Origin of the sequence: Actinomyces sp. HMSC075B09 (assembly GCF_001812395.1) — a bacterium.
Taxonomy (GTDB): Bacteria; Actinomycetota; Actinomycetes; order Actinomycetales; family Actinomycetaceae; genus Gleimia; species Gleimia europaea.
On record NZ_KV808742.1, the window covers coordinates 1 to 57,671 of the forward strand.

45 protein-coding genes and 1 tRNA gene (1 of these 46 running past the window's edge) are annotated in these 57,671 nt (G+C 57.2%); 18 read left to right on the top strand and 28 right to left on the bottom strand.

Annotated features, from left to right (window positions below; all coding sequences use genetic code 11):
- Positions 1-408: 408 nt before the first annotated feature.
- The 3 genes from gatB to gatC are packed head-to-tail and all read right to left on the bottom strand — an operon-like array spanning position 409 to position 3,734.
- Entirely contained in the window at positions 409-1,899 is a 1,491-nt protein-coding gene (gene gatB, locus HMPREF2854_RS06820; protein WP_070620859.1) for an Asp-tRNA(Asn)/Glu-tRNA(Gln) amidotransferase subunit GatB, read from the bottom strand.
- A 3-nt stretch (positions 1,900-1,902) separates the two neighbouring features.
- The gene (gatA, locus tag HMPREF2854_RS06825) at positions 1,903-3,435 is read right to left on the bottom strand and encodes an Asp-tRNA(Asn)/Glu-tRNA(Gln) amidotransferase subunit GatA (RefSeq protein WP_070620861.1); all 1,533 of its coding nucleotides are present in this window, start codon (positions 3,433-3,435) and stop codon (positions 1,903-1,905) included.
- 2 nt (positions 3,436-3,437) lie between these two features.
- Positions 3,438-3,734, bottom strand: a complete 297-nt coding sequence (gatC, locus tag HMPREF2854_RS06830) for an Asp-tRNA(Asn)/Glu-tRNA(Gln) amidotransferase subunit GatC (protein ID WP_034509134.1) — start codon at positions 3,732-3,734, stop codon at positions 3,438-3,440.
- Between the two features lie 464 nt (positions 3,735-4,198).
- On the opposite strand from gatC, the gene HMPREF2854_RS06835 reads away from it, so the two are divergent.
- The gene (locus HMPREF2854_RS06835; protein ID WP_070620862.1) at positions 4,199-5,464 is read left to right on the top strand and encodes a phospholipase D-like domain-containing protein; all 1,266 of its coding nucleotides are present in this window, start codon (positions 4,199-4,201) and stop codon (positions 5,462-5,464) included.
- Between the two features lie 112 nt (positions 5,465-5,576).
- Here the strand turns inward: HMPREF2854_RS06835 and HMPREF2854_RS06840 are convergent, their stop codons facing one another.
- Positions 5,577-5,825: a WhiB family transcriptional regulator gene (locus tag HMPREF2854_RS06840; RefSeq protein WP_034509141.1), complete on the bottom strand. Its 249-nt coding sequence runs from the start codon at positions 5,823-5,825 to the stop codon at positions 5,577-5,579.
- Between the two features lie 145 nt (positions 5,826-5,970).
- Positions 5,971-8,907 (bottom strand): FHA domain-containing protein, encoded by a 2,937-nt coding sequence (locus HMPREF2854_RS06845; protein ID WP_070620864.1) that lies wholly within the window; start codon positions 8,905-8,907, stop codon positions 5,971-5,973.
- 92 nt (positions 8,908-8,999) lie between these two features.
- On the opposite strand from HMPREF2854_RS06845, the gene ligA reads away from it, so the two are divergent.
- Positions 9,000-11,432 carry an NAD-dependent DNA ligase LigA gene (gene ligA, locus HMPREF2854_RS06850; protein WP_070620867.1) on the top strand — a complete coding sequence of 811 codons (2,433 nt, stop codon included), beginning with the start codon at positions 9,000-9,002 and terminating at the stop codon, positions 11,430-11,432.
- 114 nt (positions 11,433-11,546) lie between these two features.
- On the opposite strand, the gene HMPREF2854_RS06855 is transcribed toward ligA, so the two are convergent.
- The 4 genes from HMPREF2854_RS06855 to HMPREF2854_RS06870 all read right to left on the bottom strand — a co-directional run bounded on the left by HMPREF2854_RS06855 (position 11,547) and on the right by HMPREF2854_RS06870 (position 16,335).
- Positions 11,547-12,422 carry a carbohydrate ABC transporter permease gene (locus tag HMPREF2854_RS06855; protein ID WP_233187653.1) on the bottom strand — a complete coding sequence of 292 codons (876 nt, stop codon included), beginning with the start codon at positions 12,420-12,422 and terminating at the stop codon, positions 11,547-11,549.
- A 1-nt stretch (position 12,423) separates the two neighbouring features.
- Positions 12,424-13,347 carry a carbohydrate ABC transporter permease gene (locus HMPREF2854_RS06860; RefSeq protein WP_070620869.1) on the bottom strand — a complete coding sequence of 308 codons (924 nt, stop codon included), beginning with the start codon at positions 13,345-13,347 and terminating at the stop codon, positions 12,424-12,426.
- 65 nt (positions 13,348-13,412) lie between these two features.
- Positions 13,413-14,720: an ABC transporter substrate-binding protein gene (locus HMPREF2854_RS06865; RefSeq protein WP_070620871.1), complete on the bottom strand. Its 1,308-nt coding sequence runs from the start codon at positions 14,718-14,720 to the stop codon at positions 13,413-13,415.
- Between the two features lie 154 nt (positions 14,721-14,874).
- Positions 14,875-16,335, bottom strand: coding sequence for a sensor histidine kinase (locus tag HMPREF2854_RS06870; RefSeq protein ID WP_070621066.1), 1,461 nt, complete (start codon positions 16,333-16,335; stop codon positions 14,875-14,877).
- A 131-nt stretch (positions 16,336-16,466) separates the two neighbouring features.
- Between HMPREF2854_RS06870 and HMPREF2854_RS06875 the strand changes: the two genes are divergently transcribed.
- The 4 genes from HMPREF2854_RS06875 to HMPREF2854_RS06890 all read left to right on the top strand — a co-directional run bounded on the left by HMPREF2854_RS06875 (position 16,467) and on the right by HMPREF2854_RS06890 (position 19,276).
- Positions 16,467-16,952: a DUF2505 domain-containing protein gene (locus HMPREF2854_RS06875; RefSeq protein WP_070620873.1), complete on the top strand. Its 486-nt coding sequence runs from the start codon at positions 16,467-16,469 to the stop codon at positions 16,950-16,952.
- A 108-nt stretch (positions 16,953-17,060) separates the two neighbouring features.
- The gene (locus HMPREF2854_RS06880; protein ID WP_070621067.1) at positions 17,061-17,483 is read left to right on the top strand and encodes an OsmC family protein; all 423 of its coding nucleotides are present in this window, start codon (positions 17,061-17,063) and stop codon (positions 17,481-17,483) included.
- A 40-nt stretch (positions 17,484-17,523) separates the two neighbouring features.
- The gene (locus tag HMPREF2854_RS06885) at positions 17,524-18,306 is read left to right on the top strand and encodes a hypothetical protein (RefSeq protein ID WP_070620875.1); all 783 of its coding nucleotides are present in this window, start codon (positions 17,524-17,526) and stop codon (positions 18,304-18,306) included.
- Positions 18,307-18,481: 175 nt separating this feature from the next.
- On the top strand, positions 18,482-19,276 hold the full coding sequence (locus tag HMPREF2854_RS06890) for a thymidylate synthase (protein ID WP_070620879.1): 795 nt from the start codon (positions 18,482-18,484) through the stop codon (positions 19,274-19,276).
- Positions 19,277-19,306: 30 nt separating this feature from the next.
- Here the strand turns inward: HMPREF2854_RS06890 and HMPREF2854_RS06895 are convergent, their stop codons facing one another.
- The 7 genes from HMPREF2854_RS06895 to HMPREF2854_RS06925 all read right to left on the bottom strand — a co-directional run bounded on the left by HMPREF2854_RS06895 (position 19,307) and on the right by HMPREF2854_RS06925 (position 30,424).
- On the bottom strand, positions 19,307-22,084 hold the full coding sequence (locus HMPREF2854_RS06895; protein ID WP_070620881.1) for a choice-of-anchor M domain-containing protein: 2,778 nt from the start codon (positions 22,082-22,084) through the stop codon (positions 19,307-19,309).
- A 121-nt stretch (positions 22,085-22,205) separates the two neighbouring features.
- A complete protein-coding gene (locus tag HMPREF2854_RS06900; RefSeq protein ID WP_070620883.1) occupies positions 22,206-23,114 on the bottom strand; it encodes an anchored repeat-type ABC transporter permease subunit in 909 nt (302 codons plus the stop codon).
- Complete coding sequence (locus tag HMPREF2854_RS06905; protein WP_070620889.1) at positions 23,111-23,920, bottom strand: metal ABC transporter ATP-binding protein; 810 nt, start codon at positions 23,918-23,920, stop codon at positions 23,111-23,113. Before HMPREF2854_RS06905 ends, HMPREF2854_RS06900 begins: the two co-directional genes overlap by 4 nt.
- A 35-nt stretch (positions 23,921-23,955) precedes the next feature.
- The gene (locus HMPREF2854_RS06910) at positions 23,956-24,969 is read right to left on the bottom strand and encodes a choice-of-anchor M domain-containing protein (protein ID WP_083309443.1); all 1,014 of its coding nucleotides are present in this window, start codon (positions 24,967-24,969) and stop codon (positions 23,956-23,958) included.
- On the bottom strand, positions 24,969-26,681 hold the full coding sequence (locus HMPREF2854_RS06915; protein ID WP_148130924.1) for a metal ABC transporter solute-binding protein, Zn/Mn family: 1,713 nt from the start codon (positions 26,679-26,681) through the stop codon (positions 24,969-24,971). Before HMPREF2854_RS06915 ends, HMPREF2854_RS06910 begins: the two co-directional genes overlap by 1 nt.
- Entirely contained in the window at positions 26,678-28,609 is a 1,932-nt protein-coding gene (locus tag HMPREF2854_RS06920; protein ID WP_070620892.1) for a choice-of-anchor M domain-containing protein, read from the bottom strand. Before HMPREF2854_RS06920 ends, HMPREF2854_RS06915 begins: the two co-directional genes overlap by 4 nt.
- A 564-nt stretch (positions 28,610-29,173) precedes the next feature.
- Positions 29,174-30,424, bottom strand: coding sequence for an MFS transporter (locus HMPREF2854_RS06925; RefSeq protein WP_070620894.1), 1,251 nt, complete (start codon positions 30,422-30,424; stop codon positions 29,174-29,176).
- A 217-nt stretch (positions 30,425-30,641) separates the two neighbouring features.
- Here HMPREF2854_RS06925 and HMPREF2854_RS06930 point away from each other — a divergent pair, with 217 nt between their 5' ends.
- Positions 30,642-31,157 (top strand): NUDIX hydrolase, encoded by a 516-nt coding sequence (locus HMPREF2854_RS06930; protein ID WP_070620896.1) that lies wholly within the window; start codon positions 30,642-30,644, stop codon positions 31,155-31,157.
- Positions 31,158-31,858: 701 nt separating this feature from the next.
- Here HMPREF2854_RS06930 and HMPREF2854_RS06935 read toward each other — a convergent pair.
- The 3 genes from HMPREF2854_RS06935 to HMPREF2854_RS06945 form a co-directional block, all read right to left on the bottom strand.
- On the bottom strand, positions 31,859-32,368 hold the full coding sequence (locus HMPREF2854_RS06935) for a dihydrofolate reductase (protein ID WP_070620898.1): 510 nt from the start codon (positions 32,366-32,368) through the stop codon (positions 31,859-31,861).
- 95 nt (positions 32,369-32,463) lie between these two features.
- Positions 32,464-32,955: a hypothetical protein gene (locus HMPREF2854_RS06940; RefSeq protein WP_222563174.1), complete on the bottom strand. Its 492-nt coding sequence runs from the start codon at positions 32,953-32,955 to the stop codon at positions 32,464-32,466.
- A gap of 171 nt (positions 32,956-33,126) precedes the next feature.
- The gene (locus HMPREF2854_RS06945) at positions 33,127-33,894 is read right to left on the bottom strand and encodes a sulfite exporter TauE/SafE family protein (RefSeq protein WP_070620900.1); all 768 of its coding nucleotides are present in this window, start codon (positions 33,892-33,894) and stop codon (positions 33,127-33,129) included.
- Positions 33,895-34,303: 409 nt separating this feature from the next.
- Here HMPREF2854_RS06945 and HMPREF2854_RS06950 point away from each other — a divergent pair.
- The 3 genes from HMPREF2854_RS06950 to HMPREF2854_RS06960 all read left to right on the top strand — a co-directional run bounded on the left by HMPREF2854_RS06950 (position 34,304) and on the right by HMPREF2854_RS06960 (position 36,785).
- Positions 34,304-34,380: transfer RNA gene (locus HMPREF2854_RS06950), tRNA-Met, on the top strand.
- 609 nt (positions 34,381-34,989) lie between these two features.
- Positions 34,990-35,946, top strand: a complete 957-nt coding sequence (locus tag HMPREF2854_RS06955) for a hypothetical protein (RefSeq protein ID WP_070620902.1) — start codon at positions 34,990-34,992, stop codon at positions 35,944-35,946.
- 476 nt (positions 35,947-36,422) lie between these two features.
- The gene (locus tag HMPREF2854_RS06960; RefSeq protein WP_083309445.1) at positions 36,423-36,785 is read left to right on the top strand and encodes a YchJ family protein; all 363 of its coding nucleotides are present in this window, start codon (positions 36,423-36,425) and stop codon (positions 36,783-36,785) included.
- Between the two features lie 150 nt (positions 36,786-36,935).
- On the opposite strand, the gene HMPREF2854_RS06965 is transcribed toward HMPREF2854_RS06960, so the two are convergent.
- Both HMPREF2854_RS06965 and HMPREF2854_RS06970 read right to left on the bottom strand, forming a co-directional pair.
- Positions 36,936-37,772 (bottom strand): hypothetical protein, encoded by an 837-nt coding sequence (locus HMPREF2854_RS06965; RefSeq protein ID WP_070620908.1) that lies wholly within the window; start codon positions 37,770-37,772, stop codon positions 36,936-36,938.
- Entirely contained in the window at positions 37,762-38,436 is a 675-nt protein-coding gene (locus HMPREF2854_RS06970; protein WP_148130925.1) for a DUF6318 family protein, read from the bottom strand. Before HMPREF2854_RS06970 ends, HMPREF2854_RS06965 begins: the two co-directional genes overlap by 11 nt.
- Before the next feature lie 209 nt (positions 38,437-38,645).
- Between HMPREF2854_RS06970 and HMPREF2854_RS08780 the strand changes: the two genes are divergently transcribed.
- The 3 genes from HMPREF2854_RS08780 (at position 38,646) to HMPREF2854_RS06980 (ending at position 40,747) form a co-directional block, all read left to right on the top strand.
- On the top strand, positions 38,646-39,299 hold the full coding sequence (locus tag HMPREF2854_RS08780) for a TM2 domain-containing protein (protein ID WP_222563175.1): 654 nt from the start codon (positions 38,646-38,648) through the stop codon (positions 39,297-39,299).
- 44 nt (positions 39,300-39,343) lie between these two features.
- Positions 39,344-39,466 carry a hypothetical protein gene (locus tag HMPREF2854_RS08850; RefSeq protein ID WP_261666680.1) on the top strand — a complete coding sequence of 41 codons (123 nt, stop codon included), beginning with the start codon at positions 39,344-39,346 and terminating at the stop codon, positions 39,464-39,466.
- A gap of 348 nt (positions 39,467-39,814) precedes the next feature.
- Positions 39,815-40,747, top strand: a complete 933-nt coding sequence (locus HMPREF2854_RS06980) for a hypothetical protein (protein ID WP_148130926.1) — start codon at positions 39,815-39,817, stop codon at positions 40,745-40,747.
- 68 nt (positions 40,748-40,815) lie between these two features.
- Here HMPREF2854_RS06980 and HMPREF2854_RS06985 read toward each other — a convergent pair whose 3' ends face one another.
- The 3 genes from HMPREF2854_RS06985 to HMPREF2854_RS06995 form a co-directional block, all read right to left on the bottom strand.
- Positions 40,816-41,133 (bottom strand): DMT family transporter, encoded by a 318-nt coding sequence (locus HMPREF2854_RS06985; RefSeq protein WP_070620914.1) that lies wholly within the window; start codon positions 41,131-41,133, stop codon positions 40,816-40,818.
- Positions 41,134-41,144: 11 nt separating this feature from the next.
- Positions 41,145-41,699, bottom strand: a complete 555-nt coding sequence (locus HMPREF2854_RS06990; RefSeq protein ID WP_070620916.1) for an O-acetyl-ADP-ribose deacetylase — start codon at positions 41,697-41,699, stop codon at positions 41,145-41,147.
- A gap of 470 nt (positions 41,700-42,169) precedes the next feature.
- Positions 42,170-45,214, bottom strand: coding sequence for a UPF0182 family membrane protein (locus tag HMPREF2854_RS06995; protein WP_070620924.1), 3,045 nt, complete (start codon positions 45,212-45,214; stop codon positions 42,170-42,172).
- A 176-nt stretch (positions 45,215-45,390) separates the two neighbouring features.
- On the opposite strand from HMPREF2854_RS06995, the gene HMPREF2854_RS07000 reads away from it, so the two are divergent.
- A complete protein-coding gene (locus HMPREF2854_RS07000; protein WP_070620925.1) occupies positions 45,391-46,092 on the top strand; it encodes a PPA1309 family protein in 702 nt (233 codons plus the stop codon).
- Between the two features lie 440 nt (positions 46,093-46,532).
- Here the strand turns inward: HMPREF2854_RS07000 and HMPREF2854_RS07005 are convergent, their stop codons facing one another.
- Positions 46,533-47,690 carry a YlbL family protein gene (locus HMPREF2854_RS07005; RefSeq protein ID WP_261666682.1) on the bottom strand — a complete coding sequence of 386 codons (1,158 nt, stop codon included), beginning with the start codon at positions 47,688-47,690 and terminating at the stop codon, positions 46,533-46,535.
- A gap of 552 nt (positions 47,691-48,242) precedes the next feature.
- On the opposite strand from HMPREF2854_RS07005, the gene HMPREF2854_RS07010 reads away from it, so the two are divergent.
- The gene (locus HMPREF2854_RS07010; protein WP_083309447.1) at positions 48,243-49,874 is read left to right on the top strand and encodes a zinc-dependent metalloprotease; all 1,632 of its coding nucleotides are present in this window, start codon (positions 48,243-48,245) and stop codon (positions 49,872-49,874) included.
- Between the two features lie 323 nt (positions 49,875-50,197).
- Here HMPREF2854_RS07010 and HMPREF2854_RS07015 read toward each other — a convergent pair whose 3' ends face one another.
- Positions 50,198-51,004, bottom strand: coding sequence for a DUF981 domain-containing protein (locus HMPREF2854_RS07015; RefSeq protein WP_261666684.1), 807 nt, complete (start codon positions 51,002-51,004; stop codon positions 50,198-50,200).
- A 737-nt stretch (positions 51,005-51,741) separates the two neighbouring features.
- On the opposite strand from HMPREF2854_RS07015, the gene HMPREF2854_RS07020 reads away from it, so the two are divergent.
- The gene (locus HMPREF2854_RS07020; RefSeq protein WP_070620927.1) at positions 51,742-52,722 is read left to right on the top strand and encodes a hypothetical protein; all 981 of its coding nucleotides are present in this window, start codon (positions 51,742-51,744) and stop codon (positions 52,720-52,722) included.
- Between the two features lie 151 nt (positions 52,723-52,873).
- On the opposite strand, the gene HMPREF2854_RS07025 is transcribed toward HMPREF2854_RS07020, so the two are convergent.
- Together HMPREF2854_RS07025 and nudC are read right to left on the bottom strand one after the other, a co-directional pair.
- Entirely contained in the window at positions 52,874-55,000 is a 2,127-nt protein-coding gene (locus HMPREF2854_RS07025) for an ATP-dependent DNA helicase UvrD2 (RefSeq protein WP_070620930.1), read from the bottom strand.
- Between the two features lie 275 nt (positions 55,001-55,275).
- Complete coding sequence (nudC, locus tag HMPREF2854_RS07030; protein ID WP_070620931.1) at positions 55,276-56,223, bottom strand: NAD(+) diphosphatase; 948 nt, start codon at positions 56,221-56,223, stop codon at positions 55,276-55,278.
- Positions 56,224-56,255: 32 nt separating this feature from the next.
- Here nudC and rph point away from each other — a divergent pair, with 32 nt between their 5' ends.
- Together rph and rdgB are read left to right on the top strand one after the other, a co-directional pair.
- Positions 56,256-57,020, top strand: a complete 765-nt coding sequence (rph, locus tag HMPREF2854_RS07035; protein ID WP_070620932.1) for a ribonuclease PH — start codon at positions 56,256-56,258, stop codon at positions 57,018-57,020.
- Positions 57,021-57,115: 95 nt separating this feature from the next.
- Positions 57,116-57,671, top strand: partial view of an RdgB/HAM1 family non-canonical purine NTP pyrophosphatase gene (rdgB, locus tag HMPREF2854_RS07040; protein ID WP_070620934.1) — the 5' portion only. The gene runs 62 nt beyond the window's last position; 556 of the gene's 618 nt are visible here — the first part of the coding sequence; it begins with the start codon at positions 57,116-57,118; the stop codon falls past the right edge of the window.

Below are 57,671 nucleotides of genomic sequence, written 5' to 3' on the forward strand. Positions count from 1 at the left end.
ACACACTATCGAGTTCACAAACAACACCCACACAATCGCTTTTCTCACCATTTGGTCTCAGTCACGAGCCCAAACATTTCGTGAAAACCGCGAAAGGCGTTGAAAAAGGTTCCGTTTCAACTACTTGCTTCGTTGCGGAACCGAGAATCTACTCTAGTAGGTTTCGAACCCCTTGTCAACTGACTTTTTGTGATCCGCACTACCTCGTAGTTCATCCAATCGGATCGCTCCGATCAGGACCGAAACCAAATTAGTCACGTCACCTATCTAGAATCAAATTTCGAGCGCGTGACTTGGCGCACCTAGAACCATTTCGCCGGTACTCCGACAAATGGGGGGATTCCTTTTCAGGAATCCCCCCCCTACGGTCAGTCGCTAATGCAAAAGCTAGCGACGTCCTCGCAAATTTTAAATACGCTCCATGATTAGTTCACGAACACGCTTCGCATCGGCTTGGCCGCGCGTGGCCTTCATCACCGGGCCCATCAAAGCCCCGATAGCGGCCATCTTGCCGCCGCGGATCTTCTCCACGACATCCGGATTATCAGCCATCGCTGCCTCCACAGCCGCGATCAGAGGACCATCGTCGGAGACCACAGCCAAACCGCGGGCATCCACAACCTCAGTGGGATCTCCCTCGCCAGCCAGCACGCCCTCAAGCACCTGGCGGGCAAGCTTGTCATTGATCTTGCCGTCATCCACCAACGCCTGAAGCTCGGCCACCTGAGCCGGAGTCACCGCGAGCTCTTCGAGTTCAACCTCCGCCTCGCGCGCAACGCGGGACAGCTCTCCCATCCACCACTTACGAGCCGCAGCGGAGGAGGCGCCTGCCGACACCGTATCCTCAATCAAATCGATAGCGCCGGCGTTCACCACGTCGCGCATCTCCAGCTCAGAGAAGCCCCACTCGTCACGCAACCTGCGACGGCGCACTGCCGGGAGCTCCGGAAGCTCACCGCGCAAGCGCTCAACCCACTCCGGGCTAGCCACAATCGGACCCAAATCCGGATCCGGGAAGTAACGGTAATCCTCCGCATCCGACTTATCGCGGCCCGCCGACGTCGTGCCATCCTCCGCATGGAAGTGACGCGTCTGCTGTACTACCTCGCCGCCATCAGCGAGAACCTGCGCCTGGCGAGAGATCTCATAACGCACAGCCTTCTCAATACCGCGGAACGTGTTCACATTCTTCGTCTCAGTGCGCGTACCAAGCGGCGAGTCCGGGGTCTCGCGAAGCGATACGTTCACATCAGCACGCAAATTACCGCGCTCCATACGAGCCTCAGAAACTCCAAGCGCCCTCGCGATATCACGCAACGCCTGCACATACTTAGACGCGATCTCCGGAGCGCGAGCACCCGCCCCCTCGATCGGCTTCGTCACGATCTCAATCAGAGGCACCGACGAACGATTAAAGTCCACCAGCGAATACGCCGCACCCTGAATGCGCCCATCCTCTGAACCAATATGCGTGTTCTTACCAGCGTCCTCCTCTACGTGAGCACGCTCAATCTCAACTCGGAACGTATCGCCATCATCCAGCTCAACATCCACCCAGCCGTTATGCGCAATCGCAACCGCAGCCTGCGAAATCTGGTAAGCCTTCGCCAAATCCGGGTAGAAGTAATGCTTACGAGCGAACCGGCTAACCTCAGAAATCTCACAATTCAAAGCAAGACCCAGGCGGATAGCCCACTCAATCGCAGTCTTATTAATCGTCGGCAAAGCGCCCGGCAAACCAATCGAAGCCGGCGCAATATTCGTGTTCGGATCGCCACCAAACTCATTCGGCGACTGGTCAAACATCTTCGTCTTCGTACCCAGCTCGACGTGAACCTCAAGACCCAAAACCGGGTCAAACTTCTCCACAGCCTCGCTGTACTTCATCAACTTATCCATGACCTAACGATCCTCTCCCTCGCGCGCTGCGCCATCCACGCCCTCAATCATCGGGTTCTTATGTGCCACATCCTCCTGCGACTCAACCACAGCTGCCACGCGGTACATCACATCATCACCACGTACCGGGCCAGTCACCTGGAAACCAACCGGAAGGCCATGAGCAATACCAGACGGCACCGACATCGCCGGCATGCCGCCCAAGTTCGCAGGCGTAGTCGTAATATCACTCAAGTACATGAGCGTCGGGTCATCCATCTTCTCGCCAAGCTTAAATGCCGTGGTCGGCGAAGTTGGCGACACAATCACGTCAACAGACTCGAACGCCTCCACCAACTCCTCCTGCAGGAGCGTACGCACGCGCATCGCCTGCACAAAATACTTATCGAAGAAACCCTTCGACAGCATTCGCGTACCGAAAATAATGCGACGCTTCACCTCGGAGCCAAACCCTTCACCGCGGCTAGCCGCAATCAGGCGCTCCGATGTAACCGGAGGCTCCGGCTCGGCGCGCAAACCATAACGCACGCCATCAAACTTAGCGAGGTTCGACGACGCCTCCGCCGGCATAATCACGTAGTACGCATCTAAAGCAATGCCAAGGAGCGGAAGATCAAGCTCCACAACCTGCGCGCCCTTGCCCTTCAAGAACTCGAGCGTGGACTCAAAGCTTGCCACCACGTCGTCCTCATACGCATCACCAGACAGCTGCTTCACCACGCCAAGCTTCACGCCTTCCAACGGGCGATCCCCTGCCTTCGCAGGCGCCAGGGCGGCCTCTTCCATCGACGGCCATGCATAATCCAAGGACACCGCATCGCGATCATCAAAACCATCAATAACATCCTGCAACGCCGCGGCGTCCGCCACCGTGCGCGCCACCGGACCCGCCTGATCCAGCGAAGACCCGAGAGCAATAATGCCCTGACGCGACACCGCACCATACGTTGGCTTCACACCAACCGTTCCCGTCATCGCAGCAGGCTGGCGGATCGAACCACCCGTATCCGAACCAATCGCAAGCGGCACCATAAACGCCGCCACCGCAGCCGCCGAACCGCCACCGGAACCACCCGGAATGCGCTCCAAATCCCACGGATTATGAGTTGGCCCAAAAGCCGAATGCTCGGTTGAGCTACCCATCGCGAACTCATCCATATTCGTCTTACCCACGATAGGGAGCTTCGCGGCCTTAATCTTCTCGACAATCGTCGCATCATACGGAGGGACCCAGCCCTCGAGCATCCTCGACGCAGCCGTCGTCGGCACACCCCGAGTCACAACATTATCCTTCAGAGCAATCGGCACACCCGCCAGCGGATGCAACTGCTCACCAGCCGCGCGAGCCTCATCCACCTCACGCGCCGTCTTAAGCGCACCCTCCTCGTCAACAAACAGGAAAGCATTCACCACCGGATCAACCTCAGCAATACGATCCAGCATCGCGCGAGTCACCTCAACCGACGAAACCTCGCCCTCACGCAACATCTGTGCAAGCTCTAGCGCCGAGCGGAAAACCAAATCAGACTTCGCCATAATTACTCCTCACCCAAAATCTGCGGAACCTGGAACATGCCATCCTCAGCCGCAGGCGCCTGCGCCAAAACCTCTTCACGATCCAGCGTCTGACCAACCTCGTCATCACGCCACACGTTCACCAAAGGAATCGGATTAACCGTCTCCGCAACCCCCTGCGTCTCCCACGCTGCGAGGCGCTCCAAACGCTCCTCCAACGCGCCAAGATCTCGAGCAAACCCGGCGGTCTCCTCATCGGTCAGGACAATATGAGCCACTTTTGCAATGCGGGCGACTTCTTCCCTAGAAATATTCGACATGCACCCAGTATAAAACCCCCAAAAACACGGGCGCGAAACATGTCCAAAAAAAGCCCCAACCAGGGCAGAAATGGCGAGATTGCAGGGAAAACACGATTCAGACCCAAAGCGGCAGAACTAACCCCACTTTTTGCCAGTTCCCCTCACGGATGCGGCTAACCACGCCGCCTCACACAGTATTCAGACCCAACCGGCAAAACTAACCCCACTTTTTGCCAGTTTCCCTCACGGGCGCGGCTAACCACGCCGCCTCACACAGTATTCAGCCCCAAAGCGGCAGAACTAACCCCACTTTTTGCCAGTTCCCCTCACGGACGCGAATTGGGTAGCGGTTTGGGTAGCAGTTTGGGTCGGGCACGTGGCGGGAGCGCCACGGGTAGGGCAGCTTGGGTCGGGCACGTAGATAAGCAGTTACTTGATGTGGCTAGCCGCGCCAGTCTCAGCCCTGCATTAGAGTGAGGGGCATGAGGAAACGCGGGAAGAACCTATTCAATGCGAGCCAAGCACTACGAGTCGCCAAAATTGCCGGCATCACCACCGTAAGCGCTCAAATCGCGGCGGCCATCACGCTCACAGCCGTCGACGAAGTTCGCAAACGCCGTGCCCCCGGAGGCGGTGGATTCCCCGCCCTCCCCCCGCTAGACACAAACCTAGGCGACAACACCATCCGCACATACACGGAAGGCAGCTCCCTATACTCCGACATGCTCGAAGCGATCGAGAACGCCACTGACTACATCTACTTCGAAACCTTCATCTGGAAATCAGACAAAGTCGGCCAACGCTTCAAACAAGCACTCATCCGCGCCGCACACCGAGGCGTACAAGTCTTCTGCGCCTTCGACGGCTTCGGAAACCTCGTAGTCAACCCCGCCTTCAAGCGCTTCCCTAAACACCCCAACCTGCACGTCATCATCCTGCCCGCCATCCGCTCCGGCGTAATCACCCTCAACCCGCGAAAAACCGGACGCGACCACCGAAAGGTCCTCGTCACTGACGGCAAAATCGGCTTCGTCGGCGGCTACAACATAGGTACGCTCTACAAAACAGAATGGCGAGACACCCACGTGCGCATCCAAGGACCAGCCGTTTGGGAACTCGAAATGGCATTCGTGGACTACTGGAACGCGAAACGCTGGAACCACATGCCCAAACTCCCCGACCAAGGAGCGCGCGCGTGGGACTCCTCCATCTACGCGGCTCTCAATCAGCCGAACAAGATGCTCTTCCCTATCCGCGGCCTCTACATCGATGCCCTCGAACGCGCCAACGATCACGCATTCATCACATCCGCATATTTCATCCCCGACCGCGAAATCTTTGCCTCTCTAGTTGACGCAGCGAAACGTGGAGTAAAAGTCAAAGTACTCGTACCCCAACGCTCAAACCACGTGGTTGCAGACTGGATCTCGCGCGCATACTACGATGACCTCGTCAGTGCCGGAATTGAAATCTGGCAATACGAACACGCCATGATCCACGCCAAAACCGCAACCGTTGACGGACGCTGGTCAACGGTTGGCACCGCAAACATCGACCGACTCTCAATGTTTGGGAACTACGAAATCAACATCCAAACCTGGTCAGAAGAACACGCGGCGCAAATGGAAAAAATCTTCGAAAACGACCTCAGTACCTCATCTCAACTTCGCGAGGAAGAGTGGCGCGCCCGATCCATGCTCAAGCGGGGCGTTGAACAACTCCTCAAGCCGCTGGGCGTACTCATGTAAACCCTGTCTCAATCCGTCCGAATCTAGCTAGCTCAAGCCAGAGACGAGGAAGACCAAACAAAGACGAAGGGCCCAACCAACTGGTTGGACCCTTCCTCAAAAGCGGAAACTACTAGCTAGCGCGGCGCACACGAGCGCGGCGACGCTTCAACGTGCGGCGCTCATCCTCACTCATGCCACCCCAAACACCGGCATCCTGGTTATTCTCCAGCGCCCACTGCAAGCACACCTGCTGTACCTCGCAAGTAGCACAAACTTGCTTTGCCTCTGCCGCCTGCGCAATTGCGGGACCAGTGTTACCGATCGGGAAGAACAGTTCCGGGTCAACACTTAGACACGCCGCGCGACTACGCCAATCCATCAATACTCCTAAAGAGCGACAACGCAGGCAAAACCCGCGAACACAACAACATTCCAATGACGCTCTTTAGTCTCACCCACTGGGCAAAGTTACACAAGGGTTATGGAAACGTTTCACACTTTAGAACCGTGTGCAAATAGTCACGTTAACGCGCAGGCGCCCCGATTCTGTACCACACCTCACAGCATCCAGCCCAGTACGCAGCATCCTCCGACGCGCCGAGCTTCACGAACAGAGGTAGCGAAACGGTGCGTAGAACGTGCCGGGGAAGTTTGCCCACCACCGAAACCTCGCTCCTTTCCGGCTGGTATCCGCCAGCAAGCAAGACAGTCTCGGTCGCCTCCACTACCTCACGGCCATTTCTCGCCGCATCTACGAGAATCTGACTTTTCAAATCAGACGGAAACTCACCCACCAGCCATACACGCTCACTTGAGTTTCCCCCGCATGCCACGAGCGCCTCACTTCCAGTTGAGAGAACGCCGTCCTGCACTAGGGCCAATAGGCCTTCTGCCGGGTTGATTGGCCGCACTACCTCCACTAGGGCGGCGCCTTCAGAATCAACAATGCTAACCGTGGCGCCCTCAAACCTGCCCCATGGGTGAGCGATCAACCCCTTGGCTCCAGTCCGCACCAGCCCCATACCTCGAGCCTGCTGTGCAGTAACCTTTACGAGACTTCGCCGCCACGTCCTCACCAATGAATAATCGTCAGCGCTAACCCCCGCCACAACCCCTGCTGCACGCCCCATCCACTCACGCAACCACTCTTGACCTTGAGCAAAGCCCGAGCCGTCAATGGCGCGCAGCAACGCACCTAAATCCTCAACCACCACGGGAACTCGCTTCCGCGCGGCGAAATCCATCTGATGGAGCGCTTCAAACACCTGCCTCTGCTTGGCCGGAATATATAGAGCCCCGCACGCACTTGCTATCTTTTCTAACAGCTCCCCCTCGTCCGCAACGACCGCGACTTTCTCCTCCTCCAGCCGCAGCGGCCTATACGTCCTGCCCGCTACGTCATCCAGCCACCCAATAATCGGACCACCTTCATCACCGATACCTGGTGGATCGGCCTCGCGCGCCAAATCTGCACTAAAACCTGGTGAAACCAACTCGGGAAGCGGGGGCCGCCAAAGCGCTGGCACCTCGCCCTCGCTGACGGTTTCTTGAAGCGCCCCCAAGTTTGATTCCAGATGCGAGAAGTAAGCCCACTGCACCTCTTTCATGGAACCAGCGTCAACTACTGCACGGCCCGGCACTCGCGGCAGTTCGGAAGCCGCGCCGCTTGCCACCATCTCGAGGGAATCAGCCACGCTTGCCGTACGCAAACAGACGCGAAGAGTCAGATTTGCACGCATCGACGGAGTAACCACACCGCCCGGACTTTGCGTTGCCGCAATCAAATGCATGCCCAGAGACCGCCCTCGAGCCGCCAAATCAACCAGGCTCTCAAGCGTCTCCGGATGCGTCCTAATCATCGCGCGAAACTCATCAATAACGCACACAATACGCGCCGGACAATCATTCGGACTTCGTTGCTCCCACTGGTCAACACTTACGAAGTGTCGCGCCGCAAGAGCTTCCTCTCGCTCCCGAAGTTCCGCGCCTAACCCAGCTATTGCCCTCTCCGTGTCATCTGGAGCCAGGTCTGTGAGAAGCTGTTCAGCGTGAGGGAGTTGCGCTAGATCACGGAATGCCGCTCCTCCCTTGTAGTCGATCAATACAAGCCGTAACTTCGACGGATCCTTCTTCCGGCACATTTGCAATATCCACGTGCGAAGCGCCTCTGATTTTCCCGACCCTGTTGTTCCAGCTACGAGGGCGTGGGGACCATCTTTCACCAAGTCCAAGAACTCTGTTCCAGTCTCGCTGTTTCCAATCGGAACCGACAGATCTGGCCCAGCCATCGGCACTGGCAAATCTTCAACGAGCACGCGAGTTGGTATCTGCACCTCAGATACCCCCTCGCCAACTGGTAGCACCGGACGCAGCGGAACACCCGGTGGGCATTCGACGCGGTGGTCTGCCACGTGTTTTGAGGCGTTCAAAACCGTGAGCAGTGCCGCCCCTTCCTCGTCCCGCAACACGTTTGGGGATTGCCTAAGGACCCGGGCGTCAATGCCACTTTCACGCGCGTATACGAGTGCTTGAGACAGCACCCACGTAGCCCAACCTTTCACATCTGACAAAGCGAGCGACTCGCCTACACGAACCGAAACCACCGAGCCCGGCGAGAAGCGTACCCTTCCCAGCACGTACCCAGACCTTTTTGGCAAGGGAAAACTGCACCGCGTCCATGTTGGTGCTGCAGAAAGATCTATTTCCACCTCCTTCGAGTTACGCCAAGAAGGCGCCTTTTCTGAGGATGAAGTTGCCGCGCCGGCTTTCCCACGCGCAGGCATTGAAAGACCGTACAAAATACCCCAACGACACCCGGGTTTGCGCCGGCTTCGCAACGCCAGCACACCGTAGCTGATTGCGAGTGCCATCAAGAAAACAACAGTGACGGCTACCTGCCATCCCAACAGGCGACCTATCAGCCAGATCAACGACAGCATTGGTAGTAGCAGGAGCAACCCGCGTTTATTCATTGGCCGCGCTCCGCCCCATTCGAGCGCCTTCTGCAAGTTCATTGTCGAAGGGCGCGAGCGAACCTGCCACAGGTTTCCTCCCACGCAAAAAATCCGACCAGGGGCTACCTTTGCCGAAGCTTCATTAATCCTAGCTCTGCGAAGTGTCCTCGTCATTGAACGCAACAAGACCCACGACCGCGCAAACCCTGGCAAGATTGCGGCTTTTCTACCGACCGCAAAACCGTTCGCAGAACCCAGATCTCGCAACGCCACCTCAAACCCACCACGACTGTAAATGCCTTTCACCTGCAAGTGCCTGCGCGAAGTTAACGGGTCTTTCACCTGCACATCCCCATTTCTGCCCATAATCACCGGCTTGGAAGTCACGGGGAACCCTAAACCAGCGTCAGGACCGGCAATGCAAAGCACATGAAGCGGGGAAGAGAGCAGATCATTCACGCTTACACTCAAGCCTGCGCTAACGGCCAAGGCCAGAAGGTCTTTCACAGCTGGGGAAACTGCTTCACTTCATTCGCCTGTGAATAAGGGATGAGTGGTTACCGGTTTCTATGTCCGTGGTTTGAGGTAAGAATTAGGGCATGACTGAAAGCACGTTGGAACCACTGAGCGGCCGCGACGAATCCGGCGAGTTCTCACAGAAAACCCCAAAAACCACAAGTGAAGGCGGGACGCCCAGTGAGCGTGCCCGCGAGCGGTGGGGTGAGCTCGTAGAGATTATTGAGCAGGCGCGTGGATCGTACTATCAGGAAGACTCCCCCACGCTCGCCGACGCTGAATACGACGCGCTGTACCGCGAGCTGGAGGATCTTGAGCGGCAGTATCCATCTCTTCAAACTCAAGATTCTCCTACCCAATCGGTTGGCGGCTTTGCATCCGATGCTTTCAGCAAGGTCACTCACGAGATACCGATGCTCTCTTTGGATGACGTGTTCTCTGTAGAAGAAGCCCACGCGTGGATGGACCGTTGTATGAATGCACTGGGCGTGCAAACCATGCCAATGACCGCAGAGGTTAAAGTAGACGGCCTTGCCGTTTCAATCCTCTACGTGAATGGCAAGCTACAACGCGCGGCAACCCGTGGTAACGGAAGCGTTGGTGAGGATGTCACCGCGAACGTCCTCACCATTAAGAAAGTGCCAGCCCAGCTCAGTGGCGAAAACGTGCCCGAGCGGGTGGAGGTGCGCGGGGAAATTTTCTTCCCCACCAAGGACTTCGAGGAATACAACAGCGCGCGAGCCGAGGCCGGACTTAAACAGTTTGTTAATGCACGCAATGCCGCCGCCGGATCGCTTCGTCAAAAAGATGCTGCTGAAACCGCGAAGAGGCCTCTAGCCATGGTGTGTCACGGTATAGGCGTTTTTGAGGGCGCGCAACGCATCCCGCAGTCCCAGCACGAGTGGTATGAGCTCATCGCTGGCTGGGGACTGCCCACCTCCTCATATACACGGGTGGTGCGAAGCCACGACGAGGTCGATTCTTTCATTCGCGAATACGGGGAAAAACGTAGCAGCCTGGACTACGGCATAGATGGCGTTGTGCTCAAGGTGGATTCGAGGCAGAGCCAACAGGCGCTGGGCACAACATCACGTGCTCCCAGGTGGGCAACCGCCTACAAGTACCCACCCCAGGAGGTGCATACGCGCCTGCTTGATATCCGCACCCAAGTTGGTCGAACGGGGCGAGTCACCCCATTTGGAGTCATGGAAAAAGTTCTTGTAGACGGCTCTTACGTGTCTCGCGCTACATTGCACAACGCATCCGAAGTTAAACGCAAAGGCGTACTAATTGGTGATCTCATTGTGCTTCGCAAAGCAGGAGACATCATTCCCGAAATCGTTGCGCCCGTTGAGGATGCGCGAGATGGAACCGAACGCGAGTTCATCATGCCCTCCAACTGCCCATCATGCGGGGCCCGATTAGCTCCTGCGAAAGAAGGAGACATTGATCTGCGTTGCCTCAACTTCGAAAAATGTCCGGCGCAGCTAACGGAACGGATAGCGTACATCGGCTCTCGCAAAGCCCTCGATATTGAGGGGCTCGGCGAAGAGGCCTCCCTTGCCCTCACTCAGCCCGAGTTGGACCGAGAAGAGGTGGCAGCAGCCCTTGTCTCTGGAGAGGCAGTATTACTTGCGGACGGAACCCTTCTCGAGCTTGATGCGGCCCAGGTTGAAACGCTGGGGCATGCGGACGAAATCACCGCCGCGGAAAGCCTTTTGCCAACACCCCAGAAACCGGCTCTTGGGACAGCGGCTGACCTCTTTGATCTCAACGCCGATAGCGTGCGAGATGTGTGCGTATGGAGAAGGCGCGCGTTCCCTACAAACATTGCGAAAGAAGTTGGCGTTAAAGAAGGCTGGCAACAGGTTCGCTACTTCTACACTGCGGGCGTTCGCGATACTGCTGGCGGCGGTTGGAGAACCCAGCCGCGCCCCACAAAAACCTTCGAGAAGATCATCAGTGAGCTCGAGCGCGCCAAAAACGAACCGCTTTGGAGGGTACTCGTTGCGTTCTCTATCAGACACGTTGGCCCTCAAGCTGCTCAAGCTCTTGCAAACCACTTCAGTTCGGTGGACGAAATCGCGAACACACCGGTTGAGGATCTCGCTCAAGTTGAAGGCATTGGGCCAGAGATTGCAGGAGCCGTATCCGACTGGTTTACGCTCGAAGCCCATCAAGACCTTGTTCAAAAGTGGGGTGCCGCGGGTGTGCGCATGGAGGCTGAGCAAACCGAAGAACTTGCGCAAACTCTAGCCGGGCTTACGATCGTCGTGTCTGGAACCGTTCCCAACTACGACCGCGAAAGCGCCAAAGCAGCGGTTACCGCGCGAGGCGCCAAAGCCACCTCCTCCGTATCCAAAAAAACTAGCCTCGTAGTTGCCGGGCCCGGCGCCGGATCCAAGGCAACCAAAGCCGAAGAACTGGGGATTCCAGTTATCGATTCCAACCTCTTCGACGCGCTTCTTGCAGGCGGTCTCCAAGCCCTCGACCTTCAAGATGACGCTGGCAAATAGGCGATAGAAGCCTAGACACCAACGGAATATGAACCAGCGGCGGCTTTCTGCTATATAGGAGAAAGCCGCCGCTACTGATGCCAGTCGCCATATGCGTTTGAAAAACTAGGCCAACTAGCCCTTAACCGAACCGGACATCAAACCACCGACAAAATACTTGCCGAGCAGAATATAAACAATCAACGTGGGAGCCGAGGCGATCAGCGCACCCGCCATGGAAGCACCGTAGTCCGCCATGATCGAACCATGAGCCAAGTTATTCAGGGAAAGCGTGACCGGGCCCGTGTCCGTGTTCGTCAAGAACAACGCAAATAGGAAGTCATTCCACGCGGATGTGAACTGCCAGATCAACACGACCACAAAGCTGGGAATCGAAATCGGAAGCACCACAGCGAAATACGTGCGCAACATTCCCGCACCGTCCACTCGCGACGCTTCGATCAGTTCCGCCGGCACAGACTCGTAATAGTTCCTGAAGATAAGAGTCGTGATTGGAATTCCATAAACCACGTGTGCCAAAATCAGCGTTGGGATGCCGTTAGGCAGACCGATGGTCAGGACCATTTTCATTAGAGGGATCATCACCGCCTGGTACGGGATGAACATGCCAAACAGGAGGAACGTGAAGACCACGTTCGCACCTGGGAAACGCCAGCGTGAAAGCACGAAACCGTTCATTGATCCCAAAATCGCAGATATAATCGACGAAGGGATCACGAGCAGGAACGTGCGGCCAAGAGGAGCTGCCAATGCGTCCCACGCGCGTTGCCAGTTCTGAACGTCCCACTCCTGAGGCAGATACCAAGTGCGCGAAGGATCTGCCTCCGCTGCCCCCTTAAACGAGGTGACAAAGAGGACGTACACCGGGATCAGGACCATCGCAAGGAAGAGAATCAACAGCGCGTAGCGAATCGCGGTAGTTCCCGGACTTCCTTTCTTCACCACGTGCGGGTTCGCGGTAGGCAAAGCATTCTTTACTTGAGTGCTCATGTCACTTCCTCTTCTTCGCGTCGTGGATCAGGTACGGCACGACCAAGATCGCCACAATCACCAGCAGAATCGTTCCAACCGCTGCAGCATTTGAGTAATCACCTGAAGTCATGTAGTTATACATGTCGATTGCAGGAACCTTAGTGGAGTATGTGAGCTGATCCGTAACAGCCATGATCAGGTCGAATGACTTCAACGCCATGTGACCAATGATGATAACTGCTGACAAGGCTACGGCAGACAGCTGCGGGAAGATGATGTTTTTGTACAGTTGCCACTCGCTAGCACCATCCACGCGGGCCGCTTCGCGCAGGTCATCACTAATCCCCCTGAAGCCAGCCAAGAAAAGAGCCATAACGTAACCTGACAGTTGCCAAATAGCCGGAAGCGCAACCGCCAACACACCAAACGTGATGTTAGAGGTCCATGAGTTCTCGAGGAAGCCCAGTCCGAGCATCTGGAACAGGCGATTCAACCCCTTCGCTTGATCCCCCACGCCCGGGTTCAAAAGCCACTTCCACACGACACCCGAGGCGATAAACGAAACAGCCATCGGGAACAGGAAGATAGAGCGGAAAATTCCCTCACCTTTGATGGGGCGCTCAAGTAACCATGCCCAGAGGAATCCCAGAATGAGGGTACCGAGTAGAAATGCTGCCGTGAAAAGCAGGAGATTAATCAAGGAGTGTTGAAAATCTGGATCACCAAACAGATAGGCATAGTTTTCAAAACCAACAAAGCTGGTTTCTCTAGCACCGTTATATTGCGCGACAGTGTGTGCGTCGCGCATCGACGTGACAGTATTCGCAGCAATCAAACCGTATACAAAAATTCCAACCAGGATGATCGACGGCGAAATCAAGAGTAGCGGCGGACCATACTTACGCCACCACGATTTTGCACTGCGTTTGTTCTTAAAGGCCATGCTTTCCTCCGATGAGCGGGTGACGGACAGGCCGCCACCCGCTCTACGCAACTGCGTTAATTGGACTATTTAGACAGCGACGTTGCTGCTTTGACAAGCTCAGCCTGCAGACCCGCAACATCGGATGCGCCCTGCGCGAACTTGGCACAAGCAGCATTCATATCGTTCGATACTGCTACCGGAACCGCAGCACCGTGTGCGATAGAGGAAACAATCGTGTCTTCAGCGAAGGACTTCATCGCATCCTGCTGGTACTGGCCGAACTGCTTGATCTCATCATCGGTCAGATCTGAACGAGCAGGGATGGAGCCCTTAATCGTGTTGAAAGCAATCTGACCAGGCTTGCCGGAAATGGTCTGTAGCCAAGCCTTAGCGCCGTCAACGTTCTTCGCACCTACCGGCATCGTGAATGAGTCTGCGAGAAAGTCAAAAATGCCATCAGAGCCCGGGACTGGGAATGCGACATAGTCCTCGTTGTACTTCTTACCAGCAGCCTCGAATGCGGCGATAGCCCAGTCACCCATCACGTTGTAAGCAGCCTCACCTGCGATAACCGGGTTCATCGCCGGCTCCCAGTCCTCATTCAAATAGGACTTGTCAGCCAAGTCGATAATCTTAGAGTAGTGCTCAAGGGACTTCGTAACCTCAGCAGAAGCCCAATCCGTAGAGCCGTCAAACAAACCGTTGTAGCCATCTGCTCCAAGATCAGCCATTAGAACAGACTCTAAAAGCTCAAGCTGGGTCCAAGCCATACCAACCGTAATTGGAATCTTGCCGGCAGCCTTCACTTTCTCCATGTCCGCAATCCATCCCTCAATGTCAGTTGCCGGCTTTGCCGGATCAAGACCAGCTTCTTCAAGCACTGCCTTGTTTGCCCACACAACATTGGCACGGTGGATATTTGACGGTACGGAGTAGATCTTGCCATCAACGGTTAGACGATCAATCAGCGTATCGGGGAAAGCATCTCGAAGCTTGAACTCGTCATACAGTGCTGAGACATCCTCGATCTGCATGGCATCAATGTAGTCGGTAAGCTCAGCGCCAGCGTGAGCCTGGAACGTGTCTGGCGGGTTCTGTGCCGCGAGGTCAGCCGCAAGCTTCTGTTTAGCCTGCGAGCCGCCACCACCTGCAACCGCAGCGTTCTTAAACATGAAATCAGGATGCTCTTCTTCGAACACCTTAACCAGTGCGTCACGACCGTCCTTCTCAGAACCGGCTTCCCACCAAGTAACTACAGAGACCTCGCCGCCTGCCGTAGCCTCACCCGAACCAGTGCTTTCAGTCCCAGAGCCTTGTTGTGCACCGCCACCACATGCGGCCAGCATCAAGCTAATGGCCGCAAATCCAGCAAATGCTGCAATCCGCTTCATAACTTCTCCTTTGAAGTACTGCGTATGAAAACATGCTCTCCATCAAAGAGCTGATGTCAGACTACAGCACTTACACGGGGAGCAAATGAGATTGAATCGACCGTTATATTACTGCAATACAGACCCCGACTTGCCTGTCATAACAGGGATGTGATCAGTTGTCCAAGTTTGCGTTAACTCGCACGATTGTGCCCGGTCCGTACTTGCGCCTATCCCAAGTGATAGTGCCCGCAAGCTCGCCGGCAACCACCGTTGACACAATCTGGGTTCCCAGACCCGACTTGGCCTTATCCGGCTCAATACCGAGCCCATCATCAGACACGGTCACCTCAAGTCGGCGCCCATTGCGCTCGGCCTCAATACTAACCAGGCCGCCATAGTCGCGATAGCCGTGCTCAACCGAGTTTGTCACCAGCTCCGTTAATACCGTTGCCAAGGCTTGTGCCGCATCCGCATTCACCTTGCCGAAGTGACCTCGCACATCAACACTCACCTGCTGGTTAGTCTTAGCCAGTACAACCGCCAGGTGCAGAACCTTCTTAGCAACCTCATCAAAATCAACGGTCTCGTCAACATTTTGCGAAAGCGCTGCGTGAACCGTAGCGATAGTGGTCACGCGCCGTTCCGCCTCTGAAAGAGCCGCGCGCACCTCCTCGCTATCAGAACGTCGTGCCTGCAATCTGATCAACGCAGAAACCGTCTGCAGATTGTTTTTCACGCGGTGATGAATCTCGCGAATCGTGGCATCTTTTGTCATCAGCTCAAGCTCTCGCCGCCTCATCTCCGACACGTCACGCGTTAACAAAACCGCGCCCACACGCTTATCGCCTTCCAGTAGCGGCAACGCGCGCATTGTGACCGTAGCGCGCGAAGACTCCACCTCTGCCCTCCACGCCGCTTTCCCCGTCACAACAACCGCAAGCGTCTCCTCAATAGTCTGATCCTGCTTCAACACGTCCGTCACATCTTCGATCAGCAAACGACCAACAGGGTTGTGCCGAATACCAAGCCTGCGCAAACAAGACACCGCGTTTGGCGTTACCTTTTGCACTACGCCCTCGGAGTCCAAAAGAAGCGCACCATCCATTACGCGCGGCTGGCCGTGAGTTACCGAAACTGGCGTGGCGTCATACGGATACTCGCCGCGCGTAATCATCTTGCACAAGATGTCTGCGGCGTGAGGCGTCCAGGTCTCCGCTCCTCCCAAAAAACCGGGCGAGGACAGGTTGGTTTCTCGCGTTATCACTGCAATCGCCTGCCCACTACGGACCACCGGGATCGCAACTTCACTCATCGAATATGTCCCCATCCAACGCGCACCAGGAGGCGATGCAATCTGGCGGGTCTCCATCGCTTCTTCCAGGAGCGTCTGCCTGGACGGCTGGATATACATGTCAACCACGTCATCCATGTGGATCGTTGAAGCTGTGGCCGGGCGCGCATGGGCAATCGCAAGGAAACGTCCATCGTGCGTGCGCACCCACATCACCAGATCTGCGCCAGCCAGGTCCGAAACCACCTGCCAATCAGCAAGAATAAGGTGAAGCCAATCCAAATCCTCATGGTGGAGATTAGAACGGGCAGCGGCCTGCGCAAGATCAGTCAACGTATGCATAGTCATACTTTAAAACAATGAGGTCCAATGCACCTTCACTCGGCCTCCCACTCATCCATCCCATGCGAAACGCAGCCACCCCCACGATAATGGATATAAATCGCGTTCGAATCTACCCTTGGAGGAACGCCATGGACTTTCATACATCCGTTTGTTACCCGGCCAACCTCGCCGCCGTGCAGCGACTTTTCCAAAGCGAGGAATTCTTCAAGGCCCGTGCCGCTGGCTCACCAGCCTCAGTGGAATCCGTGCACGTCGAGGCGCTTATCAGTGAAATCCGGGTCACCACCAAGGCCCGCATTGATGCGGCCGTCATCGACCTGCCGCCGGTTGCGCAACGATTCATCCCCTCCTCAGGGATTGAAATCACAATAACCGAAACTTGGAATACAACCGACAACACGGGCGTTATCCAAGTGCATGCCGACAGCCTGCCGGTTTCAATGTCCGCCACCTGTGCTTTCATTGAAGAAGACGAGGCCGTGAGGCGTGATGTCAACGGAAAACTGAAGGTTAACGTGCCGATCATCGGACGCAAGCTTGAGCAGAAGGCGGTTGCGGAGGTTTCTAAAATCGCCGAGCACGAGCAAGAGATTGCCAGCCAATACTTGGTGTGATCGGCATGCGCGCCGCACGCCTACCACTGTTGTTGTGAGTCCGGTAAGACCCGCGGCACCAACCAGTTACTGTAACCACACTTTTATTCATATGAGAAGAGGATGACCATGAGTGATCAAGAAAAATACCTCTGGCTAGAGCGGGTTGGGAAAGGCTCGTACCTGGGTAAGAACTCGCGCGGCCTCACCGTGCCAATCGGACATGGCGAGGACGAATTCACCCCTGGGGATTTGCTTCGCCTTGCCCTCGCTGGGTGTAATGCGACGAGTTCAGACTCTCGATTCGCCGCCGCCCTCGGCGACGACTACCAGGCCACCGTGGGGGTTGAGAGCGACTACGATGAGGAGGAGAACCGCTTCACTAAGCTCGTTGTAGAGATCGTGACCGACATGAGCGGACTTAGCGATGAGGAGCGCGAGCAGCTGGAAAGCCGCGTACACCGAGCCATTGAGAAGCGTTGCACCATCGGCAATACGCTACGGCACGGAGCGGAAAACAGCGCCGTAATCACCTGCGAGAGCGCCGAGTAACACCAACTACACGAGAGATGTTCTACCGAGGAGGAACGTCATGGGCATTGTCAAGAAAGCAAAGAACGGCACTCGAGCCGTGGCCGACGGGCTTGCAACCACGCGGCGATTTGTTAAAGACCTGCGGGGAGCCAATTCCATCCAGGATGTTATCGACGCAATGATCGACGTGCCCACCTCACGGATTGAGAACAAAGTCAATCAGCTCCGCGCCAAACATCCTGGAGCTACACCCGCAGAGATCCAGGAGATAGTTACCAAACAGTTCCGCAAACTCGCAGCCTCTACGTCCGGAGCTGCAGGCGCGGCTGCAGCTGTGCCAGGCCTTGGAACCGCAGCCGCGCTTGGCCTTTCTTCCGCACAACTAACCGGTTTCGTATCCGAAGCTGGTTACTACGTGCTCACCCTCGCTCACATTCACGGCATTCCCTTGGAAGACAAAGACAAACGCCGGCTCCTGGTCTTGACCGCACTGATGGGCGAACAAGGTGAACAAATCGCAACCTCGCAGTTTGGCTTCACCACGCTTACCGCGCTCAAGGGTTACGCGAGCGACGTGCAGCGCCAAACCATTAATCAAGTCAATCGAAAACTGGCGAAGATGGCCGCTAAACGAGCCGCACGCAAAGGTACGACCGCGATGCTAGGAAGGCTCATGCCATACGGGATAGGCGCGGGCCTCGGCTGGATGATTGGCCGATCCATGGCGGGCAACGTCATTGACGGGGCCATCAATGCGCTGGGTACTCCTCCCGCAACCTTCAGCTACCCCGTCACCATCGATGTCGAAGCGAACCCGCAAGAGATTCAAACGAAACAGTGAAAGCCTGCGGCCGCCCTGGGCACGTTGATATTTACCTCCGGGTGGCGAGAACCCGCCAAGCGCCCGCGTTCAGGCAGTGGACGAGCTAGCGATTTTTAGATCATCCCCGCAAATGTGGATAATCTGAGAAAGTGAGCCACCGCGACCGCCTCCAAAATCGAAATATTGAGGACCAATGAACACGCAGTATGAAGACCTACTCCGAGATGTCATGAGTAACGGCACGCCCAAAGGTGATCGGACCGGAACCGGCACAGTGTCGGTATTTGGCCGGCAACTGCGTTTCAATCTACAAGAGGGGTTCCCCCTAATCACCACCAAACGCGTGCACCTAAAATCGGTAGTTGGGGAACTGCTGTGGTTCTTACAGGGCGATTCGAACGTGCGCTGGCTACAAGAAAATGGAATCCGCATTTGGAATGAATGGGCGGACGAGGATGGCGAGCTTGGACCGGTATACGGCGTCCAATGGCGATCCTGGCCCACACCAAACGGAGAGCACATCGACCAGTTGGCTGGCGTGCTCGAAACGCTTAAGAATGACCCTGATTCGCGGCGTATGATCGTATCCGCGTGGAATGTGGCAGAACTGGACAAAATGGCGCTTGCACCATGCCACGCTTTCTTCCAGCTTTACGTGGCAGATGGCAAGCTGTCGCTCCAGATCTACCAGCGATCTGCCGACCTTTTCCTCGGTGTTCCCTTCAACATCGCCTCATACGCGCTCCTTGCGCACATGATCGCACAGCAGGCCGACCTGGAAGTTGGCGAGCTCATTTGGACGGGCGGCGACTGCCATATTTACACCAATCACTTTGAGCAAGTGCGCACCCAACTTGAGCGAGAAGCATATCCTTTCCCAACTCTCGTGCTACGCAAAGCCAAAGACCTCTTTAGCTACACCTTCGACGACATCACCGTGGAGAACTACCGGCACCACCCCACTATCAAAGCGCCTGTCGCCGTCTAGGCCGACGACAGGCACTTGATGGCCGCGGGGTTAGGCTTTTGCGAACTTCCTCCTCAGCAAAACGACAGCTGCAGCCAGCGCTACGATCGAGGAGGCCACAATGATGATCAGAGGAATACTGATCTGACTACCCTGGTCACCTGTAGAAATCGGCGACGCTCCGAACATGGGTTGTGCCAATCCGTCACTCGCATCAGAATCCAGCGGCGATGCTGAACCCGCAGTTTCAGCAGTTTCTGTCGTTTCAGCGTTAGAGGCGGCATCTGACTGGAGCCCCTCAGCCGCAGGCAAACTCGAAAGCGCCTGCAGGCCCGAGGAAGCTACGGCAGCTCCCCCACCTCGAGATACTGTCGCAGACGAATATGAGCCAGACCCAAAGCCGTTTGCACCGCCCTGCGCAGGATTGTGCGGAGGAAGCACACCGTTTGAGGCTGTTCCTTCACTGCCTGGGCGAGCCGGCTCGATGGCACCATGAGGCTTTGAGCTCCCTGGAGTTCCGCGCGGAGCCTCGCCCGCGCCACCCGGCTGGGTGCTACCCTCTCCCGCGCCGCTATCGCCAGGTACCGCAGGCGCATCGGGGTTTCCTTCGCTTCCTGGGGAACCCGCTTCGTCCTCGTCGCCTACTTTGAAGCGAATGTCAGCCGAAGAGCGGAATTCGTTGCCATCTGCGTCAGTCCCCGACACTGAAACAGTCAACACGTACATTCCTGGCTTGGTGAAGGCCCAGTAAACGTGCTTGTGAAGAGGTTCGGGCGCATCGATCTGGCCAGGCTTCTGCGTGGAAGCGATCAGGTCAAGGCCGTTGAAAGAGTCGTGCGTGAACAGCCACCACGAGCCACCAGCTGGTGCTGTTTTTTGAGCTATCTCGAACTTGACGCCGTTTGGAAATGACGCCCGGTCAATGTGTTCAGAAGAGAAGCCCGGCCACACAATCCCATTCTTTTGCTGCATCGGAGAAACAAAGAGCTCCGTTCCCTGCGGCCCCATGAAGTCAAACACCGGGTCGCTGAATGCCTTCGGTGAGCGCTTGACTTTTGAATTCTTCAAAAGCTGGAGCGTAACGGAGTCAGGGGTACGCGCGACCGAAGTTCTTGCGTGCTCGCGCGAATCATCGTTGACCACCACACTCACCTTGTCGTCAACAACTGCCGGGCCTATATCCACGTGACCGCGCGAAATAGTGACGGCATCATTTACGAGGCTGCCCGAGCTATTCTCTCCGGGGTTATCTGGATTCTCAACGGGAGGATTGGGATCCGTAGGTTCACTCGGATCAGGCTGATCGGAAGGCTTCGAAGGATCGGGAGTTTCTGTCGGATCTGAAGGTGGCGGTGCCGGCTGATCTGATTCCTGTGAATCTCCCGAGGTTTCCCCTAGTTTTATCGGCTTCGGTCGCGTCTCATTCAAGGGGAATACCGCCTTACCGCCCGAGAGGGAAACAGTTGTTGGAGTGATCAGATTAAGCCGCACCTCCATGTTGTCTCCAACGCAATCCCACCAGTCTCCGGAACTCCACTTTCGGTGCGTAGGCGTGGACACAAACTCAATGTCGCAAGTCGGGTAGGCGCTTCCCGGCTCGTAGGCGCCGCCTACAACTTTGAACCAGAGGTTCTTGTCTTCTGGAAGCACTGAAAGCTCAGCGCTATCCTCACTTGCGCTGAACTCAAAGTTCACCACGGGCGAGGACGGCACGTATTCGGCCGTTGAAAATGCGGGAGCGGGATCGCGCACGATCTGCTGCGGGAACTGGCCAAGTTCTGTGGTGGAACCGCTACGGATAGAGCGCGAAATCTCGACCGGCGCCGTAATCCAACGAGGCGAGGGTGCCCCCTTAGCCGGCACGAATACGGCCTGTAGCGAGAGGTCTTGCGAGCCGAGAAGCTCATTCCAACGGGCAACCCCGGCTTGGAGCGGCACCTCACCTAGGTAAAAACCGTCAGTGTAGAAAACAACTGTTCCGGTATCGGCCGCGTTGCCAGTGCTGAAGGTGAGCGATGTGAGGCGTTCGTCCCCGTCGGCTTTCACATCCTGGTTGGGCTCCACGGTGAACTTTGGGGCGAACTCGCCAGTGCCCGTTTCGGGCGAGGCGTTGTATGCGGCAACGACGTCAGTTAGGGTCTCGGACTCAGGATTGGGGCCACCAACCTGCCACACCAGCGTCTGCGGAGCCGAAGCAACCACGCGGTTTTGATGGTCGCGAGCTGTTGCCCGGAATACAACCTCGTAACGCCCCGGTTTGGTAAATAGAGTCTGATTGTGCGTGTGGTTTCCTGGATCTACCCACGTTTGACGCAGGTGCGGGTCATGGGAGGACAGGAAGCGGCGAATAGGATAGCCCTCGTAGTACGTCAGCATTTCCATCCGACCAGGCCCGTTAAAGCCCACAATTTCTAGGTCAAACTTGTTGTCACGAAACTTCTCGATCGGAATGTTCGTGTCCGCGCCGAACCCCGCCCAGATCGGCCCGTTGTTACGACCATTCACCGCTGGGGCCGCATAGAGCATGTCGCCTGGCTCGGCCCCGATAAAAGACAGGTCGCCGTTTTCAGGAGCGTCCATCGAGTAGAGCTGTGAACCGGTAATCGAGTAGCCTCGACCAAGCCAATTGACCGTATTCTCTATCGGGGTGGACTGGCCTCCCGCATCCGAATTCAGGGTGAAGTTGTTGCCCTGCCAGTAGACCTTAGGCGAATCGACGTGCGCGTTGTACATGATCGTCTTGCCCGTATCGGGCCCGGCCATTGCAGGTTGAGTTATTCCAGCCGCGAGGACGAGGCCGGCAATCGCGGCGCTAACGAGTCGTCGCATATTCGGTTTCCTTTCTAAACCTCGGCGGGTTGCCAGGTCGTTTTGGCTCTTATGAGAGGCTGCTAAATACATTTGGTGAATCTCTACAGTTGTTTTTGCTAAGGAGAAGATCGGCGGCCTGCTAGCGAGCTACGGCCTCGGATTTCTTCTTCGCATTGATTGATTTGGTGAGTCGTTTTTGGATGGTTTTGAGGCTGGTTCGGACTGCATGGAGTGATTGGAAGATCCACACGAGGATGAACTCTGCCGTGATCGCTAAGACCAGGGCCGCACCGGTTGGCACCGACCATGACCACGACACCCACAGGCCAACTAGCGCGGCAAGGGTGCCGAGCATGGCTGAAAGCGCCATCATTGCACTGATTCGGCGGGTCAGGAGGCGAGCTGTTGCTGGCGGACCTACAAGAAGCGCAAGAACGAGGATGTTACCCACAGTTGAGACGGAAACTACCACGGCCAGTGCTGTGGCGACGTAGAGGACAACGTCGATAAGACCGGCGCGGTAACCGAGTGTTTGTGCGTATTCTCGGTCGAAACTAACCGCCACGATGCCGCGGTGGAAGATCACTAGGACGGTGAGGACCAGGGCTCCGCTAATAGCGACGGTGAGGAGGTCTGCCCCAGTCACTCCAGTTAAAGACCCGAAAAGGAGAGACTCGAGCGAACCGGTGTACGTGGGCATTCTGGAGACAATCACTAGTCCGACAGAAAATGCCGCAGCAAATAGGATGCCGATGATCGAGTCTTCGCCCACCGTTTTTCGGCGTGAAAACAAGGCGATGAGTAGCGCAACGATCACGCCGGCGATAGCGCCACCAAGGAGTGTGGACGTGCCCGTTGCGAAAGCAACTGCAATGCCTGGGAACACCGCGTGCGAGAGGGCGTCACCCACGAAAGACAGGCCACGCACCACAATATGGGAGCCCACAATTCCACACAGTACAGCCGACAGAATCGCCATGAGGAGAGCGCGGCTCAAGAATGCAAGTTGCGGGTTGGCCAGGTCGGCAAGAAACTCAATCGGGTTCACGCTCCGACCTCCACCTCAGTTAGCGATTGGACGGCGCGCACCAGCGCCGCGTTCTCGGACACCTCGTAGGTGGATGCCCAAAGTTCAGGCGCAGCTACGTTTTGCAACGGGCCTGTTGCACGCACCGTGCGGTTCAACAGGATGAAACGGTCACACATTCCCGCAGCCTGCACGAGGTCGTGAGTAGACATGAGAATTGAGATTCCCTTGTTAGTAAGTTCCATCGCCATCTTCGCAAGCGCCTCTTGGTTAGGCTCATCGAGGCCGGTGAACGGCTCATCCAAGAGCAGAATTGACGGTTTCGGAGCCAAAGCCCTCGCAATGAGGACACGCTGGCGCTGCCCACCAGAAAGTGCCGAAATCGGACGGGAGCGAAACTCCTTCATACCCACCGCATCCAGGGCCTCGTAAGCTGCGCGCCAGTGCTTTGCTCCGGCCAGGAATCTCGGTTTGAGCGACGAAATCACAACTTCTTCAACCGTGATTGGATACTCCCACCTCGCCTCCTGCTTCTGCGGCACATAGCCGATTGCGCAGCCTCCTCTCTTGAATGAGGCTTCGGCGAGCGCAGGGGTTTTTGACGCGGGCTTAGAGGGTTCGACAACAAGGGTGTTGGGGCCGGCCGTGGCGATAGTGCCGCTGTCTGGACGAAGAAGGCCAAGAATGGTGCGGATCAAAGTGGTCTTACCCGCCCCGTTGGGCCCAAGTAGCCCAACAAGTTCTCCGCGATTGATGCTGAATGAGACGTCTTGCAGCACTTGCTGATTGCCGAAGCTCACATTGACGTCCGAGACAGAAAGTACCACCGGCCTGACTCTCGTTGCTACAGGCTTAAGAGGCGTCAAGACATGGCCTCCTTCTTACGGCTACGGCTCATGCGCCCCATAACTACAGCTGCCACCGCGATGATAAGCACGGCGATAGCTACACCGATTCCGACCGAAAGCGCCAAGCCGTTGCCCGACTGCTGCGCACTACTGGCTGCCGCGCTATCGCCGGCCTCGCCTTCGTTCTTAGGATTGGCAACGCCTGCAGGATTGTGCGACGACCAAGCAAGCTCATGTGCAGCCTCCACGCTGGCATCTGGACCAACAGCGAAACGCAACGTCTGAGTGTTCGAGACGAGCTCGCCATCAATAGTTGCCTGCGCAGTTACGCGAACCAGGTGCTCACCCGGCTGCGTGAAAACCCACGAGACATGCGTGTGCGTGGACGGCTCAACGTGGATCAGCTGACCTTGCTCCTTAGTGGAATCCCAAATCACCTGCGGACCGGAGAAGTTCCCGGCTTCAACGAAAGTGGTTAGGACACCCGGCCCCTCGTGTCCCTCGAAAATCAGGTCCACACCGCCCGGAGCCTTCTCAACCAACTGCGGATGCTGAGTATTCCAGCCAAGCCACGGCACTCCCTCAATCTCGTGTTGCGGGATCACCCAAGCCTGCCCCTCGGCTTTAGTAAACGCATACGCGGGGTCATCGGGAACCGTCAGCTTTCCCTCCTCGCCAATCACAAAAACAACATCGTCGAGGTGGCGCCAAACTGGCTCCGGGGTAGTATCGTCGCGCGCCATCAGCTCAAACGAATCCGAGAGCGTCGCCCCCATGTCCACGTGTCCGGCTGAAATCTCAACCCGCTCGCCCTTTGGGGCAACCTTCTCGTTGCCTGTCACAGTCTGTGTAAGCGCCGGGTCAACATCTGAATCGGCCGGCATCACGGGCAGGCCAGCCCCCGCCACGGGCGCGGAAGATGCGAAGGCGGTTGTATTCAACAACGCGGGGGTGAGTTCGGGAAGGGTGGGCATCACCGACGTCGCTAGCAAGGTAACCCCAACAAGACTTGAGATTGCAGTTTTCATCAGATTCCTTTCAAAACTGGTTGAGAGGCGCGCGGCCAGGCCCCCTGTGACGTGGGATCCAGACAAGCCTTCAAAGAGGTAACGTTCGCTTCGACGAGGCTTACGTACGTTGGTGTTTGCTGTGTCAAGCTGTCCGCGTAGATCGAGCACAGACGCACTCCAGCGCTTTCGGCCGCGCTTTGCAGCTCCGCCTGATGCGCCGCCGACGCCGGGTTTTCAAAAACCGCCGGTACGTGCAAGTCTCTAAGCTGGCGGGACAGAATCGCCATGTCGCGCGAACTGGGCTCTATCGACGGGTTTGGGGCAACAAAACCGGCAACCTCGAGGCCGTACCGTGAGGCCAAATACCCGAAGGCGTCATGCGCGGTAACGAGCTTGCGGTTTTGCGCGGGGATGGAAGCCAGCACCGCGGCGGTCCACTGGTCAAGCTGACGAAGCTCCGCCTTGAACTTTTTTGCGCGAGTCGCATAGGCTTGCGCGCGCTCCGGGTCAGCCTTTGCAAGTTCCTCGGCAATGACATCCACGTACGCGATCGCATTGTTCACGTCATGCCACAGGTGCGGGTCAATCTCACCGTGAATGTGCTCACCTAAAACAGCCTGCGCCAAAATCCACGTGTCCTCGCCCGGCTTGCCCAAAAACGCCCAGTTTCCTTGCGGCACTTTCGCAAGCGTCCGGTTTGGCACCACGATCTGCACATCCTGCGGGTCGTAATAAACAGACTTGCCGTCCTCGTCCGCGAGCAGGCGGATTCCCTGAGGCGTCGCCGTAATATCCACGTGTCCCGCGTCCAAATGCACGAGGCCAGTGTCAGGCTCTACGCCTACTGCGAAACGGATCGCGACCTCGTCTTTCGGCGCGGCACTTGGGGCCTTCGAAGTGGCAGCCTGCTGTTCTTCGGCAGTTAGGGTCTCGGAGGTGGCATTTGAGCTATTGGCACTTGGGGTCTGGGAGACAGAGCGCGGCTCATACTCGTCAGTTTGGGTCTCGGAGCCATTTGGGTCCGGCACCCCCTCGCCCTTCGAAGCACCCTGCTGCCCTGCAAGAGACTCCTGGTTTCCCGAATGAGGCTCTTGCACGAGGTTCAGAGTGTAAGTTCCAGCCTCGCTAAATGCCCACGACATGTGGGTGTGCGCGTCAGGAGGCAATGCCACAGCATCAGCCGAGCCAAATCCGTCAGCCGACGTGATGTACGGGCGCCCCTCGCCAAACGTTCCGGTGGTAAAAGCCGCCAGCCTGCCCGGGCCCTCCATCGAGGTGGCACGGATCTGCCAAGGACCCGGTAGCCGGTCTGATCTGAACCCGAGCCACACCGTCGACAGAGCAAAATCCTCCACCAGGCGAATGTGGCGCCCTCCGTACGCGGGAGCCTTATCTCCCAAACTGATCAGCGGCACGCCCTCGCGTAAGTTTGCCCTCATCGTGTGACGAATGGCCCCAGATTCCAGCAGAAGCCCGTTTTCAAACGCAAGGTCTGCCCATGCCACGTCACGCACTGCTCGGAGCGGCGGCTCGTAGGAATGAGGGTCCGCTCCAGCCGGCACGAGGCTGGTGACCGACGCGTCCTGTCCAGCCACGTTGCGCACCAGGTCCGCGATGATGGGCGTCGATGCAACCACCTCAATCCGATCATCCTTCGACGCATTCGCGGGCGCGCATCCTCCAAGCAGGAGCCCCGCAACCATTGCTACAACTAGTGGCTTACTACTCACGAAACTGAAGGCGAGGACGGCCTCGCAACCCTTATGAGAAGAGCACCCGCAACAATCATGCTGAGCGCTGCACCAAGCCAGAGCAGGGCTGGTTCGGAGCCCGTCGTAGCAAGGCGACCTCCTACGACACCGCCCGCAGCCTCGATTTCAGCTATCTGTTCAGGGCTTAGTTCGCAGTCTGCTCCCGAAGCTGTCTTACCAACGAACACCTTTGCGGTGCCGTTACCGGACGCGCCAAACCAGCGTTTACCAACAATCTGGCCGAATGATCCGGACTCAAAAACTGCCATCGCTCCGGGCCCCTGCACACTATTCACTGTCCAAGTAACCGGGCCGGTAGTAGCTTGCGATAGCGACGGATGCTGCGTGTTTGCGCCCACCCACGGCACGCCCTGCATTTGCGTGGAACTAATAATCCAAACTGGTGCACCTTGAGGTGCAACAAACTCAATACCCGTCGGCGCCGCGACCTTAGCCGCATCGGACAGTCCAAATACGAGTTCGGTCGGGTTCCTCCAAGTTGCCGGCTGCGAACGGTCATCCTTCACCAGCATCTTGAGTTGGCCCGACTCGACTACCGATCCAACATCAAAGTGACCTGACGTCGCATTTCCACTACCCCCAACATTGAAGGTGAGGGTGCCCGTAGCACTGAGCTTCTTTCCCGATTTCATGGTTGCCGTCTGCGTGAGCGAAACCCGGTAGGTACCCTCCTTCGCGAACACCCAGTTTGGGTGCACGTGGGTGTTAGCCGGGATCGTGTGACTTCCCGAGGCCGAGCCTGCCGCTGGGACCGTCACCTCTGTTGGGATGCACTGTTCTGCTGCAGGCGCCGGCTGCGTCGGATTCGCTTGGCTACCGGCTGTGGATGGTGCGGCTGGCATGCCTCCCCGCGGTTGCTCACCCGTGGTTTTTGCGGGCCCAGCTTCGCCCTCTTTCCCGGGTTTGCCGCCCTGCTGGGTGCCACTCTCATGCGAGCCGCCCTCGCGGTGGTTTCCCCCTGACTTTCCGGGCTCCTGCTGTTCCTCGGAACCGCTAGATCCGTTGGACACCTCGGCACCAGGTGCGCTCGAGGTATCGGGCGATTCGGTATTCAGGCTGGAAATGCCAGCTTTAAGGTCTCCGACGATCCAGGTGAGCGTCGCCGACTTCGATGTGACGGTACGCCCCTCAGCAGTTATCGAGGCGCGCGCGGTCATCTGGTATGCGCCCGGCTTCGTGAACAGCCAATTCGCGTGCACATGAGCGGGCGTCTCCTGAGAGATCACCGCGCCCGCACGCAAACGCGGTCCCCCGGCCGTGACAGCCTGCGGCTTGCCAGAGAAAGTGTCTTGCCACAAGAACACCTCACCCGGGCCGGTGAGCTTATCAATCGTGATCGTCACCGCGGCGCCTGGCACCCTATCCGCTACCGACATCGAATCCCATCCCGGCCACAACAGGCTCTGCGACTGGGTTTGTGGCAGCGCGTAGCCGGAGCGCTCAATGCCCGCGATCTTGGCCGTGACATCCGTGAAGGCTTCTTGTTTCACGTGAAGTAGCACCTCCTCCGACGCGTGGCGCACATGCGACCCTGTCACGTCCTCCTTCACCGCGAGCGAAACTTCCTCACCATCGAAATCCACCGCGAACGCGTCCACATGCCCACGGTCTAGCACCACGCGCGATTCCATATCCGAGGAGGCGGGTTGCACATGCTTGATTTGCATACGGGACCCAGCTTGCGCCGCGCGCGGTTGTGTCGCGGCGTTTGCGCCCGGGAGTTGCGCAGCCTCAGGTTGGCCGGGCTGAACCTGCGCAACTTGGGGCTGCGCGCCCGGCTGCACTACACGAGGCTGGGCTGCTTGGGCATCTGGAACGCCGGCGAAGACTGCCGCGGCGGCGAACACCGAGGCAACGAGGGCGGAGGTGAGGTGTCGTTTAAGCATGGTTTACATGATAACGCTTCTCATTACTCTTATCAAGCAGATGTGTTGGCGGACCCGCGCACCCCAGAGGCACCCCCCAAACGGTATTCAGACCCAAACAGGCGAAAAGCACCCTCAGGTTCACCACTTCCCCTCTGAATACCGTCATGTGTAGCTACACGCCACAGCATTCAGACCCAAACAGGCAAAACCGACACCCAAAACAGGCAGTTCACCTCACACACCCTCAGACAGCACACGCCTCCGGACGGCATTCAGATCTAAGTCGGCAGAAACAGCTGCAGAATCAGACACTTTCCCTCACGGACGCAGATGTCGCTACCACCTCGTACACGATTCAGACCCAAACAGGCGAAAAGCACCCTCAGATTCACTACTTCCCCTCTGAATACGGTCATGCGCAGCTACACGCCACAGCATTCAGACACAAACAGGCAAAACCGACACCCAAAACGGGCAGTTCCCCTCACGGACGCAGGTGGGCACGCTAGCGTTCACCTACAAAACCGGGTAGCACCTCGAAACAGCGCTTCTAAACGAGGGAGGAAAGAACCAGATGCGCGCCTAGTCGCGGCCTGCCCGCTTCCTCCTCTTGAATCGAGAACGCAGCCGCTCGCCCCAACGATCCGACCTGAACTCTGGGTGCAACCACGCCACCCCCGCCGAAGCCGAAACTGCCCCAACTGCCAACAACAACGCCGCCAGCGGCGACACCCCGTACAAAGCCGTGCCCGTAATCGGCGCAAAAACCCAGGTCAAACCACCCGTAGCGGACAGAAGACCGGCAACAGATCCCTGCTCATCCGGACCAACCTTCAGCGACGCTCCCGCGTTATAGCCCGGCCCCGCAAGCCCAGACCCAATGCCAATGAGCGCAACGCACAATATCGTGACCCACAGCAAAGACGACAGCGCAATTCCAGCCACGGCCAAGACAACCACCATCAAACCCACGCGCAGCAACCTGCGCGGCGGCCACACCAACCGAGGCACCAAAACCAGCTGCGAGAAAATCGCACCAGCCGCCTGACCAAGCATCGCAAGTCCCGTGGGAAGCACCGCTCTCTCCGGAGCAATACCAAAACGGTCCTGCACCACAAACCCGATGCAAATCTGCACGATCCCCATCGCGAAGAAGAGACCAAAACCCGCTGCTAAATACGGCCGCACACGCCGGTCTAATGCGGACATTTTTGGAGGCTTCACCCTTCCCTCGCGCTTTGTCGACTTCGGTAGCGTGACAAGCGCGATAACAAGGGCAATACCCACACTCACCGGCGTTGCGTACACCGGCGCCATCAACCACCATGCGGCCAGTAGGCCCGACAGGAGCGCACCCACCATCGCGGCCACGTTAAAAGCCGACCCGAATGCCGCCATTCCGCGCACGCGAGAGGCCTCGTTGGGGGTGATCTCCGCGATTAACGCCTGCCCGGTTGGAGGGACAGCCGCCACCGCCGCACCGAAGAAACCACCCCTCGCCAAAATAATTCCCGATGCCGCCAAACCCGCCGGAATCAGCGCCGCTGTGCGGAGCCAAACCGTCAAAGAGAACAACAACCCCGCGCAGAGAGCCAAAACCAGCGCCGACAAAAGCACCGGCCGGCGCCCCCACGATAGCGAAGCCCTCCCCCACGGCTGGCTCAACAAAGTCACCATAATCGCGGCCAACGAGAGCGCAGCACCCATGTGCCACTCCGCGAGGCCGAGCGCCCTCGACAATGGAGCAATCGCCGCATTCAATAAAAACTGACCAATGTAAGTGAAGAAAACAATCGCAACAATCGCCCGCAACATACGCTTAACATCAGTCATACATTCAGCATACGAAGCCGGCGTGCGGCCCCAAAACCGCGCTCGCGAAAAGCCGCGAACATCACCAACAACACACCGCCTCAAGCGTTGCAGGCTTCCGAAGAGCCTCGACGAGCCGGAAGATTCCGAGGCGAGGATGCGACTGCGAGCTGGCGTAACCTGTCCGCGAGGAGAACTGCCAACCCGTCCTCGCATATCCAAGGCATAGACTGAATGCATGGCTATACCAAAATTTGTTGCAGACTTGCGCGAGCACGTTGGACATGCACCGCTATGGCTGTCGGGCGTCACCGCGGTTATCACGAACGATGAGGGCACCGAAGTGCTGCTGGTGAAGCGCTCAGACAACGGCCACTGGACTCCCGTCACAGGTATCATCGACCCCAACGAGGAGCCCGCCAACGCCGCCATCCGTGAGGCCATCGAAGAGGCCGGCATCATGTGCGAGCCAACCCGTATCCTCGCCATCGGCACAGTTGGGCCGACCACTTACCTGAATGGGGATGTGAGCTCCTACCTCGACATCTCTTTGCACATGCGCTACATCAGCGGCACGCCAAGACCAATTGACGGCGAGAATTCCGAAGTGCGCTGGTTCCCCGTCGACGCGTTGCCTGAGATGAACGAGCGATTCAAGCGCACCATCAGCGTTGCCCTCGCCGACCCGCAGCCCACACTCTTCAGCTTCGACCCAGCCGCCGCCGAGGCAGCCGCGGAAATACCCGACCTTTAAGACACTCGATTCCCGGGCGCTCCTAGAGCCGCAGGCCCGACTCGAACCCATACCTGTTTCCGCTGCGATGGCCTGCACTCAGGCGCCCTCGCCCACAACGATTCAGACCTAACGTGCCGCTTTATCGGTTGCGAGACCCATACTGCCCTTTTTGCACCCAAATCCAGCAGTTCCCCTCACAGTCACTGCAGCCAGGGGCCTCCTCAACCGGTATTCAGACCTGAACTGAGAAGAAACAATCCCAAACCGGGCGCTTCCCCTCACGCACCTTCAGACAGCACACCCCTTCAGACAGCATTCAGACCCAAACAAGCGAAACCTACACCCAAAACAGGCAGTTCCACCCAAAACAGGCAGTTCCCCTCCCGCACCCTTTCACACGTCCGGCATATACACGGCTTCAGACCCAAACTGGCAGCGAAGCCCTCGTAGAGAGGCAGATTCCCTCACGGATGCGAGTGGGCTCGCAGCCTTGAACACGAGCGTGAGGGCAAGCGGCAAAAACAGTTCCCAAATCGGCGCTTTGGGTCTGAATCGTTACAGAAGTATCCACCTCAAGCCGCATTCGTGAGGGGAAACGACCATTTTGCCAACCAAACCGACACTTTGGGTCTCAATCGATATCGCGCCGCCCACGTAAGTGACGCCGCCGGACGCGCCACTACACAGAGGCAAGCAACCCCGAACGGCGGCCCACTAAATCACCGACGTCGCAGATACGTCGTCACTTTCCATCTCGCATCACCAGACCGCGGCCGCCACTGCGCGTCCGACCGCGCCGGATCGGCCCACCAAGATTCAGCATCAATAGTCGGCGCGTAAACCAGATCGGGAGCAACGGCAACCTCAAGATCCAGGCCCGTCACCACAAGCTCGTCAGCGATACCCATCGCGTCAGCGTAAACCCGCGCGCCCCCAACGATCCATACGAGTTCCGCGGAAGTTTGCGCCACCGCGACCGCCTGCTGGAGCGAATGAGCGACCTTGGCCCCCTCGGCCACGTAATCCTTCTGCCCCGTAATCACCACGTTCAAGCGGCCCGGCAGAGGCTTTCCACCAAGCGCCTCCCAGGATCCTCGCCCCATAATCACCGGGTGCCCGAGCGTTGCCGCCTTGAAATGCTTGAAATCCTCCGGCACATGCCAGAGCATTTCGTTCCCATTGCCGAGGACGCCATTCTTGTCCTGCGCCCAGATCATCGCGATAGTCATGGGACACCCCCGCTTTCCGTTTACAACGCCAGCCTCCATTATTACCCGTCAAGGCCGCCGCAAACGCAATGCCGTGAAAATTCGGGCAAGGAGGCTCAACGGCGAGCAGATCGTAGACGCAGGTAGAGCGCAAGCGTCAACGCGGCCAGCGAGAAGATCGCAATGAAAGGCTGCAATGGGGCCCAGAACCCGAGGGCTCCAGCCGTGCCGAGCAACAACAAAATAATCTTGTTACACACCGGGCACGCCACCGCAAACAAAGTGATCATCACTCCACCCAGCAGGCGCCCGTTCTTTTGGAACTCCATCGGCGGAGCCTGCACGGCAAACCACGCGAACGTGAGTGCCGTCGTTGCACCCACAACCGGGTACTCCCACCAGCGAATAGGCACTTCGCGCCCAAAAATCGGGTTGGGGATCAGGTCCGTTGGCAGTCCCAGGAAAAGCAAAACCCCTACCGCCCATGCCGTCGCGATCAGTAGGCGCCTGCGCCGCTCCGCCCTCCTCGCGCCGGTCGCACCAACGTAGTCGGCGCCGAGCCCCTGCGGCATTGGTTGCGAAAGCACCTTTACCGTCGAGTTCTCCATGGTTCACCTTCCTCCCTCACCCACCACACGATACCCCAGGGGGTTTCGCCCCGCGAGCGTCCCCGCTCAATGAGATATTCATTCAGGAGGAGTTAGCTACCCCCTCACCATCAAGAACGCTCCGGTGGCTGCGGTTAGGCGTTGTGCGACGGGAACTGCCCGTTTAGGCCCCTAGCCCAGGACGCTAACGAGTCCGCGCGCAAACACCAAAGTGGCCCCGACGCACGCGACAATCATCGCAAAATTGCGTGCCTGCTGCTTAGTGATGTGCGACGAGACTTTACGCGCCGCGACGGTACCAAGCCCCGTCCCGACAAGACCCGCGACGAGGGTCGCAACTGCCAGGCGACCGTCGTGCGGACCATACCCAACTGCCAGTTTCAGCGGAATGTTCACCGCGTTCATCGCCAAGAAATACACCTGCAACGTCGCAGCGAAACTGCGCTGCGGCCACTGCGCCGCCCGCGCATAAGCCGTAAGGACCGGCCCCGCCTGCCCCACCGACGCCGACAAGAATCCACCCATTCCGCCGGTGAAATACATGGGGAGACGTCCCTGCGCTCGAGGCATATTCCGCGCAAAAAGGGTGAACGCAACGAGAGTCAGCATTATCAGCCCCGCCACAACGTCCATCATGGAGGCATCCAAGTTGCGGGTTAGTAGCACCGTCGCGAAAATCACCGGTACCGCCGCCACGGTGAAACGAATCGCTATCGCCCAGTCCACGTCCTTACGCTTCTCGAGGAGCAACGTCCCTGCCGTCACCGAGCCAATAACATTGCCCCACAGCACCCCTTCCGCGGGGCCAAACAAGGTGATAAACACCGGGACTGCCACCAGCCCAAAGCCCATGCCAGCAATGCTCTGAACGCCCGACGCCACCAATGTCGCGCCCACAATCGCCAAAAGCGCCCACGCCATTCCCATGGCCTTCACCATACTCCCGGCCACTTCCTCGCGCGCAACGTGGCAGCATGCAGTTGCCAGGCAAGCTCCCTATATACTTTCTCGCTCGCTACCGAGCCCCACATTCACCAGCGGGCGCCTTGCGATCGCGGCCGCGCTCATCCACCTCGCGCCCCACCGGAACGGGTCCGGACTTGCACTACTACAATCGCCGTTAATCGAGCCTCTCGTTGAAGGTGCCCGACGCCAGCCCTCCTCCCCCTCGCGTGTAGGCTGAAATTTGAGCTTCATTTGCTTATTTGTGAGGTCCTCGCGATCTCACAAATGCGCATTTCTGTTCGTTGGTAACTTCTTTTCCGAGCTCCGATTAGCAAGTGGTGACGAACAGCACCCGCTAAGCGTTTGAATTCCAGCCACCGGTTTCATAAAGTTGAAATACCGACGCGGGGTGGAGCAGTTCGGTAGCTCGCCGGGCTCATAACCCGGAGGTCGTAGGTTCAAATCCTGCCCCCGCTACCACTCAAATCTCGCCACATCGAAATGTGGCGAGATTTTTTGTTGCTCTGCAACAGCACGACGATAGCCACCAAATTGAGGGTGAACACGTCGGCCGATGAAACAGCATCCAGGCCAAAGCTCATCCCGCCACCTTCAACGATTCAGACCCAAAGTGGCTAAAACAGGTCCTAAAACGACAGTTCCCCTCACGGTCGAGGTTGTAGCTGCCTCCTCCAGCGCGATTCAGACCCAAAGCGGCGAAACTGATAGCCCAAACAGGCACTTCCCCTCACGCACGGTCATACACCTGGCAGGTTGGGCCAGCGTTCAGACCCAAAGCGGCAGAAATCCCCTCCCAGATGACCACTTTCCCTCACGCACCATCACAGCACTGCTCCTTCCCCTCACGCACAACTACCACACCGCTACTTCCCCTCGGCGCCCAACCACGCCTCCTTTCATCTTCTCCGCTTCGCCCCTTCCGCCACGCATGAATTAGAGGAAATCTCAGCGCTTTTTCTTCAGCACACCAACCTCGCGAGGAATCTGAAGGTGTACCGCTCCCGATAAAAACTGTTTATCCTTGTGCTAAGAACGCTCACAGAAAGGTGGCGGCCAGGGGCCAAGGCCATGAAAACGGGAAAGATTTTAGTTTCAGCGCTACTCGTCGCGGCGCTAGTATTTGGCTTCGGCTTCATCGCATATCACTACCTGACAAAATCGCAAAACAGTTGCGCCGAAGCCACCGAAGACCACGCAGCCGCTGTAAAGCAGTACGAAACAGAAGCCGTGAAAGCGCGGGAGTTACTCAACTTCTTCAACGACGAAAACTCCTTTGGGTACTCCACCAGCGACGAAGCCACTCCCCTCATCAAAGCCACACGAGAAGCACTGAGCGAAGCCCCCAAAGCCATCGCGACTTGTTCCTCCGCTGCCGACGCGAAGGCCATAACTAGAGCTACTCGCGAAGCCAAGGAGCACACAAAAATCCTCACCGAATCGGTCCAAAAACTCACCGAAGGCGTACTAAATTACGCTGCGCCTCTTATCAGTGAGAAGAACGGCGAATACCGAACCGCGATTACGGAGGCTCTAGCTAGCGCGAAAGCGAGCTTAGCGAAAGCAAACACCTCCGAAGGGTACGGGAAGGTCGAAGGATCACTAAATCTACTGATGGGTGCCCAACGACTGGTCGACTCGCCGCCCGAAATACCCGAGGTGCCCAGCGAGCTGAAAAGTCTTGACGATTTGCGCGCGGCCAACGCGACACTCGACCGAATAAGCGAAATAAAATCTAACGCGGAACACTACTCCACTGCCCTCAAAGGCTCCATCGACAAATACAGCGACGAGCTGGACAAGAAAAAAGAGGAGATGAAGAAGGAAGAGGAAGCCAAGAAACGCCGAGAAGAAGCGGAACAAAAATCCTCTTGCAACGACATCATCGTAGTTGGGAAGCAGTGCACTAACTACACGGAGATCCAGTATCTTGCGTCAAACGGCTGGGATCCAGACAGCGCGATCCAGGACGCGCAAAGCGAAGGGTGCGCCAGCATCAAACCTGACAGCAATCCTTGCGGTAACTGACGTTATACGGCCCTGCCTCCAGAGGGAGCCGGCAAATTAGACCTGCCTCCCGGCTGCTCGCTCTTCTCTAACGACAGCACCTTAGCGACATCCGCGCCCCTGTTAGCATGCGTCCTGAGCGACCGCTCCGTTGCGAGACCGAACCTACCCTACGACACAAGGCACCTCAACTTGGCATCTTGACATGGCTCGCAACCACGTCCGTGAGGGAAAGCTCCTGTTTCTGCCGATTTTTTGACAGTTCCTGTCTGAATCGCGCGCGAGGCCGATGCTCCAGCCACAATCGTGAGGGAAACTGCCAGTTTAGATGCCTGTTTTAGCCACTTTGGGTCTGAATCGATTCCCTGCGACGAGCCATTGGGCAGATACTGCTCGACTGAATAATAAGCAGGCTGCCACCACGCGGTAGAGGCCTCTAGGTCGGAAAGATTTCGGTAGAGTCACTTTAGGTCTGAATACCGGCAGAGAGAGAAACCATGTGCCCTTGTGGTTCCGCAAAACCCTACGAACAGTGCTGTGGCCCGTTCCATCGGGGAGGCAACCCGCCCACGGCCGAACTCCTTATGCGCGCCCGGTATTGTGCTTTTGCACGTAAAGACCGCGACTTCCTGCTCCGTACCTGGCATGCGAAAACCAGACCGAGCTCCCTCACCTTCGACGACGCCATCACGTGGACAGGCCTCGAGATCATCAAAACCGTGAAGGGGCAACAACCTGACTCCATGGGCATGGTCCACTTCCGCGCCCACTACCTCACCCCGCAAGGCCCGGGCGTACAGGAAGAACGCTCTCGATTCATCCGCACAGAGGACGGCTCGCCTTGGGTTTACGTCGATTAATTTTTGAGGATGAAGCTGGCCCCCTCGCCACGCCACAGTTTCGCTTGCACCGTGTTTGACCAGGATTGCACGCTGTTCGCGTCTACAGAGGACAAACGAGGTCATCTAGGCTCCTGCTGACGCTCGGATTATCATTCGAGCTCCTGGCGGCTAATAGCTAGGTTTTGTCAGCGAGATGATGGGCTTGCGCACCTCGAACTCGCTACTAGTGGACGTGGTGGCACGCTGCTTCGGCATGTCGAAACTGGAACCAGCTACATTAACTTTCGCGTCCCACACGGTTGTCACGGACACGTGAGTTCGGCCTTCGTTGCGGTAGGTCCAGGTGATTGACTCGTTCGGATAAGGCGCGCCATCGGTGGAAACAACCAGTTCAGAGGCACCTCCGCCGGGTTCGTTGAACTGGATCTGGTGCTCTCGAACGCTCCAAGTTACAGTGACGTCAAACCCATCGACGTTTACCGAGTTAGTCGGCTTCTCCCCAGTCATGTAGACAATTGTTGGCACCGTGGCAAAAACCCAACCCTTGTTGGGTTGAATGTTTACTCGCATGCCTGCCAAGTTTGCGTCATCGACCGCTTTAGCAACTATTTGTGACAGATCTACCGGACGATACTCAACTCCACCATCAGTGGTGCTGCCGCCGGTTGGAGCTTGGACCCGGCCAGTAACCGGATCAAAACACAACTGATGCGCATGACTGCCATTTGAAAACCGGCGCAAACTGCACACCTCGAGCGTGTCCCAGCCCGCCTTACCAGCCGAATCAAACCGCACGCCCTTAGAACCATCAGGGAGCAAACCCAAATCATAGATGCCGACAACCGGGAAGATGGGGGACGATATCAGAAAAAGAGATTCATTCGGTTTAGGGGCTTCAACCAAAGGCTCCCGGCCCTCGCTTTGGGCAAGAGCGACACCGCCAGCACCTAACAGAGCGACCAGGGTAAGAGTTGGCAACAGAGTCAGCAATGACTTATTCATCATCTGCCTCCCTCATCTGAAACTCCACAACCTTCCAGCCATCCCGCCATACCACTTCAACTCCACCTATGATGTCCGAATCCTCGAATTTGACGAGTTCAGGCGTCGTAGCATCGTGGAATATATGCCCGGGAACAAATGCCGAGAGTTGAGTTCCAAATTCGACCTCCGGTCGGCTTCCCTCGAACAAGCTTCCGTTCACCCTGGTGACCTGAAGCTCGTAGCCTTCATAGTACGAACCTTCCTCGCTGACTTTTCTCATGCGATCTAGGAAACTGTTGCACGATGCAGAGTCTTCAATACATAAGCTTGCAAATGCGTCAATATCCTGAGTAGCGCCTGTGTATCCAAACATTTCCAGGACATACACAGAAAACGCCTGCGCTCCTAGTACGGAGTGCTCGTGCGCCTCGGCCGGCATTTCTGGTTTGGGGTGCGGGTAGAGCACGTCTGCCGGTGGGATTGTTGGAGTTGCGCTTGGGGCTTCAGTTGTAGCTTGGGAAGCAAGAGAAGTTTGGGCCTCCTCGGCCCCGTTATTCCCCGGTGAAGAACACCCTGCGATGCCCACGCTACACAAACTTAGTATGGCCACAGCTGTCATGGTTTTGGGATGGCGCATCGCACTGAACTCCTCGAATCTGGAACCTGTACAAGGAAAGTACGACATACGAGCGCCAATTCCTAGACCGTCTCAAAATTCTGTGAATAACTCGGATTAGAAATGAGCGCTTCTCCAGCTCGACGTCGCGCCAGTTTCGAAAAAGATAACAATCTGCGTGTCGAAGGCACGCCTTGAAAAAATTTAAGAGAACTTCTGGCACTATGGATCTGAATCGCGAGCGAGAGCCAAACACCAGTTGGAGAGGAGGTGCCCCGATGAGCGCATTTCCTCAACCTGAAAAGTATTGGAACACCGAGGAGGGCGAGACGCACAACGAGTCTGAGACCCAAAATGCCTGCGAATACAACCTCCCTCAGCTTCAAGACAATGATTTCCAAAGAGATGTTGCACGCGTCGAGCACGCCTCCGCCACTTCCCCACGGGCACCGCGAAAGCCCCGAGTAAGCGGTAACGTCAATGCCGGCCACTCGCGCGCAGAACGCAGTTCATACCGGGCACCTCTGCCGCCGGGTGGTTCAAAGAAAAACACGGTCAAGCGACCTGAACCTTCACCAGATACAACAAGTGAAATGGCGGCGACCTCGAAAAACTCTGCGGTTACGAAGATAAGAAACACTTTTCAGACCCTAAATGCCGGCCGCAACAAGCACCGAGATGCCGCTGACAAACCACAAAAAGACAGGGTCGTAGCCGGCGTGCTGGCCATTTTGTTGGGAGCGTTTGGAACCCAGAACTTTTACCTAGGTAAATACAAACTAGCGGTTATCCAGCTGCTGATTACCTTGCTATCTGCGCTGGGCCTCGCTCCCATCGTTGCCATGTGGGGAATTGTTGAGGGAATCATGTACCTGTTCGGTTCAGACCCGAAATGGAAAGTTGACGGGTGGGGGCGTCCTCTCGCAAACTAGACCCCTGCTTTGCGTTACAGGACAAATCACGATTCAGACCAGAAGTGCCACAAAAGCCTCCTTACATGCCACTTCCCGTCGGAATCGCAATCATGCAGAGGCGGATTCGTAGCGATTCCGACCTAAACCGTCTTGACCGCCTCGGATTCCTGGCACTTCCCGTCTGAATACGGCCCAGCCCCGCATAGTCTGCCTCCGACCGCAGCTCCATCGCCGGCCTGCCCCTGCTCACATGTTCTCCATGCCCTACCAGTTTCCCCAAGCCGGGCTCTCATAACAGAATCCACACCCCTCGTCGGATAGCACCCCTCGAAAATCACAATCATGATGCCCTTTCACGCATGGGAAATCTTCACAACATCGCAACATGGGCACAATCAGGCCGAACCATCACAAGGCGCAAAAACAGTAGCCGCGTCAGACTAGCCTACGGGCTCTGGGCGCAAATCCAACCCGGTGCACCCTGGGAAATCTGGGAAGCCGTCCAGAAGGAGCGCGCCCGCCGAGTACTTGACATGTCCGCCGAAGGCACCGCCCTAGACGGAATCATTGCTGCCCTCATCCACGGCGCACCGATCCCACACAAAACTTGGGAAATCGAGCTCATCACAGGAGTAAAGCATTCCCGCCACCACTCCAAATGCAAACTACGTTTCGTAGGCGAGGCCACTTACCAGTGGTTCGGCAACGCCCTCGGTCTTTTGCCCGCACAAGCACCCTCGGGATCGCCCGGAACAAGCCTAGAGGCATCCGCACCAACGCACAGCCACAATCTGCCTCGAATCCACGAGGCAGTGGTCAAACGAAGCTCCAGAACCCTTCCCGCGTCCGCCTACACAACAATCGATGGCATGAAAACGCTGAGGTGGGACTACCTCTGTGTGGAGCTACTGGCGCGCCACCCCGCACGCCATTGTGTGCCCATAGTCGACTGGTTCATCCAACAACGCGTCCGTGAACACAAACGTGACCGGGCAGCCGTCGAAACAGCCTTTAGGACCATCCTTCTAAGGTTCGAAACAATCCTGGCAAGCCGAAAAGATCACCGTGGCAAACGACGCGCACGCCGCAATCTGCGTCTCATCTCCCCCTGGTCGGAAAGCATCGGCGAATCGCTACTAAGACTCGAACTTCACCGTTTTGGATTTCCTCCCGCCACCGAGCAATTCGAAATCGGAGAAGGCAGACGCCGCTACTTCGCGGACTTCGCCTACCCATCGAAGGGGCTAGCGCTCGAATTTGACGGCATGATCAAATACGACGGCAGCCTGGTCAGTCCCGAGACTGTCCTACATGACGAGCGTCAACGAGAAGAGACTATTCGCAGCAAACTCCCACACCTCGAACGGTTCACCTGGGGAGAGTTCAAATCTGGGAGCCTGTCCACTCGCCTCGGCAAGCTTAGATCCAGATACTTTCCCGGAGCATTAACGAGACGCCTCATCTGAACATTGAAACGAAGCACCACCCCACGTGTGGGAGCCTATTTCAAGACTCGTGCGTGTGCTCCCCCACGCTATGACACAACTTTTAGGCCGGCAACGCCAGCAACGATCATGCCAATGAAGACCAACTTCAAAGCTGTTAGTGTCTCAACCCCAGCGAACGCTGCCCACAACACCGTTGTTGCCGCACCAATCCCAACCCAAATCGCGTAGGACGTTCCAACCGGCAAGTCACGTAGCGCCAAATACAGGCCACCCACAGAGATTATCGAACCGACCACAAAACTCAGCACATTTAGCAACGTAAGAGCACCACCCGCCATACGGTCCAATGCACTTGCCCACATGGCCTCAAACATCGCAGAAACCACTAGAATCACCCACGCCATCAGCGTCCTCCTTAATCAACTTCGAACGAGCCCGCGGCTAGCGTTAGCGCCGATTCAAATATCGCGCGAGAATTCTCATTCGTAACCGCAAAAATAATCGTTTGTAAAGCCCTGCAAGCACCATTCTCTGCACTGTTCCAGGCCATAACAGCTGAAGCCGCGACCCGCGCGACCTCGTCCATTCCCCAACCGTAGGCGCCAGCAGAAATAGCTGGGAAAGCCACCGATCGGGCACCCAACTGTGTAGCTAACTCCAAAGAGCTCCGGAATGCCGACTCGAGCAGATGCGGATCTCCCTCGCCTGCATGCCGATTCGGACCAACCGTGTGGATGACCCAAAGTGCCTGCAGTTCATAAGCCTTTGTAGCTACGGCCTGCCCAGTTGGTAGCCCGTCCGGCAACTCCGTGTCCCGTATCTTGCGGCATTCTTTAAGCAAACCCGGACCGGCTGCCCGATGAATTGCGCCATCAACCCCGCCTCCTCCCAGCAGCGAGGAATTTGCCGCATTCACAATCACATCGACTTCGAACAAAGTTATATCTGCTACCTCGACGATTAGGTTCAAAACGGCCTCCCTTCCTGGCTACCCGCTACAACCGTATGTCATGCGCGTCCCGATCGCGTGCGAGACCCAAAGTGACACAAAATCCTGATCATGGAGGCACTTCCCCTCTCGAAACCGTTAGGCGCTCGAGCGCTCCACTAGCTTTCAGACCCAAAACGGCGAGAACGAGGGAGAAATCAGGCGCTTTCTCTCACGCAGCGCGGCAAGGCAATCCGTTTGTGACCGCATTCCGACCCAACCGGCCAGAATTACCACCGAAATAGGCATTTCCCGTCGGGCACGTGGTTTAGAACTGCCAACCGAGAATTCGAGCCGTATGCAGAGGCCGGGCCCACCAAAAGCGCAGGCCGAAGCCAGGCCCATGAGCCCTCATCGCCGGAGGCAACGCCGCGGCGCCCACCCCGGGGTAAAGCAAGGCCTCCCGCCTACCAGCTTGTCAGCGGCAGACGGGAGGCCCCAGGTTTGCCCTACTACTTAGCGGCTGTGCCCTCCGGCTCAGTGGGCGCGGCCGTCGGTTCAGGCGCGTCAACAGTGAGTTCCTCAGGGCTGAGCTGAGTTTGCGTGTCCAGCTCGTTCTGCAAACGCAGTGCTTGAGTCAAGTAGTTCTGCAAGCGTTGTTGCTGCTTACCGTACTCGGCCCAATCGCCAGCCTTCATCGCGTCCTCACCCGCAATGATGGCATCACGTGCACCTTGCAAGGCGCTGGTCAGCTTCTGCTGGGTCGACAGGTCCAAATCCTCACCGTCTCCCGATCCGGATCCGTCCGTACTTCCCGTGCCTTCAGCTAGCTCCGCCGCCGAGTCACCCTTGAATGTCATATCGAGGGCGCCCTCAAGCGTCTCACTAAAGCCAACGGAATCACCAAACGCGGTCATGACCTTACGCAGAACCGGGTACTTGGTTGAACCCGTACCCTGTAGGTAGACCGGCTGCACGTATAGCAGGCCGCCACCAACAGGCAGAGTCAGCAGATTTCCGAGGATTACCTCGGACCCTTCTTGGTCCATCAGGTTCAGCTCTCGCGCAATCTCCGCGTTCGCGTTGAAGTTGTTCTGCACCTGGCCCGGCCCCGGCACCGTGGTCGAGGATGGAAGCGCGAGCAGACGCAACTGACCATACCCCTCACGCACCTTACCTGCCTCAGACCCCGTCTCAGAGTCAACAGCGAGGAAGCCTGCCATCGGTTCTCGATCCGCACGTCCGCCCGGCACGAATACCGAGGTCAGTGAGAACTCTGCGCTTTCTTGGCCCGGCATCTGCATCGTCAAGTAGTACGGAGGCTGAACTGGCGTAGAGCCATCAACGTTTCGCACTGACGTGGGGTTTTCGGACAGCCTCCAACGGTCACCGCCCGTGTAGAAATCGCCGGCCTCGGTCACGTGATATGCGGCAAGCAACGACCTCTGAACCTTGAACAGGTCCTGCGGGTAGCGAAGGTGCGCCATCAGGTCACCCGAAATGTCCGCGAGCGGCTTCACCTGACCGGGGAAGGTCTTCATCCAGGACTTAAGGATCGGATCCTCCTCATCCCACTGGTAGAGAGAAACTGAACCATCGTAGGCATCAACCACTGCCTTCACCGAGTTACGCATGTAGTTGATGTTCGGCTGCGCGGCGTACAGCGCTGAATCCTGCGTGGAGGCATCCGCAGTTGCTGCGGAAACATTCACGTGCTGCGCATACGGATAGTGGTTCGACGTGGTGTAAGCATCCACGATCCACACGAGGCGTTTAGGCGTGGACGGGTCACCATCCACGTCTACCACTGCCGGGTAGGGCCTACGGTCAAGCGTGAGGTAGGGTGCAACCTTCGAAACTCGTAGTGCCGGGTCACGGTCGTACAGAATCTGCGATTCAGAGTTAATCTGAGACGCGAAGAAGATGTTCGTCGACTGGAACTTGATTGCAAATAGGAGTTTGTTGAAGAAGTTACCAATGGACGGGCCACCATCACCATCGAACGTGGTTGGAACCTGGCCGCCGGACTGCTCATCGGGATAGTCCAACTCGAGCGGGTCGGATCCTTCAGGAGCGCCAACAATCGAGTATTCGGGCGAGTTCGGCGAGAAATACACCCTCTGCTCATACTCTCCAACGTCGCCGGTGGAAGGAATACCGTCCTCCCACCACTGCGGCTCACCCTTCGAGTCAACCCTGTTGCCGTAAGCGGCCACCACGCCGTATCCGTGCGTGAAAATGGTGTGCCTGTTAACCCAGTTCTGTTCGTTGTTGTCGAGGCCCTCGAGGTCGATCTCGCGAACCGCGATAACCGTGTCCCTCTTCTGACCGTCAATCTCGTAACGATCAACGTTCAGCTGATCCTCGAACGTATAGTACGAGCGCGACTGCTTTAGCTGTCGAACAGTCGGTGAAATTATGTCCGGGTCAATAAGACGGATCTGCTGCGTTGACGCCGCATCGTCACGGAGCTGGCCAGTGGCGGTATCAGTCCTCGCCGCGTAGGTCTGAACTTCAACATCCTCGAGGTCATATGCCGCAAGCGTCGCGTCAATGTTGCGCTGAATGTAGGGCGACTGCAGGGCGCGCTCGTTTGGACGCACCTTGAACTGTTGGATCAGCGCAGGGTATGCCATTCCCAGAACAAGGGCGGAAACCACCGTAACAGCAACACCCGCCACGGGCAGGTGCCATGTGCCGCGGAAGGCCGCAACCACGAAGAGTATCGCTACAAGCACCGAGATAACCGCGAGTATCAGCTGCGCCGGAATGTAAGCATTAACCTGCGTGTACAGGGCGCCATCCGAAGGTGATCCGGTGGTCTCAACCAGCGCCCGGTAAGGGGCAATCCAATAGCGCAGGCCAACCACTAGCGACAGGATTGCCGCAAGGATTCCAACCTGACGCCGAGCCGGCCTCGTAACCCGAAAACGAGGAGCCACCTGAATAGCACCGTAAAGGTAGTGCACCACGATGGAAGCGAGAAGGCTCACGACAAACACCGTTGTGAAAAGCGAGAGGATCATCTTCAAGAGCGGCAACGTGAACACGTAGAACGAAACATCGGTGTTGAACTGCGGATCCGTAATTCCGAACGGAGTACGGTTCATCCACATGATGATCTGCCGCCAATCGGCGGCAAGCCCGAGGCCCGTGAATAGGCCGATGATCAGCGGAACACCCCAGAAAATGACGCGTCGCAGCGACGTCATTTTCTCCTGATACTGCATTAGGCTTTCGCTACGGCCTCCAAGCATTGAACGCGGACGTTTCTTGTGCGCCCAGTTCATGTTCAGGCCAACAATAGTAGCGTTCACAACCGTTGCCACAGCGACAATCGCTAGAATCGACAGCCACTTGGTCCACAGCACTCGTTGGGCTTCCAACTGGTTGAACCAAAGGACCTGCGTCCACAAATCGGACGCAACGTAGATGAACGCCCCAAGAATCACAAGCACCAAGATGGTGATCCGGAAAGGCGTCATCCCTTTCTTAGGATGACTGGGCTTTTGCGGCCGAGGCTGCTCAGGAAAGCCCTGGAATGGAAAACCGCTCACGTTTTTCCTCTCGAAAACTAGCGAGTTTGCTTACATCGTCCGTCCAGTCTACCGATTGGCGAGGCATAAGGCACACGGGAATAATGGTGCTTAACATACCTGCCTTACGCGCTACCGATCGGGGCTGAACGTTCTGGTTCAAGTGTAGGGCGAGCTACGGACAAAGGAAGTGAACAATGTTTAACGAGGACGAGGCTGCACCAGCCTCCCCCAAGTCAAATGGCGTAACCAGTGCCCAGCTTGGCCTCACGCACGCTGTGCACGAGATTGAGCGAGCGGCCTCGGCCTTGGGTTGGGATCACGCCTCCACTGTTTACGCACTGGTACCCACGGGAGAGTTGTTGGCTTTGGAGGAACTCCCCGCGGACATGCGCGCACACCTCGAGGCCAGCTGGGACGGCACCGAGACCGCCCTCACTGCAGTCATTCAGGAGGATTTGCCTGGCGAAGATCTGGAGGAAACCCTCGCGCAACTGGGCTGGCCCGAGTCGGTTGCGGGCGCAGCAGTTGCCACCGAACGAGTGATGGTTCCGCCCGCCGTGCAGGAGCAGGCGCCCGCCGATCCGGTAGAGGCCGTCGAGTTCTTCGCTAATCACCCTGACCGGGACGAGGTCCGCATTGTTGCGGGCGTTCTCCGTACCGGCGAGTCCTGGTGTGCTGTGCGAGCCCGCTCGCATGATAACGATGATGAGGTCGCCGAAGGCACCAACCTCGTTCCTGGCCTGGTTGAAGCCTTGTTCACCACGTTCATGCCCGCCGAAGAGCGCCGGTCCGGAGGATGCGGTAGCGGCTGCGGCTGCGGGTCCGGAGGAGGCTGCGGATCCGGGAGCGGACAAGGCAGCGACGCTGGCTGTGGGGGCGGCGGCTGCGGCTGCTAACCTCCCGCTCTTGCGGCGGCTTCACACTTCTCGCGCTAGTTGTTCTACACTCCTCGCGCTAGTGAAGGTGCGTGAGGGGAACGGACTTGAAGCGACGTGAGAATCGCCGCTTCAGGTCTGAATGCTCGTCGGCAAGCGGAGGCCTAGCTACCTCTGTGAGGGGAAGTGGCGGTTTTGCACGCCGAATCTGCCAGTTCCCCTCGGAATACCGCAAAACGATACGGCTTCAACCACATCCGTGAGGGGAAGCGCCTAATCAGCGCCCGGTTTTTGCCAGTTTGGGTCTGAATACCTGTAGATAAGTAATCGCCTTGCCACGTCTGTGAGGGGAAGTGCCTAATCGAAGCCGGGCACACGCCAGTTTGGGTCGGAATGGTACACGCCGCGGGAACCCTGTGCCAGTGGGAGAGGTCCGGTGCGCCTTCATGCCCGGCGAAGGATCACTTGGCCTCGCACACCGGGTGATCGATAGTGGCTCCCTTCGAGATGGCCTGCACCGCCTCGCGTGCTTCCGCGAGCGTCGAAACCGGCCAAACCTCTAGGCCATCGGGGATGTTTCCCACCACCTCGTCGCAATTCGACTTCGGGGCAAGGAACCATTGGGCACCATCGCGCTTTGAACCGTACATTTTCTGCACAATGCCGCCGATTGGCTGCACCTCACCGTCATATCCGATCGCGCCGGTGCCCGCGATAATCGCACCGCCGGTCGAATCGCCGCCGGTGAACTTATCTATGATTCCGAGTGCGAACATCAAACCGGCCGATGGGCCGCCGACGTTCTCCAGGTGAATTGTTACGTCGACAGGTAGTTTCACGTCCGCGCTCAGGTAGATACCGAACCGAGAACCCATAAAGTCCGGCCCCGCCTCCTCAGGCAGATAGGTGCGCATAGCAAGGGTTTTCTTCTCACCGTTACGCAAGATTTCCAGTTTCACGGGTGTTTCTGGCGGGAGAGTCTTTGGAAGCGCGAACGGAACCGACGGTCGGTCAACCGCATGCCTCTCCCCATCCGGAGTGATGATCGCTTGGAGCACATCGCCCTCCTCGACCACACCCTCAGCGTGCGATCCCGATGTTGCGCCCGCAACCGTCATGGTCACGTCCACGTCGTAGCCGAGCTCCTCCAGCGCCACTGAGGCGGCGGTCGACTGCGAGGAGGTCATCTGGATTTTACTGAGCTCATCCAATTCTTCGCGGGTAAGGTCACGCGGATAGACCTCCTCCACCGGCCTTACATTGCTCGACGGATCTAGCTTCGCCAGTAGAAAATCCACGAGGGACACGTGTGCATCCGGACCGCCTAAACTCGACACAGTGACCATGCGTAGCTGCCCCTCGGACTGCTTCGCAACGTCGGGGGCGGCAATTTCGATTACAGGATCACCATTCATAGAACCGAGGACGTCGTACGTCGGCCCCGGAGACGTAATCACATACGGCATCGGAACCGCGAATGCAATGACCCCGACCAGAACTAACGCGCCTATTAGCGCACCCCACCGTCCGATTTTTCTACGGAGGGAACGCGCATGAGCAGGCCGATTCTCGCCGCCCTCGTTCATTTCCGAGGGAGCGTTGTAATACTCGATAGCCATGTGTTCCTCCAACCGGTCTAGCACTGTGTGGACCGCCGAAACCATTTTGCGCGAATGACTCGACCTTTTCCAAGTGTAAAGAGGCGCGGGGTCATTATGTGCGTGAGGGGAGCTGGCAGGTTCAGCCCCCAAAACCGTCACTTCCCCTCACGGATGCAGTTAAGTCTCTACTCACCAATGCGTATTCAGATACAAAGTGGTCGAAAAGGGAGTCTGATTGACCACTTCCACTCACGCAGCTGATTCCAACCAAGCGCTCCTTCGGCATTCAGACCGGAAGTGGCGGGTCTAAGCACGAAACCAGCCACTTCCGCTCACGCACGTGAATGCCATCTCATATCTTTAGTAATCTCGCGCACTACAGCCCACTTCCCCTCACGCACGTGAATGCCATGGTTCACTCCCCGGCAGTTACACCCCTTCTTCTCCACCACTTCCCTTCACGTATAGAATCAGTTCGCTACGGGCTAAACCGCTAAATACCAGCCAAAAACACCCTCATCCCACGCTCTCTCAGCGCGACATTTCAAAAGAGGCGGTAATTTGTAGGACATGAGTGAAAACAACCCGGACATGTTTGACTCGAACGATCACAGCAAGAGGTCGCCGTGGGAGGACATGCTACGAAGCATGCTCGGCAGTGAAGCTGCTGACGAGATGATAAAGGCGATGCGCTCTAGCGGCGTTGACCCCGCGTCGATGGGCGCCGGCATGAAGTTCCCCGGCACTCCCGAAGAGATGCGCTCGATGCTTGGGCAACTGAACTACATGATGAGTTCAAGTAGCGGTCCAATCAACTGGAAGATGGCCCATGAGATCGCCCGCCACCGCGCATGGGGGGACGGCGACTTGCAGATTTCTGCAGCGGAGGGCCAGCGTATCCGCCAAGCACTACAGGTTGGCGATTTGTGGCTGGATGCGGTTACGGATTTAACTCCTCCGCAAGGTGAACGCCACGCATGGCGCCGCTCTGACTGGGTGGACAACACCCTTGACACGTGGAAGCAAATGGTCGAGCCGGTTGCGGCGAATGCAGCGCGCGCCCTCTCGGATGCTTTGAAGCAGCAGATGGATCAGATGACGAATCAGGGAATCGGCGAATTGCCGGAGGGGTTGTCTGCCATGTTCACCCAGGCGCAGCCCATGATGGAGCGTCTCTCCGCAGCGGTTTTTGCCGGCCAGATCGGTGAGGCCCTCGGTGGTCTCTCTCATGAAGCGTTTGGCTCAACCGATGTAGGCATTCCGTTAACCGATGGGGGTAGCACTGCCCTCGTTGTTCCTAATGTGAACTCCTTCGTGGATGGTCTGGATATCCCAACGGATGAGGTTTACCAGTTCCTCGCATTGCGAGAGGTCGCGCACGCCAGACTGTTCCATTCCGTGTCCTGGTTGCGGTCAGAGATCTTGCAGTCCGTGCAGAACTACGCGGCCGAGATCCGTATTGATACGGATGCGATTTACGAGGCTGCCACTTCGATTGACCCGACAGACATGGCGGCACTCCAGGATGCGATGACAGCCGGGGCGTTCAACGGTGAGCCCACTCCCGCGCAGGAAAAGGCGCTTGAGGATTTGGAGACTCAACTTGCACTCGTAGAAGGTTGGGTTGAGGTGATCACTCTCGAAGCTGGCCGCCCGTACCTGCCGCACATTGAACAGTTGCGCGAGTTGATGCGTCGCCGGCGCGTTTCGGGTGGAGCCGCGGAGCAGATGCTTGAAAAACTGATTGGCCTTAAGTTACGTCCTCGCCAGGCGCGTAATGCGGCGCAGCTTTGGCAGATTGTTTCAAGCGAACGAGGCCGCAGTGAGCGCGATGCTCTTTGGAATCACCCCGACTTTACTCCAACGGCGACGGAGCTTGCTAATCCGGAGGCTTTCCTGCTTGCCCGCAAGCAAAAGGCCGACGCCGATGCAGACATTGACGCCGCTCTAGAGCAGTTGTTGGAGGGCACCTTGGGCTGGGCTGAAGGACTTGAGCCGGGCCAAGATTCGGAGGGCGATGCAAAACGCGTCGGCTCTCCCGATGCCGTTTCCGATGCGTCAGATTCTGATGCCAACGGATCAGGCTCTAAGGATAGAGGGTCAGTGTCTGGTGCTGAAGGGTCGGATTCGGATCATAGCCGGGATGGGGCCGCCGACGACTCCGGGGATGATGCTACCTCTCACGATGACGAGGATCGGTAGCGAAGGCAATACCAGGCATCCCTGACTTCCGGAATTAGTTATGTTCCCTAGAGGGCGTTAAGGCGTGATGCTTCAGCGCCCTCGTCATCGGCCTTTTCATCGGCCTGATCGTCGGTGTCCTAGCCGCTGGCGGCGGAATCATCTTTTTCCGCAGCGCTTTCAAAAGCAAGAAGCTAGCAACCGATGCGTTGAAGGGTCAAGGACAATATGCTCACCAGAATCTTCGCGTTACTGCTTCTGAACGTCTCGACGGGAGCTCTCTTATCCGTCCTGATACAAAAATGCGGGAGCTAAGGCCCCCGCATTTTTGAAGTTACGAAATGCTACATCGTGTTTACGATGAGTCCGATGTGCGTGTAGAAGTTCAGGCAACCGAACAGACCGATCAGAATTCCGCAAATCATCCACAAACGCATCACGAGAGCCATCAGGCCGCCGCCCTTAGCTTCGCTGTTGGCCTCATTCGAAGCCCGGAAAACGCCAAACGGGAACAGCACGCAAGCCAGGCCGATGACGAAGAAGAAGACCGACATGAAGATTGCTTCAAACCAAGGCCAGGTAGCGAAGAAACCGGAGATTGGTTCCTGAGGCGGCGCGGTGAACAGCCTGTACATGACGCCGGCCAGGGAGATACCCCAAAGACCCAAGCCCAAACCACCTGCGAAGATGGAAAGTGGTTTAGCAGTACTCAGCAGATCTGAGTAAGCGTCCTGAGACTCCATAAGGTCATTACGACGCTTCCAAAGGTAAAAACATGCGAAGATCAGCAACGCACCGAAACCGAGGCAGGTCTCACCGAAGATAATGTTGTCGTACGCGAAGCCTCCAGCGGCTAGTGGCCAAGTAGTGGTCATGTGGAAACCGGTAGTCACCAGAATCAGCCCAAGAGCACCGAATGCCATCGAGTAGCCATCAGCCTTAAACGGCTTGCCCTCCAGCGACTTCCTCAAGTCCCCCAGCATCATCGCCAAAGCGATCAGCGCAGCACCTGCTGCCACCGCCATAATCGTGTTGTATGTCGGCATAGTCGACCAGTCGATCATGCCAGGGCTCTCAACGCCCCAAAAGAACTCATCCATGATGCCTCCCACAAAAACGTCTATTTGACGGATGATCTCCGTGATCAACATTCAATAGTAGCCCGGAAAATTAAAAACTGTGAATGCCCTATGGATTATCGGTGCCTATGGATAGGAGAGAAAATTTACTAAACCGGCTGGCGATCTCTGGATCTGTCAAGAACCCTCCAGGTAACCTCAATCAGCCCGACGCAGATAGCTCCGACAACCGCCCCGAGGATAATCACCTGAATATTGCTCATGTCGACCTTCAACAATGGATGTAGAACTCGGAAAGCAACAATTGCGCCGTAAGCGAGATAGGCGGCAAAGCTAAGACAGATTCACCAACAGTTATAGGGACGCGCTACAATCTTTGGGCTCTTTAACCGCCAGTTCACCTCTGAATACCGCAACAGGTCTTAGCTGCACCTACATCCGTGAGGGGAACTGTCCAAATGGCACCCCGTTTTGGCCGTTTTGGATCTGAATACCATCAAGAGTCGAAACCCCTCACCGCATCCGTGAGGGAAAGCGGCAAATTGGAGACTGCTTTCCGCCATTTTGGGTCTGAATCACGCATGAGGCGGTGGCTGCAACTGCATCCGTGAGGGGAACTGTCCAAACAGCACCCCGTTTTGGCCGCTTTGGGTCTGAATCGATGAAAGAGCGGTTTTCCACAGCGGCGGCCCACCCCTGGACCCTGCCATCACATTCTGGAATCGTGAGACCCATAGAAAGACACAAGCCCGGTCAACCTGCTGCCCGGTTGCCACAAGTAGAGCCCCACGCGGATCCAAGGAGGAGCAATGCAGCTTCGTGAAGGAACAGCCGTTTTTGTTCGCGCGAACGGAGACGTACAAGTTGGCATGGGGCCAGCGAGCACAGTACTCACCGGTCTTGAACCTGTAGAGCAGTCCTACTTACAGAGTTTGAAGTTCCACTCGTCCAACACAGCCACACATGCACGCGCGAAGAAGCGCAACATTTCTGAAGCTCGCGTCCAAAAGCTTGAAGATCTACTAAAACAGCGCCATCTAATCCAGCTTGCCGCAGAGGTGCAGTCAACCAGTGACAGTAAGCGACTAATGCGAAGAGATGGCACCACCAATGCCCTCGGCAAACGCGAGCAGATCCGCGTTGACATAGTGGCGCACAGTTGTGGCGATCCCACGCAGTTCCTCAAGATGAGGACCTATTTGTCAGCCCTCGTGGAGTCGCTTCGCGGCGCGTCGATCAAACGACTTGACCTGCGGTATTTGGGCGATGACATGGGTAATTCTTCGCGCACAACGTTAAATCGGAGTGTCGGTCTGGGCAAGCCGTTGGCATCTGAACCACATCTCATTATTGCGTTGTTCGCGAGGGCATCGTCATACTCGCTGATCCGTGAGTGGCAGGATTCGGGTATCCCGTTACTATCAGTAATTTTTAACGAGGATAATGTCCAGGTTGGCCCATTTGTCCGCACGGGCGGATCCCCGTGTCTGGAGTGCGTGGACCGCAACTTACGCGACGTCGATGAGGAGTGGCCCGCGTTGCAGGTTCAGTGTCGCCATCAACCATTTCCGAGCCTCTCCCCTGACTTGATAGCAGCCTCGGCAATGATGACGGCGCGCCTGGTGGCGAACGAGATTGACGGTTACGGTTTACCGCCGGGTGAGGTGCGGTTCATTGACGAGAATTTTGTTGTGGATAGATTCAGCTGGCCGATCCACCGCGAATGCTCATGCACTGGCCTACCTGCCAGTGTGAAGGTTCCGGTGCACAAGCAATCGGATCACGACTAAAAAGATAAGTCAGCGAAATGGAGGAAACACGCTAGTGTCGCAGTGGGAGCGCAAAGCAGGTTTTCGCCCCCGCCTCCTGGCGAGCGCCGAGGCTGCAGCAACAAAGCGGCGCTTCCCCGGACGCATAAACAAAGCGGCCCTCGCCCGCGTTTCATTCCCCCGCAAAGTCCCGAATAATCTTCAGAACATCGGCGCCGTACTTTTCGCTCTTGGTGGCTCCAATGCCGGGGATTGCCCGCAGTTGAATCAGCGTTTCGGGTTTCGCGTCAGCTATGGCCATAAGCGTGCGGTCGGTGAATATGGTGTAAGCCGGTTTAGAGATCTCCCGCGATAGTTGCAAGCGCCATTGTCTGAGTTCTTCGAATAGACGCTTTACATCTTCGGGAGCGTCGGCAAGCTCGTCTTTCAACTTGGGAGTGACACGTTTAGGCTTGATGGGTTTGTACTCTTCAACGGGCCAAATCGAATCGAGGAATCTCGAGTTCTCACGCGTCTTGTTTCTGCCTGCTCCGCGCGATTTGGCGTAGGAAACCACGAGGTGTGTTTTTGCTCTGGTCACTCCCACATAGAGTAAACGTCGCTCCTCCTCAATCGCTTCCGGTGTTTTTGCAAGCGAGATGGGAAGTAACCCCTCGGATGTACCCGCAAGGAAGACGGCTTCCCATTCCAGACCTTTCGCGGCGTGGAGTGATGAGAGGGTGACGCCAGAAATGGTGGGGGCCAACTGAGCCTCGGCTCTTTCATTGAGCTCTTGCACAAACTCGGCAAGAGGCAAACTTTCTCGCTCGATGGCAAGGTTCACGAGGGCGTCGAGACTCTCCCATTTTTCGCGTACCGCACCTTGCCCTGATGGAGGTTTCACCGTCCATCCCAGCCCGGAAGCAACGTTCTTGACTGCTTCGACGGTGTTCTCTTCAAGGCCCAGTCCGCTAGCGTCCACCTGTTCTGGTTTACCGGGTGCGTCTAGATTTCTGGCTTCACTCCCTCCTCCAGAATTCGTGGCAGCACCGGGCAGGTTAATGCGTACCAGCTGACGCAGGATCACCATCGCGCGTCGAATTTCTTCGCGTTCAAAGAACTTCTCTCCCCCGCGAATGATGAAACCTATGCCGGCGTCCGCGAGCGCTTGTTCGAAGGCTTCGGATTGCGCATTAGTGCGGTAAAGGATCGCCATGTCTTGAAGTGGTACGCCGTCTTCTGTTAGGGATTTGATGTGGGCGGCGATACCGGCTGCTTCGGATTGGTCGTCGGCGTAGGAGACGAAAGACACGGCCGGCCCTGAGGGGCGCTGCGATTTGAGTCGAACGGCGCCTTCGGGCATGCCTTTGCCCGCAGCGGTATCTCTACGTCGGGTATTCGCGGCTCCTTCGAGGACTTTGTTAGCAATGGAAACGATTTGCGGCGTGGAGCGGTAGTCTCGGTTGAGTTGCACGCGCCGCGCTCCAGGATGGTATTTTTCGAAATTTACGAGGTAGGCCGGGTCTGCTCCGGCGAAGGAGTAAATTGTTTGGGCTACGTCTCCTACTACGCAAACATCGTGCCGGCCGCCAAGCCATTCTTGGAGGAGTGCGAATTGAAGAGCTGAGACGTCTTGGAATTCATCGACAACGAAGTTGCGGTATTGGGATCGCACGGCTCGCGCGATACCGTCGCGTTCCTGAAGAAGGCCTGTTAGCAGAAGGAGGACGTCTTCGAAGTCGATGACGCCCCGCTCGTCTTTGGAATCTTCGTATGCGGCCAGCAGGTTTGCCATGGTTTCGAGGTCGAGGTCGGCGGGCGCTTCGCGTAGCTGCGTTGTGGCGGCGTCAACGTACGCGTCGGGCCCGATCATGGAGACTTTTGCCCATTCAATCTCTGCGGACATGTCGCGAATTGCGGTCTTGTCTATGGACAGCCCCAGGCGTCTGGCGGCGTTGGCGACGATGGGTGCTTTGTAGTCCATGATGGGCCGCATGGGCCCGCCAATGGCTCGGGGCCAGAAGTAGCGAAGTTGGCGTAGTGCGGCGGAGTGGAAAGTTCTGGCTTGTGCGCCGGGCACGCCCAGGTCTCGTAGCCGCGTGCGCATCTCGGCGGCTGCGCGTTGGGTGAAGGTGACAGCGAGGACGGATCCCGGATCAAACGCGCCTATAGCACTGCCGTATGCAAGCCTGTAGGTGATGGCACGGGTTTTACCGGTTCCGGCGCCGGCCAGCACGGATAGCGGCCCGGTAACTTGCATGGCCACTTGGCGTTGCTCCGGGTCAAGTGCTTCAAGTAGGGCGTCTGGATTTTGTCCCAATCTGCTTTACCTCCTGTCCTTAACCATTATGCGTTAGGGGACGGACATCAAATTGTGGGCGCGTTGGTTGTGGATTGCAAAATTTGCCTAATTCGCGTGGTTTTTCCCGGTTTTCAGGCCGGTGGATGACGGTTTGAGCGAGTGACCGCGCGATGGTCAAGGTGCTCCTTGTTGCCCTGGGTTGCGCAGGGGGTGGCTACTCGGGGCAGAGGAAACCAAAGCCGCTGTCAGGCTTGGGTGGCGCCTGCTCGCCAAAGCGGCGCGCCCGCAAGGGGCTACTCGTCGCCGGGCAGGGGCTGTCCGTACCAATGGCGGATGATGGCGCGGGCGATGGAGATGGGGCCGGGTGCTTCGATCTGCCCATTTTTAAGGGCGGCGCCATATTCTTCGCGCGTGTACCACCGGGCCCAGTCGATCTCGACTCCGTCCACAGTCGGTTCCAGCCCGGCTCCGTCCACAACCCGCGCACGGTAGCCGAGCATGAGGGATCGGGGGAAGGGCCATGCTTGGGATGCGACGTATTCGATCCGGTCGACGTGTAGTCCAACTTCTTCTAGTGTTTCTCGCGCGACGGTCTGTTCGGGCGCTTCGCCCATTTCCATGAATCCGGCTACTAGGGAGGCGTATGTTGGCCGCCACCGCGTGTTGTGCGCTACCAGAATGCGATCGTTTTGATCGTGAATCGCAACGATTATTGACGGGTCGGTGCGCGGGTATTCGATGCGCGCACAGCCCAGACATTTGCGCTCCCACCCTGCGGCTGCGTAGGTTGTGCGCTCGCCGCAGCGCGCACAAAAAGCGCCATTGTCGTGCCAGTTTGCCAGCCCGGAGCAGGTTGCCAGCAGTTGCACATCCGTTGGGTCAAGGTGGGTATTTTGACGCAGGTCGGCATATCCGTCACTGTCTGTGGGGTGTAGTTGAATACCGAGGAGGGCAGCGCGACCCTGCGCTCCCAGAAAGAAAACTCGTTTGATCTGGTGCGGATCCACGCCGTCGAGGCGGTGCCTTGCTCCGCCTTGAGAGTTGGGGATGAACCGGCCTCGTTCACTGATCAGGTAGGCAAAGGTGGTTTCAACTTGGAGGTCGCCGCAGTGTTGCGCAATGGTGTCGTACATTGTTTTGGCGGGGATTTCGCGTTTGGCGACTGCTCGCGGGTCAATGAATGGGCGCGCATAGGTGCAGGGGTCCCAGTTGCCTTGTGAGAGCGGTAGTGGCATGTTCATGTTTCCACGCTATTACGCGGTACGGTTGAAGTATGAGTGATTCGAAGAATGTTTCAATGGTTAGGCATGATGGGCGCGCTCTTGACGAGCTTCGTCCAGTTAAGGTTCAGCGCGGCTGGATTGATAATGCGGAGGGTTCTTGCCTGATCGAGTTTGGTAATACTCGCGTGCTTTGTGTGGCGTCTTTGACTGAGGGCGTGCCGCGCTGGCGCACGGGTAGTGGCGAGGGCTGGGTAACCGCCGAGTATGCGATGCTCCCGCGTGCAACCTCGTCGCGTTCGCAGCGTGAGTCTGTGCGCGGCAAGATTGGGGGCCGTACGCACGAGATTTCCCGTCTTATTGGCCGCAGTATGCGCGCGGTTGTGAACACGGCGGCTTTGGGTGAGAACACGATTGTTCTTGACTGCGATGTTTTGCAGGCCGATGGGGGCACTCGTACCGCGTCAATTACGGGTGCTTTTGTGGCGCTTTCCGACGCGATTAGCTGGGGACAAAAGAAGGGATTGATCGCGCCTGATAAGGCAAATCGCAAGGTGTTGTCGGATTCGGTTTCAGCTATTTCAGTAGGCATTATCGATGGCGTGCCAATGTTGGATTTGCCGTACGAGGAGGACGTGCGCGCTGATACGGATATGAATGTGGTGATGACCGGGTCGGGTAAGTTCATTGAGGTGCAGGGCACGGCTGAGCACGCCCCGTTTGACCGAGGTGAGCTTGACCAGCTACTTGGTTTGGCCCAGGTTGGCTGTGAGCAGCTGCGTGAGATCCAGTTGGCTGCGTTAGCTGAGGAACTGTAACGGTTCAACGCGAAGTTGCAGGCGCCCAAAAAGGAAAATAAGCGCCCTGCCGAAGATCGTTAGAAGCTGGAAACAAATTTGCAGGAGGCAAGACAATGCCGGATTTCAAGCTGGTTTTGGCTACTGGGAACAGGCATAAGGTGGATGAGCTACTCGCAATCCTCACCCCCCTGATGCCTGCGCTCACGGCGGATCAGATTGCCACTACACGCGATTTTGATGTGCCGGACCCGGTTGAAGACGCGACCTCGTTCGAGGGCAATGCTCTCATTAAGGCGAGGGCGCTGGCTACCGCAACGGGGTTGCCCACGGTTGCTGATGATTCGGGCCTGGCCGTGGATATTTTGGGCGGAGCGCCAGGAATTTTCTCCGCTCGTTGGGCGGGCCACCACGGCGATGACGCGGGGAATCTAAATCTCCTGTTGGGCCAGTTACACGACGTTCATGCCGAGCATCGCGGCGCCCAGTTTGTGTGTGCCGCTGCACTCGTGACGCCGGGTGGAAGTGAAACGGTTGAGGTCGGGGTTATGCGCGGCACGCTCCTAGACGAGCCGCGTGGCCACAATGGTTTTGGCTACGATCCGATCTTTGTACCCGAGGGCATGAGCCAGACAAACGCCCAGCTTGCTCCGGAACAGAAGAATAAGATTT

Excerpts from the sequence above, each read along its gene's own strand:
- HMPREF2854_RS06985 (WP_070620914.1), bottom strand. The coding sequence starts at position 41,133 with ATGGCGTGGGTGATTCTAGTGGTTTCTGCGATGTTTGAGGCCATGTGG.
- HMPREF2854_RS07000 (WP_070620925.1), top strand. The coding sequence starts at position 45,391 with ATGTTTAACGAGGACGAGGCTGCACCAGCCTCCCCCAAGTCAAATGGC.
- HMPREF2854_RS06875 (WP_070620873.1), top strand. The coding sequence starts at position 16,467 with ATGGACTTTCATACATCCGTTTGTTACCCGGCCAACCTCGCCGCCGTG.
- HMPREF2854_RS06910 (WP_083309443.1), bottom strand. The coding sequence starts at position 24,969 with ATGAAAACTGCAATCTCAAGTCTTGTTGGGGTTACCTTGCTAGCGACG.
- HMPREF2854_RS06940 (WP_222563174.1), bottom strand. The coding sequence starts at position 32,955 with ATGGAGAACTCGACGGTAAAGGTGCTTTCGCAACCAATGCCGCAGGGG.
- HMPREF2854_RS06935 (WP_070620898.1), bottom strand. The coding sequence starts at position 32,368 with ATGACTATCGCGATGATCTGGGCGCAGGACAAGAATGGCGTCCTCGGC.
- HMPREF2854_RS06870 (WP_070621066.1), bottom strand. The coding sequence starts at position 16,335 with ATGCATACGTTGACTGATCTTGCGCAGGCCGCTGCCCGTTCTAATCTC.
- HMPREF2854_RS06840 (WP_034509141.1), bottom strand. The coding sequence starts at position 5,825 with ATGGATTGGCGTAGTCGCGCGGCGTGTCTAAGTGTTGACCCGGAACTG.
- gatA (WP_070620861.1), bottom strand. The coding sequence starts at position 3,435 with ATGGCGAAGTCTGATTTGGTTTTCCGCTCGGCGCTAGAGCTTGCACAG.
- HMPREF2854_RS06930 (WP_070620896.1), top strand. The coding sequence starts at position 30,642 with ATGGCTATACCAAAATTTGTTGCAGACTTGCGCGAGCACGTTGGACAT.
- HMPREF2854_RS06960 (WP_083309445.1), top strand. The coding sequence starts at position 36,423 with ATGTGCCCTTGTGGTTCCGCAAAACCCTACGAACAGTGCTGTGGCCCG.
- nudC (WP_070620931.1), bottom strand. The coding sequence starts at position 56,223 with ATGAACATGCCACTACCGCTCTCACAAGGCAACTGGGACCCCTGCACC.
- HMPREF2854_RS06895 (WP_070620881.1), bottom strand. The coding sequence starts at position 22,084 with ATGCGACGACTCGTTAGCGCCGCGATTGCCGGCCTCGTCCTCGCGGCT.
- gatC (WP_034509134.1), bottom strand. The coding sequence starts at position 3,734 with ATGTCGAATATTTCTAGGGAAGAAGTCGCCCGCATTGCAAAAGTGGCT.
- HMPREF2854_RS06880 (WP_070621067.1), top strand. The coding sequence starts at position 17,061 with ATGAGTGATCAAGAAAAATACCTCTGGCTAGAGCGGGTTGGGAAAGGC.
- gatB (WP_070620859.1), bottom strand. The coding sequence starts at position 1,899 with ATGGATAAGTTGATGAAGTACAGCGAGGCTGTGGAGAAGTTTGACCCG.
- HMPREF2854_RS06855 (WP_233187653.1), bottom strand. The coding sequence starts at position 12,422 with ATGAGCACTCAAGTAAAGAATGCTTTGCCTACCGCGAACCCGCACGTG.
- ligA (WP_070620867.1), top strand. The coding sequence starts at position 9,000 with ATGACTGAAAGCACGTTGGAACCACTGAGCGGCCGCGACGAATCCGGC.
- HMPREF2854_RS06835 (WP_070620862.1), top strand. The coding sequence starts at position 4,199 with ATGAGGAAACGCGGGAAGAACCTATTCAATGCGAGCCAAGCACTACGA.
- HMPREF2854_RS06980 (WP_148130926.1), top strand. The coding sequence starts at position 39,815 with ATGTCCGCCGAAGGCACCGCCCTAGACGGAATCATTGCTGCCCTCATC.
- HMPREF2854_RS07005 (WP_261666682.1), bottom strand. The coding sequence starts at position 47,690 with ATGGCTATCGAGTATTACAACGCTCCCTCGGAAATGAACGAGGGCGGC.
- HMPREF2854_RS07020 (WP_070620927.1), top strand. The coding sequence starts at position 51,742 with ATGCAGCTTCGTGAAGGAACAGCCGTTTTTGTTCGCGCGAACGGAGAC.
- HMPREF2854_RS06885 (WP_070620875.1), top strand. The coding sequence starts at position 17,524 with ATGGGCATTGTCAAGAAAGCAAAGAACGGCACTCGAGCCGTGGCCGAC.
- HMPREF2854_RS06920 (WP_070620892.1), bottom strand. The coding sequence starts at position 28,609 with ATGCTTAAACGACACCTCACCTCCGCCCTCGTTGCCTCGGTGTTCGCC.
- HMPREF2854_RS06865 (WP_070620871.1), bottom strand. The coding sequence starts at position 14,720 with ATGAAGCGGATTGCAGCATTTGCTGGATTTGCGGCCATTAGCTTGATG.
- HMPREF2854_RS06925 (WP_070620894.1), bottom strand. The coding sequence starts at position 30,424 with ATGACTGATGTTAAGCGTATGTTGCGGGCGATTGTTGCGATTGTTTTC.
- HMPREF2854_RS07010 (WP_083309447.1), top strand. The coding sequence starts at position 48,243 with ATGAGTGAAAACAACCCGGACATGTTTGACTCGAACGATCACAGCAAG.
- HMPREF2854_RS06955 (WP_070620902.1), top strand. The coding sequence starts at position 34,990 with ATGAAAACGGGAAAGATTTTAGTTTCAGCGCTACTCGTCGCGGCGCTA.
- HMPREF2854_RS07015 (WP_261666684.1), bottom strand. The coding sequence starts at position 51,004 with ATGTTGATCACGGAGATCATCCGTCAAATAGACGTTTTTGTGGGAGGC.
- rph (WP_070620932.1), top strand. The coding sequence starts at position 56,256 with ATGAGTGATTCGAAGAATGTTTCAATGGTTAGGCATGATGGGCGCGCT.
- HMPREF2854_RS06860 (WP_070620869.1), bottom strand. The coding sequence starts at position 13,347 with ATGGCCTTTAAGAACAAACGCAGTGCAAAATCGTGGTGGCGTAAGTAT.
- HMPREF2854_RS06970 (WP_148130925.1), bottom strand. The coding sequence starts at position 38,436 with ATGTCGTACTTTCCTTGTACAGGTTCCAGATTCGAGGAGTTCAGTGCG.
- HMPREF2854_RS06965 (WP_070620908.1), bottom strand. The coding sequence starts at position 37,772 with ATGATGAATAAGTCATTGCTGACTCTGTTGCCAACTCTTACCCTGGTC.
- HMPREF2854_RS08780 (WP_222563175.1), top strand. The coding sequence starts at position 38,646 with ATGAGCGCATTTCCTCAACCTGAAAAGTATTGGAACACCGAGGAGGGC.
- HMPREF2854_RS06890 (WP_070620879.1), top strand. The coding sequence starts at position 18,482 with ATGAACACGCAGTATGAAGACCTACTCCGAGATGTCATGAGTAACGGC.
- HMPREF2854_RS06945 (WP_070620900.1), bottom strand. The coding sequence starts at position 33,894 with ATGGTGAAGGCCATGGGAATGGCGTGGGCGCTTTTGGCGATTGTGGGC.